General features: G+C 49.8%; 38 protein-coding genes and 5 pseudogenes. 11 read left to right on the top strand and 32 right to left on the bottom strand.

The features are described 5' to 3' along the window. Positions 1 to 18: 18 nt before the first annotated feature. A complete protein-coding gene (locus JCM17102_RS16015; RefSeq protein ID WP_005944242.1) occupies positions 19 to 672 on the top strand; it encodes a M23 family metallopeptidase in 654 nt (217 codons plus the stop codon). A gap of 148 nt (positions 673 to 820) precedes the next feature. Here the strand turns inward: JCM17102_RS16015 and cobO are convergent, their stop codons facing one another. From cobO to JCM17102_RS16035, 4 genes are read right to left on the bottom strand one after another with little or no spacing between them, the layout of a single operon-like run. Continuing rightward, a complete protein-coding gene (gene cobO, locus JCM17102_RS16020) occupies positions 821 to 1,339 on the bottom strand; it encodes a cob(I)yrinic acid a,c-diamide adenosyltransferase (protein ID WP_004301307.1) in 519 nt (172 codons plus the stop codon). A gap of 33 nt (positions 1,340 to 1,372) precedes the next feature. Next, positions 1,373 to 2,086, bottom strand: coding sequence for a Dph6-related ATP pyrophosphatase (locus JCM17102_RS16025; protein ID WP_032931883.1), 714 nt, complete (start codon positions 2,084 to 2,086; stop codon positions 1,373 to 1,375). Between the two features lie 17 nt (positions 2,087 to 2,103). Continuing rightward, positions 2,104 to 3,177, bottom strand: a complete 1,074-nt coding sequence (locus JCM17102_RS16030) for a nucleotidyl transferase AbiEii/AbiGii toxin family protein (protein ID WP_005944240.1) — start codon at positions 3,175 to 3,177, stop codon at positions 2,104 to 2,106. After that, positions 3,174 to 3,896: a DUF6577 family protein gene (locus JCM17102_RS16035; protein ID WP_004301310.1), complete on the bottom strand. Its 723-nt coding sequence runs from the start codon at positions 3,894 to 3,896 to the stop codon at positions 3,174 to 3,176. Before JCM17102_RS16035 ends, JCM17102_RS16030 begins: the two co-directional genes overlap by 4 nt. Before the next feature lie 480 nt (positions 3,897 to 4,376). Between JCM17102_RS16035 and JCM17102_RS16040 the strand changes: the two genes are divergently transcribed. The 5 genes and pseudogenes from JCM17102_RS16040 to JCM17102_RS16060 all read left to right on the top strand — a co-directional run bounded on the left by JCM17102_RS16040 (position 4,377) and on the right by JCM17102_RS16060 (position 12,228). After that, positions 4,377 to 4,601: a DUF7688 family protein gene (locus JCM17102_RS16040; protein WP_004301314.1), complete on the top strand. Its 225-nt coding sequence runs from the start codon at positions 4,377 to 4,379 to the stop codon at positions 4,599 to 4,601. A 57-nt stretch (positions 4,602 to 4,658) separates the two neighbouring features. Next, positions 4,659 to 5,291 (top strand): hypothetical protein, encoded by a 633-nt coding sequence (locus JCM17102_RS16045; protein ID WP_004301315.1) that lies wholly within the window; start codon positions 4,659 to 4,661, stop codon positions 5,289 to 5,291. Between the two features lie 588 nt (positions 5,292 to 5,879). Beyond that, positions 5,880 to 10,851 (top strand): annotated as a pseudogene (locus JCM17102_RS27995) (helicase-like domain-containing protein). Positions 10,852 to 11,210: 359 nt separating this feature from the next. Beyond that, complete coding sequence (locus JCM17102_RS16055) at positions 11,211 to 11,966, top strand: ParA family protein (RefSeq protein WP_005944236.1); 756 nt, start codon at positions 11,211 to 11,213, stop codon at positions 11,964 to 11,966. A gap of 7 nt (positions 11,967 to 11,973) precedes the next feature. Continuing rightward, positions 11,974 to 12,228, top strand: a complete 255-nt coding sequence (locus JCM17102_RS16060; protein ID WP_004301320.1) for an RH3 domain-containing protein — start codon at positions 11,974 to 11,976, stop codon at positions 12,226 to 12,228. 118 nt (positions 12,229 to 12,346) lie between these two features. On the opposite strand, the gene JCM17102_RS30965 is transcribed toward JCM17102_RS16060, so the two are convergent. Beyond that, positions 12,347 to 12,643, bottom strand: coding sequence for a hypothetical protein (locus JCM17102_RS30965; protein WP_004301321.1), 297 nt, complete (start codon positions 12,641 to 12,643; stop codon positions 12,347 to 12,349). A gap of 15 nt (positions 12,644 to 12,658) precedes the next feature. Between JCM17102_RS30965 and JCM17102_RS16070 the strand changes: the two genes are divergently transcribed. The 4 genes from JCM17102_RS16070 to JCM17102_RS16090 all read left to right on the top strand — a co-directional run bounded on the left by JCM17102_RS16070 (position 12,659) and on the right by JCM17102_RS16090 (position 15,794). Continuing rightward, positions 12,659 to 14,386 carry a ParB/RepB/Spo0J family partition protein gene (locus JCM17102_RS16070; RefSeq protein WP_005944233.1) on the top strand — a complete coding sequence of 576 codons (1,728 nt, stop codon included), beginning with the start codon at positions 12,659 to 12,661 and terminating at the stop codon, positions 14,384 to 14,386. Between the two features lie 444 nt (positions 14,387 to 14,830). Beyond that, positions 14,831 to 15,106, top strand: coding sequence for a hypothetical protein (locus JCM17102_RS16080; RefSeq protein ID WP_005944231.1), 276 nt, complete (start codon positions 14,831 to 14,833; stop codon positions 15,104 to 15,106). Positions 15,107 to 15,113: 7 nt separating this feature from the next. Then, positions 15,114 to 15,386, top strand: a complete 273-nt coding sequence (locus tag JCM17102_RS16085) for a hypothetical protein (protein WP_004301325.1) — start codon at positions 15,114 to 15,116, stop codon at positions 15,384 to 15,386. 33 nt (positions 15,387 to 15,419) lie between these two features. Then, positions 15,420 to 15,794 (top strand): hypothetical protein, encoded by a 375-nt coding sequence (locus JCM17102_RS16090; RefSeq protein WP_004301326.1) that lies wholly within the window; start codon positions 15,420 to 15,422, stop codon positions 15,792 to 15,794. Between the two features lie 89 nt (positions 15,795 to 15,883). Here the strand turns inward: JCM17102_RS16090 and JCM17102_RS16095 are convergent, their stop codons facing one another. Both JCM17102_RS16095 and JCM17102_RS16100 read right to left on the bottom strand, forming a co-directional pair. Next, positions 15,884 to 16,096, bottom strand: a complete 213-nt coding sequence (locus JCM17102_RS16095) for a Fic family protein (RefSeq protein ID WP_004301327.1) — start codon at positions 16,094 to 16,096, stop codon at positions 15,884 to 15,886. After that, complete coding sequence (locus JCM17102_RS16100) at positions 16,093 to 16,326, bottom strand: putative DNA binding domain-containing protein (protein ID WP_234983058.1); 234 nt, start codon at positions 16,324 to 16,326, stop codon at positions 16,093 to 16,095. Before JCM17102_RS16100 ends, JCM17102_RS16095 begins: the two co-directional genes overlap by 4 nt. A gap of 109 nt (positions 16,327 to 16,435) precedes the next feature. Between JCM17102_RS16100 and JCM17102_RS16105 the strand changes: the two genes are divergently transcribed. Further along, positions 16,436 to 17,650: a PDDEXK nuclease domain-containing protein gene (locus JCM17102_RS16105; RefSeq protein ID WP_004301329.1), complete on the top strand. Its 1,215-nt coding sequence runs from the start codon at positions 16,436 to 16,438 to the stop codon at positions 17,648 to 17,650. A gap of 107 nt (positions 17,651 to 17,757) precedes the next feature. Here JCM17102_RS16105 and JCM17102_RS16110 read toward each other — a convergent pair whose 3' ends face one another. The 25 genes and pseudogenes from JCM17102_RS16110 to JCM17102_RS16235 all read right to left on the bottom strand — a co-directional run. Beyond that, complete coding sequence (locus tag JCM17102_RS16110; RefSeq protein ID WP_004301330.1) at positions 17,758 to 19,944, bottom strand: type IV secretory system conjugative DNA transfer family protein; 2,187 nt, start codon at positions 19,942 to 19,944, stop codon at positions 17,758 to 17,760. Between the two features lie 3 nt (positions 19,945 to 19,947). Next, positions 19,948 to 20,682 carry a DNA-directed RNA polymerase subunit alpha C-terminal domain-containing protein gene (locus JCM17102_RS16115; protein ID WP_005944229.1) on the bottom strand — a complete coding sequence of 245 codons (735 nt, stop codon included), beginning with the start codon at positions 20,680 to 20,682 and terminating at the stop codon, positions 19,948 to 19,950. A 13-nt stretch (positions 20,683 to 20,695) separates the two neighbouring features. Next, positions 20,696 to 21,352, bottom strand: a complete 657-nt coding sequence (locus tag JCM17102_RS16120; RefSeq protein WP_004301332.1) for a hypothetical protein — start codon at positions 21,350 to 21,352, stop codon at positions 20,696 to 20,698. A 26-nt stretch (positions 21,353 to 21,378) separates the two neighbouring features. After that, on the bottom strand, positions 21,379 to 21,903 hold the full coding sequence (locus tag JCM17102_RS16125) for a hypothetical protein (protein WP_004301333.1): 525 nt from the start codon (positions 21,901 to 21,903) through the stop codon (positions 21,379 to 21,381). Further along, positions 21,900 to 22,751, bottom strand: a complete 852-nt coding sequence (gene traN / locus JCM17102_RS16130) for a conjugative transposon protein TraN (protein WP_005944228.1) — start codon at positions 22,749 to 22,751, stop codon at positions 21,900 to 21,902. Before traN ends, JCM17102_RS16125 begins: the two co-directional genes overlap by 4 nt. A gap of 28 nt (positions 22,752 to 22,779) precedes the next feature. Further along, a pseudogene (locus tag JCM17102_RS28000) lies at positions 22,780 to 23,582 on the bottom strand (DNA-methyltransferase). A gap of 11 nt (positions 23,583 to 23,593) precedes the next feature. Further along, positions 23,594 to 24,745, bottom strand: coding sequence for a conjugative transposon protein TraM (gene traM / locus JCM17102_RS16140; protein ID WP_018452180.1), 1,152 nt, complete (start codon positions 24,743 to 24,745; stop codon positions 23,594 to 23,596). Positions 24,746 to 24,752: 7 nt separating this feature from the next. Then, the gene (locus JCM17102_RS16145; RefSeq protein ID WP_005944225.1) at positions 24,753 to 25,235 is read right to left on the bottom strand and encodes a DNA N-6-adenine-methyltransferase; all 483 of its coding nucleotides are present in this window, start codon (positions 25,233 to 25,235) and stop codon (positions 24,753 to 24,755) included. Between the two features lie 10 nt (positions 25,236 to 25,245). Then, positions 25,246 to 25,626 carry a hypothetical protein gene (locus JCM17102_RS16150; protein ID WP_004301338.1) on the bottom strand — a complete coding sequence of 127 codons (381 nt, stop codon included), beginning with the start codon at positions 25,624 to 25,626 and terminating at the stop codon, positions 25,246 to 25,248. Positions 25,627 to 25,638: 12 nt separating this feature from the next. After that, a complete protein-coding gene (traK, locus tag JCM17102_RS16155; RefSeq protein WP_004301339.1) occupies positions 25,639 to 26,253 on the bottom strand; it encodes a conjugative transposon protein TraK in 615 nt (204 codons plus the stop codon). A 3-nt stretch (positions 26,254 to 26,256) separates the two neighbouring features. After that, entirely contained in the window at positions 26,257 to 26,652 is a 396-nt protein-coding gene (locus JCM17102_RS16160; protein WP_004301340.1) for a hypothetical protein, read from the bottom strand. 41 nt (positions 26,653 to 26,693) lie between these two features. After that, positions 26,694 to 27,827: a hypothetical protein gene (locus JCM17102_RS16165; RefSeq protein WP_004301341.1), complete on the bottom strand. Its 1,134-nt coding sequence runs from the start codon at positions 27,825 to 27,827 to the stop codon at positions 26,694 to 26,696. 12 nt (positions 27,828 to 27,839) lie between these two features. After that, entirely contained in the window at positions 27,840 to 28,607 is a 768-nt protein-coding gene (locus tag JCM17102_RS16170) for a DUF5045 domain-containing protein (protein WP_004301342.1), read from the bottom strand. 18 nt (positions 28,608 to 28,625) lie between these two features. Then, positions 28,626 to 29,351 carry a hypothetical protein gene (locus JCM17102_RS16175; protein WP_025075909.1) on the bottom strand — a complete coding sequence of 242 codons (726 nt, stop codon included), beginning with the start codon at positions 29,349 to 29,351 and terminating at the stop codon, positions 28,626 to 28,628. After that, a pseudogene (locus JCM17102_RS28005) lies at positions 29,348 to 31,893 on the bottom strand (hypothetical protein). Before JCM17102_RS28005 ends, JCM17102_RS16175 begins: the two are co-directional and overlap by 4 nt. A gap of 11 nt (positions 31,894 to 31,904) precedes the next feature. Then, positions 31,905 to 34,613 (bottom strand): TraG/VirB4 family ATPase, encoded by a 2,709-nt coding sequence (locus JCM17102_RS16185; protein WP_005944216.1) that lies wholly within the window; start codon positions 34,611 to 34,613, stop codon positions 31,905 to 31,907. A gap of 111 nt (positions 34,614 to 34,724) precedes the next feature. Beyond that, a complete protein-coding gene (locus tag JCM17102_RS29860) occupies positions 34,725 to 35,021 on the bottom strand; it encodes a hypothetical protein (RefSeq protein ID WP_005944213.1) in 297 nt (98 codons plus the stop codon). Positions 35,022 to 35,036: 15 nt separating this feature from the next. Continuing rightward, positions 35,037 to 35,414, bottom strand: coding sequence for a DUF4134 domain-containing protein (locus tag JCM17102_RS16195; RefSeq protein ID WP_004301347.1), 378 nt, complete (start codon positions 35,412 to 35,414; stop codon positions 35,037 to 35,039). Positions 35,415 to 35,468: 54 nt separating this feature from the next. Continuing rightward, positions 35,469 to 35,795 carry a DUF4134 domain-containing protein gene (locus tag JCM17102_RS29865; protein ID WP_004301348.1) on the bottom strand — a complete coding sequence of 109 codons (327 nt, stop codon included), beginning with the start codon at positions 35,793 to 35,795 and terminating at the stop codon, positions 35,469 to 35,471. 1 nt (position 35,796) lies between these two features. Beyond that, a pseudogene (locus JCM17102_RS28010) lies at positions 35,797 to 36,242 on the bottom strand (hypothetical protein). 244 nt (positions 36,243 to 36,486) lie between these two features. Beyond that, the gene (locus JCM17102_RS16210; protein WP_004301350.1) at positions 36,487 to 37,374 is read right to left on the bottom strand and encodes a DUF8464 domain-containing protein; all 888 of its coding nucleotides are present in this window, start codon (positions 37,372 to 37,374) and stop codon (positions 36,487 to 36,489) included. A gap of 103 nt (positions 37,375 to 37,477) precedes the next feature. Next, positions 37,478 to 38,578 (bottom strand): AAA family ATPase, encoded by a 1,101-nt coding sequence (locus tag JCM17102_RS16215; protein ID WP_004301351.1) that lies wholly within the window; start codon positions 38,576 to 38,578, stop codon positions 37,478 to 37,480. Further along, positions 38,556 to 38,930 carry a helix-turn-helix domain-containing protein gene (locus tag JCM17102_RS16220; RefSeq protein WP_005944205.1) on the bottom strand — a complete coding sequence of 125 codons (375 nt, stop codon included), beginning with the start codon at positions 38,928 to 38,930 and terminating at the stop codon, positions 38,556 to 38,558. Before JCM17102_RS16220 ends, JCM17102_RS16215 begins: the two co-directional genes overlap by 23 nt. Before the next feature lie 200 nt (positions 38,931 to 39,130). Further along, positions 39,131 to 39,834: pseudogene (locus JCM17102_RS28015) on the bottom strand (hypothetical protein). A gap of 199 nt (positions 39,835 to 40,033) precedes the next feature. Next, positions 40,034 to 40,477: site-specific integrase (locus tag JCM17102_RS16235; RefSeq protein ID WP_025075912.1), on the bottom strand; the 444-nt coding region annotated here is incomplete at its 5' end.

Below are 40,477 nucleotides of genomic sequence, written 5' to 3' on the forward strand. Positions count from 1 at the left end.
ACGTTATAACTTTGCCGAATGAGAAAAATTTTACTGATAGCAATATCGGGTGTTTCATTCTGCACGATGCCCGCTCAGGCGCAGTTCAACACGATTGCCAAGACACCAGAAAGATACAAGGTAGAAGCCTTGCAGGAGGGTATGAAAAAGCCGGAGCCGACACCCGAAAGCATGGCTCCTGTACAGGAGACTTCGACAAAACCTGCCGATGAAAGTAAGAAGTTGTGGATTGACCGTTATCTCAGTGTGTCTTATCCATTGCAGCGCATCAGAATTACATCACCATACGGCTACCGGAAAGACCCGTTTACCGGAAAGAGGAAGTTTCACGGCGGTATCGACCTGCACGCACGGGGCGAGCAGGTATTGGCCATGATGGAGGGGGTGGTCGTCAAAGTGGGACAGGACAAGACGTCCGGCAAGTATGTGACCCTGCGGCACGGAAATTACACCGTCAGCTATTGCCACCTTTCACGGGTGCTGACCGCCAAGGGTACGGTAGTCCGTCCCCGTGATGCCGTCGGTATTACCGGCTCGACCGGACGAAGTACAGGCGAGCACTTGCATATAACCTGCAAGCTAAATGGCAAGAGTGTCGATCCGTCGGTCGTTTTCGATTACATCCGGACTACACAGCAGGAGTGCATTTCAGCTTTGAGCAGACTGTTGTAAGAGTGTTTATGTCGCCAAACGCTAATCGAAAAGAGTGTCATTAGGTGATGTGGTTTTCGATTAAAACAGGGAACTTTTCATTTTGGAACTTATCGTAATTTTTTATTTGAATGATTGTGAAACCAAGACCGAGTAGGGAGATCGGACTCTAACGGTCTATCCCGTTGCGGGAGAGGACGCCTTCCGTGTAATAATGTTTGACTTCTCGCATCTCCGTGACCAAGTCGGCTATGTCGATCAATTCTGCCGGAGCGTACCGTCCCGTGATTACCAACTCTGTCCCGGAATGTCGTCGAGAAATCGCCGTCAATACCTCCTCAATAGAAAGCAACTCGTAATACAGGGCAATGGTTAGTTCATCGAGCACGACCAGATTATACTCTCCCGAAGCGAGAATTTGTTTGCAGCTTTCCAATCCCGCATAAGCTGCGTCAATATCTTCTTGTGCCGGCTTCTTTTCAATAAAGCACCCCCGACCGAATTGCTGGATGCGGACGTTGTTAAACAGATGTTCGATCTTGGTTTCATTATATTTCATGTTCTTTACGAATTGTCCGATGAAGACGCTTCCTCCGGCACACAAAACTCGAATGGCAAGCCCAAATGCGGCCGTTGTCTTTCCTTTCCCGTTGCCAGTATAGACATGTATATATCCTTTGTTTTCCATATTGTTGATTTATGATTGCAAATGTAATCCGTGTTATGGTTCGGCGGAAAGATGGGCAAAACAATAAGTATAGGTTTGAATCGTGCCATCCTCAAGCCGGATGTCATAACTTTGGCTAAAGGGAGTTCCCAGTCGGAAAAGTACGGGTGAGGAGAATATCGGTCCGTCGTAGCAGAACGTGTGGTATTCTCCGTTTTCTCCGTTGTGATCCATTTCCTTGGGGAGAGAGGCAATAAAGTCGGCATCTACCTCGCGACCGATGGCATCCATTCCCAAGCCATCGGCTTGCGTGGTCACGATGACCGTCTTCAGTCCGGAAGCGAGGTATTGCTGCATGACGATTTCCGAGGAGACTACTCCCCATAACGGCTCCACAACCTCTATTCCGAGTGGTGCGAGTTGTCGCTCCCTGTAGGCACGGACATCGTGCAAGTAAATATCCCCGAAAATAAAATGGGTTACTCCTTGCTCCTTGAAATGTAGGGCTGCGCAAGTCATGGCCTCTGCGTAATTTTCAAGGTTCCCCTGGGGTGTGAGATTCACGATATGCAGGGGAATACCTATACTGTCTGCTTGTGCCTGAAGCAAGGGGAGTGGGATACCGTGCATGCTGGAGCGTTGCGAGTCACGATTGATTGTGGTGAGCAGGGCAACGATGTCGTATAGCTCCGATTGACGAGCTCGCCAAAGGGCATGCGCGGAGTCTTTTCCCCCGCTCCAGTTGAATACGGCTTTTATCTTTTCCATTCGATGTTCGTAAAACTTCATGCTTCCAATAACTCACTCGTTTTTGCCCAATAGTAGTAGGCTTCCGGTAGGTTGCTTCTCAGCTTATTCAGTTTGTTGGGCAGCGAAGGTCGGATGACCATATCCTTTATATCGGCAGGGTTGTTGGAATAAGATTCTATTTCATTGATTCCCTTTTCAATTAACGTGGCTAAATAAGCCGCTCTTGCTGCATCAATAATGGCATGGTCTATCAGATAACGCTGCTTGTACATGAATGATTTGACACGGATGATTCCGTCTTGTATCAGGTCGAAGTCTCCTTCTCCGGCTTTTCCCCGTGTGGAGATACAAAGTGCCGTTTGGCGGATGTCATTGAAAACTTGCCCTATGTCCGTTCCGAAAGACCGGTATGAAAGTTCGACCACCGCAATCTTACGGAACGCTTCTTTGGTAATCTGCAGGTCTGAAACATTTTCAAACAGCCGCCCCACATCATAAAGCTGTTTGGCTATCTCCATCGAACAGGACCTTCCATTCTTGTAATAAGGTATTCCAGTTGTGTTGGGAGCGAAAGCCGTCAGTTTATCGCCCAAAATATCTTCTGCGGACGGGACTGTTACCATCAATGGTTTTCCTTCCAACCGTATGAACGGGCAGTTGATAGCTATTTGTTGGGTACGGAAATAATGAATGTCCTCGTAGAGTACATCCAGCAGGATATAGGATTGTGCATCGGTGTCATTTCGGTATGCAATCTGATAGAAAAACTTGGAATGGCTCTTGGGAATATCCGCATCATCCCGTTGCTTGCGTTCCACAAGTTCCAGATTGATGAAGCCGAAATCGGCAAATGATTTCAGATAGTCTTCAATGTTGGTTCCAGGGGGACAGATAAGATCAATGTCGATTGACAGACGATGAGCAGATTTCCCAAGTATGAGCATAAGTGCCGTTCCTCCCTTAAAAACCAGTGGACACCCGGCTTTAACCAGCATTTCAAGCAGGGACAGGGCACGGATTACTTTCTCTATCAGATTTTTATCATTATAGTGCAATTCGGATGAAACCTGTTCGATCCATTCTGCCGTAAAACACTCCTTCTTTATCATTTTATGTTCAGATTTTCTAATATGGACAATATTTCTTCTTTTGCCTTACGTCTGCCGGCATACCTGAATAGCCGATTTCGATTGACAGCGTACAGATTAAAGGCATTTTCAAAGATATGCTCGCTTTCACTGCCTTGTAGGTAGAAGAAATCCGCATCCCTCAATATATCCACCAACAGCTTTTCCAGTGTAGGCATCGGTACATCTGATACTTTCTGCAAAGGAGCTTCCGAGACCAAATTTTTCACAAAAAAGACACGGCTGTCCATATCTACATATCGGTAAATCATATCTTTGTCCGGTCGCAGATAGACGTCACGGTTCCCGTCTTTCAAAAAGTTGAAAACCGTTTCTGCCGAATCCCTGTCTGTTTCCACATAGACAACACGGTTGGAAGAAAGGTGATGCTGCAAGGTTGCGATAATATCCCCCTGATAGACGCAGAACTTCGCAAATGGGAAATTGACCAGCAACGAATCGTAAATTTCTCTTACTTCACCTATGAGTTTAGGAACAAAGGACTGTTTCATGACTTTAGCATACATTCCGCGTCCGGTTCTGACCAATGCATTTTCATTCACGAGCTTGAACAGATACCATGACAAGGAAGACTTGCTTATGCCAACCTTTTCGTGAAGATAGGCAAACAAGTCATCCATGCTGAAATCACGGTGTACTTCAGCGTATTCAAGTATGGATGTCGTTGTTTTGTTACTCATATTATATCCTGTTTTTGCCTGCAAATATAGCAAATTTTCGGCACTATTTCTGAATAGTGCCGAAAATTTGTATTTATTTAAAACAATCTATATGTAAATAACCTTTTGTCATCATCTACTAAATATCGGCACTAAATTAAAATTGTGCCGATATTTAGTGATTGTTCAATATTGTACAATGACAATTTACCAAATCGTATTTTCCTGTTTTATTGTTGTCACATCTCGTTTATCGGCAGGTCATTCTTTACTCTTTTCGTCGGCGAATGTAGGACGAAGCGCATAATCGCCAAGCCGCATTGCATTCGGATGACGAAAACAGACTGTTGCACGGTCGGTTTTCTATCCGGGTTTGGCTTATGATGCCACAGCTTCATCCTCTGGCTGCCTCAAAAAGCTGAAAACAAACCTGCACGGCAAACGAAAGCAGGGAAAAATAAAAATCAGCATGATAGTTCAACCAATTAAAAGTAAACAAGTATGGTAGAAGAAATTAGACAAGACGGCAGAGTGATATTGTCGAGCGAAGACGGTTTTTCCGTCCCTATGATTTTCAACAACCTTTGTGGAAAGAATTTCATTGGCAAAGAATACAAGGACTATATCAGGCATATAGCCTTTGAGGAAATGGGACTTAAGCCGGGTATCGTGTCCCATTATCGGAACGGTGTTCTATATAAGAACGGCACAATCCCGGAACTTTGAACAGGTAAACCAAAATAGGAACAGCAAAAATCAAAATTTATACAAATTTATACAGATATGGAAACAACAACAATTCATCCGGCAGAAGCCTATCTACGCAACGAACAAAATCCTACATCCTTATATGTAAGGATTGCAGGAAAACGCAGACGGCTGTTTATCAACCGCAACGAAAACGTCATCGGCATTATCGCACTCGGAAAACGCAAAAGCGGGTACATCTTCACAGATTGGGCAAGCATTGAGAAGATATACTATCCGTCATCCTCTCCCGAAGATGCAGCGGACATAGAAAAGAAACTGGTCTTGAAATACCAGAAACTTGCCCGGCTTGCCACGCATACGAATGATTGGCTTCGCAAAATCGCTAATGCCGATTTGGATAAATCCCTCTACGAGAACCGCATCACGACCGGCACACGCATCGACGGCAAGTGTATCGGACTTGCCACCATCGAGAAGTATTGCGGCAGTTGGGATATGGCTCGTTTCAGAACGGCACTGAAGCAAGGTGAAAAGTTTTCCACCGGACGCTTCGACTTTTGCGGCTATGACGGTACGCTGTGGTGCGAGCCACGCGAAAATGGCGATATGGCGGCAGGATTCAGCAAAGAGTACCGGAATTGTGGCAACGGCTACTATTATCTGCTTATCAACGATGAATACATGATAGGCTATGACATAGACTGAGTTATATGCAGGGCAACGACAAGACCGTATCGGGCAAAGTCTCGGTACGGTTTGTTGTTCCGATCGACCAACGACCTTTTATAAAACTCCTGTTCTCCCTCTTATAGCCTTACATCCTGCGGCCAGTTTGCTTCAAGCAACCTCACGCATTTTGTGTAACATGTTACATAAAGTGTGTGAAGCCCCTTTTTGCAAAAGGACGGACACGGACAGACTTGGCATTACAGGGGGCGGGATAAATCCTGCCCTCTGTAGTCCCAAGACAGTCCGTCGGAAAGTCCGTCCCGGCTGACCGCTTCACTCTTTTACCCATAATCTTTCCTTTTCTAACGGATTCCCATTAAACCCAAGTCCGCTGCCGTGCGACCTACGGGATAGAATTTTCCGCAAAGGTAACCGACCGTGCCAATCTTGCCAATGCCGACGTGCCGCCGCGAGTGACACGCAAAAATCTTCCTCTCCCTCTGTCGAGCGTATTTTTCCGGTTCAGCCTTGTCCGATTGTCCCTCGCCACCTTCCGAAAGCAGAAAAATCTTCCCGGCGGTCGCAAACAGACCGAACAGAGGGAAATAAAAAGAAAGGTTAAATATGAGTTACAACAAATTGAAATCATTGGTGGCAAACGTGGAAGCGATAAAGACAGCGTTACAAATCCACATTCAAGGCAGACAAGCCACACCAGAGGAAAAAGAAACCTTATCCCAATATTCGGGGTTTGGCGGTATCAAAGAAGTGCTGAACATCGGCACAGACAAGCCTGTAAGTGGCGACATGGAAGAACCGATAAGGCGGTTGCAGGAACTTATCGACACCTATCCCTATTTCACGGAAGCCATGAAAGCCTCTGTCCTGACAGCGTTCTACACCCCGAAATTCCTTATTGATGTAGTCGCAAAGCAGATACACGCCACATTCAAGGACAATGAGCTGCAAATGCGCTCATTCCTCGAACCGAGTGCAGGCATTGGCGGTTTCCTCCCGGTAGCCATGTCCGACACCTGCGGCTATGCCATTGAAAAAGACCCGGTTTCGGGTCTGATACTCTCCCTGCTGAATGACAACACGGTTACACGGACAGCCGGGTTTGAAACGATAGACGAACAGGGTTTTGAACATACGAAATTCGATGTCATAGCCTCCAACATCCCTTTCGGTAACTTCCGTGTGTTCGATGCGGAACTCTGGAAGAAAGGCGGCATATACGAGCAGGCTACCAAGACCATACACAATTACTTTTTTGTCAAGGCTTTGGAGCTTTTGAACGAGGGCGGCCTGCTGGCTTTCGTCACATCAAGAGGTGTGGCCGATACACCAAGCAACAAATTCGTGCGTGAATACCTTGTGAACCATGCCGATTTGATTAGTGCTATCCGTATGCCCGACACGCTTTTCATGTACACAAGCGGCATCGAGGTAGGCAGCGATTTACTGATCTTCCAAAAGCATACTCACAAGGCGGCACTCTCGCAGAGGGAACAGCTCTTTTTACAGGTCGGCAGGGAAAAGGCAGACACGACAGGCGCAATGACCGAATACGCCAACAAACTTTTCACATTACCGAAAACCACCCTCGCCACAGGCAGCCGCATTGCGATGAACCAGTACGGCAAGTATGTACGCAAATACCAGTGGCAGGGTGATGAAAACGCCATGTCGCAGTATCTCGCCGCATTGCTCAAACTCGACTTTGGCCGCTATTTCCGCAAAAGCCTTTTCACAAGTGAGGGACAGGACGGCATACACACGCAAATGTCCCTTTTCGGCAGTGTGGCCGTTAAGCAGCCACCAAAAGGCAGACGAGCCTATACGGACGAGCCGGAAGCGTGGATGAAAGAGGGTGCAATGGTACTGTTTGAGGGGCAGGTGGGCATTATCCGATACCGCAAATCCGAACTATACCAAGAGACGGCCACCGATTTTGTCCCGGTGGACGAGGGCAAGGTGAACACGGAGAGGGCTAACGACTATTTCTCTATCCGCAAGGCATATTTTGAACTTGCAATCAAAGAGCAGGAGGAACAGACGGAACAGCCGCATTTGCGTGAACGGCTGAACGCTTGCTATGATGCTTTTGTCGCCAAATGGGGCTTTTTCCACTCTAATGACAACAAGGAGTTTATCATGCTTGACAGCCTCGGCGTGGAAGTGTTCACGATTGAAATGCAGGTCAAGGGCGACATATTCAAATCCGACATCATGCGTGAGCCTGTAGCGTTCAAGAAGATAGACACGACCGTGCAACTGACACCGGGCGAAGCGTTGGCAAGCTGCCTTAACTTTTACGGCTGTGTGGATATGGACTATCTGATGCAGACCACAGGCAAGGACGAGGACGAGGTTATCGACGACCTCAAAGGCGAGATATTCTATAACCCTGCCACCGGAGAATGGGAACACAAAGGCAAGTTCATAGCCGGAAACGTCATCGCCAAAAGCAAGGAAACAGGCTCTTATCTTCCCGATCTCACAGGCAAGGAAAAGGACTGGACGGAAACCGCTGTAAAGGCATTGGAGGAAGCCATACCCGAAGCGATACCCTACGAGGAACTCGACATCAACATGGGCGAGCGTTGGATTGACACGAAGCTGTACGCCGATTTTGCCACAGAACTTTTCGGAACGGAAACCGATGTGATGTATTTTGACGTGAACGACACCTATTTAGTGCGGCTACAAGGATATTCCCCTGTAGTCTATAACACCTATTCCGTAAAGAATTACAACGGAGAGGATTTGTTCGTACACGCCCTGCAGGACACCGTTCCCGAAATAACCAAAGAGATAGAGCGGAACGGCGAAGCGGTACGAGTGCCGGACGAGGAAGCCATACAGGAAGCGGCCACCAAGATACAGGAGATAAGAAACCGTTTCAACCAGTGGCTCGACTGTCAGCCGATAGAGGTAAGGGACGAATTGGTAAGGGTGTACAACGAGCGGTTTAACTGCTATGTCCGTCCGCATTATGACGGCTCGGCACAGACCTTCCCGCAGCTCTCTTTCGAGAATTTTCCGTATGACAGCCTCTATCCCTCACAGAAAGATGCCATTTGGATGATTAAGCAGAACGGCGGCGGTATCTGCTGGCACGAGGTAGGCACGGGCAAGACGATGATAATGTGCGTTTCCGCTTACGAAATGAAACGCCTCGGATTGGTGCAGAAACCGCTCATTATCGCTTGAAAGCCAATGTTCACGAAATAGCCGACACGTTCCGCAAGGCTTACCCCTCGGCAAAGGTGCTTTATCCGGGCAAAGAGGATTTCACTCCTGCTAACCGCAAAGAGGTATTCTCGAAAATCAAGAACAACAACTGGGACTGCATCATTCTGACACACGACCAGTTCGCCAAGATACCGCAATCGGAACAGACCATGATAGATATATTCACCGAAGAACTGGCCGATGTGGAGCGCAATTTGGAAGTCTTGGAACAATCCACCATGCGCTACCGCAGCGGAAAGATGCAGGACGGTCTGGAGAAGCGCAAACAGAACCTCGCAGCCAAACTTAAGGAATTGAAAATGAAAATCAACGAGCGGAAAGACGATGCGGTGGACTTTCACTCGATGGGCATAGACCACATATTTGTCGATGAATGCCACATTTTCAAGAACTTAATATTTCAGACACGCCACACGAGGGTTGCCGGTATCGGCAATACCAAAGGCTCGCAAAGGGCGATGAACCTGCTGTTTGCCATCCGTGACATTCAGCACCGGACAGGACGTGACCTCGGCGCAACATTCCTTTCGGGCACGGTGGTTGTGAACGCCCTGACCGAACTGTATGTGATGTTTAAGTACCTTAGACCAAGAGAATTGCAACGTCAGCAGATTTCTTGCTTCGATGCGTGGGCGGCGATATTTACGCAGAAAACAGCCGATTATGAACTGAACGTGACAGGTGCAATCAAGCGTAAAGAGCGTTTCCGCACCTACATCAAAGTGCCGGAACTGGCAATGTTCCTGCGTGAGATTACCGACTACCGCACCGCCGACATGATAAACCTCGATGTACCGGATAAAAATGTGCGCTTTCTTTCTCATGCGCCCACTATCCAGCAGGAGGAAATGATAGGCCGTTTGGTTTCCTTTGCACACAGCGGACAGTGGGAGGATTTGGGACTTGATACGCCCGAACCCGACAATCTCGACAAGGCAAAAATGTTGGTAGCTACCAATGTGGCACGAAAAATGGCTCTCGATATGCGTTTGTTGGGCGACAAGTTCAGCGACGATGCCGAAAACAAGGCTTCAATCTGTGCAAGAACAATCTATGAATATTATATGCGCTCAAATGAAAACCGGGGTACGCAGTTCGTGTTCAGCGACCTCGGCACATACAAGCCGAATGAGTGGAACGTATATACCGACATCAAAGAAAAGTTGGTGAACCTCGGTATTCCGACCGATGAAGTGCAGTTTATCCAGTGTGCTACCACCGAAAGGGCAAGAAAACGCCTGTTCGAGGACATGAACAACGGCAAGGTGCGTGTGCTTTTCGGCAGCACCACCATGTTAGGAACAGGGGTGAACGCCCAGCAGAGGGCTGTAGCGGTGCATCATTTGGAGATTCCCTGGCGACCGGCTGACATGGAGCAGCGCAACGGCAGGGCGGTACGCAAGGGCAACACCGTGAAACTGTGGGGCGGCAACGTGGTGGATGTGGTGATTTACGGCACGGAAAAGACACTTGATGCCTACAAATTCAATTTGCTGAAAAACAAGCAGATGTTCATCAACCAAATCAATAACGGCACAATCGCCGTGCGCCGTATCGACGAGGGCGGCATGGACGAGGACAACGGCATGAACTTCGCCGAGTTCGTGGCAATCCTTTCCGGCAACACCGATTTGCTGAACAAGGCAAAACTCGACAACAAGATTATGCAGTTGGAAAAGGAACAGACCATTTTCAAGAAAGAACGCATCCGTGCCGAGCGGAAAATAACCGCCGGACAGGAAGATATGGCAAAGACACAGCGTACAAAGGCCGGTTTCATCAAGGATTGGGAATACTTCAACTCTTACGAGGGGACAAAAGTAACACAACTTCTCAACCTGCCACAAGCTACAGCCGAGGAAACAGGCCGGGAATTACACCGCATCGCCAAAACCTACCGTAGCGGAGCGTATGGTACGATTGGCACGTTTACAGGCTGAATTTGCTGGTACGCAGCGAGTACAGCATAAACGGTACATTTGACCGAAACACGTTCTTTGTCGAGGGGACAAGCGGGCTTAAATACCGTTGTGGACTGACAGGTGCGTTACCGCTTGGCTTCGTGGAATCTGCTCAATATCCGCAGGCTACACTAAACAAATTGCCCTCACTTATTGAGAAGCAACAAAAGACGGTGGAGCGGATTGAAAGCGAAATCCCCATATTGCAGGACATCGTTGGCCGCCAGTGGAGCAAAGCCGATGAATTGGTAAAACTCAAACTGGAGTGCAAGGAGCTGCAGCGGAAGATTGACGAAAGTCTCAAGGATGCGGAACGCTCTCTAACTCCATCCGAAACAACGGCTGCCGAATACGAACCTACTACTAAGGCCGCTTAAACCATAATCATATCTTAACCTTTTCCCTCTGTTCGGTTGCGATAACTCGACAGGGGGATTTTTCTTGTACTCCGATCTGATGGCGGCAATATCCATTTATATACACCTCCCAAATAGGCTTTACTTCACTGCTATACAGTCGATACTAAATGTAGTACATACTAATGTTAGTAAAGTAGGATATCAGGAAATCTCCCGTTGCAAAGGATAGTATGCACTACATTTAGTCAATCAGTATTTTAGTATAGTAGTAGATACTACGATACTAAAATGTAATAAAGTAGTAAAATAGTACACACTAATCATAGTAAATACTAAAAATAGTAGTATCTTTGTATCAGAAATAAAGATAGGAATTTATGGCAAAGATAATCGCTGTTTTGAACCACAAGGGCGGTGTCGGAAAGACGACCACCACCATCAATCTTGCTGCCGCATTGCAGCAGAAGAAAAAGCGTGTACTGCTCATCGACATGGACGGTCAGGCAAACCTCACGGAATCCTGCGGTCTCTCCATCGAAGAGGAACGGACGGTGTACGGAGCAATGAAAGGTGAATACCCGTTAACGGTATTCGAGTTAAATAATGGCCTTTCCGTTGTACCGTCCTGCCTTGATTTGTCAGCGGCAGAATCCGAGCTTATCAATGAGCCGGGGCGGGAATTAATACTGAAAGGGCTGATTGCAAAATTGCTTGAAACCCGTAAATTCGACTATATCCTGATTGACTGTCCGCCCTCGCTGGGTTTGCTGACACTCAACGCACTTACATCTGCGGATTTCTTGATTATCCCGGTACAGGCGCAATTCCTCGCCATGCGCGGAATGGCGAAGATTACAAATGTGGTCGAGATTGTCAAAACCCGTTTGAACCCGAATCTGAACATCGGCGGAATTGTCATCACACAGTTTGACAAGCGCAAGACGCTCAACAAGAGTGTTGCGGAACTCATCAACGAATCATTCTGCGACAAAGTGTTCAAGACCGTCATCCGGGACAATGTGGCATTGGCCGAAGCTCCGATAAAGGGTCTGAACATCTTTGAATACAACAAGAACAGCAACGGGGCAAAGGACTACATGGAGTTAGCAAAAGAAGTGTTGAAATTAAAGTAAAGACGATATGAGCAAAAGTGATTCATTGAAAAACGGCATGAGAAGCGGACTGGACGGCTTGCTGTCATCCACCGGGAAGTCCACGCAAAAGAAAGAGCCTGCACCGGTCAAAGCGGAAAAAGAACCTGCCGTGCATTGCAATTTTGTTATCGACAAGAGTATTCATACCCGGATGAAATACCTCGCTATCGAGAAGAATATGTCGCTCCGAAATATTGTGAACGAGGCGATGAAAGAGTATTTGGAAAAGCACGAGAAATAACCGGGGCGGCAATCCGCCCAATCAACTTTTATACCATACCGCTATCTTATGGCACATGTCCACAAGGTAGCGGTTTTCCCGTTTATACCCCTGGCTGTTCTCCTGCTCTATTCGCCTCTTATAGCTGCAATGCTGCATTTCCCCTTTCTATCCATTCCTCTTGCCGCTTGTCCGGTCTCGTTCCTGCCATCGCCGGTTGGTTTTCCAGACGCAAATTTGGACTGCCGCGCTTGATTTCATCGCTTTGAAGTGCATTTCTCGTAAAATTCTTCCTTTCCGTGAAAGAGTAATTTTCCGGAAAAAGCGTTGAAAATAGCTTGTTCGTCAGTCCCTTGAAGCATCTGTAAATCCCAAGCGGTTCAGGCAGAAAAAAGAACCGAAAAGAGGGAAAAATAACAAAACAAATATCAACCAATTAAATTTTATGATTATGGCAACAACAGCAGTTCAAGCAGTAGAGAAGAACATCACATCGGTAGCATTGGCAGACATTCAGTCGAGCAGTTACAACCCACGCAAGAACTTTGACGAGACAAGCCTTGCGGAACTTGCCGAGAGCATCCGTCAGCAGGGAGTGCTTCAGCCTATCGGTGTGCGCCCTATTGCGGACAACCGTTTCGAGATTGTCTTTGGAGAACGCAGATACCGTGCTTCCCTCATGGCTGAATTGGCGGAAATTCCGGCTACCGTCATGGAAATTTCAGACGAGACAGCCGAGGAAATGGCAATCACCGAGAACCTGCATCGCAAGGATGTTACCCCGATTGAGGAAGCCAATGCCTACCAAAAACTCATAGACAGCGGTCGCCACGATGTCCAATCCTTGACCGTGCAGTTCGGCAAGACGGAAGCGTATATCCGTACACGACTTAAATTCGTTTCCTTGATACCCGAAATCGCCGTGCTGTTGGAACAGGACGAAATCACAATCAGCGTGGCAAGTGAAATCTGCCGTTATGGGGAAGAGATACAGCGTGAGGTGTACGACCAACATCTGAAAGAGGGGGTGCAGTACAATAGTTGGCGAGGCATGAAAGCCTCCGAGGTGGCACAGAGCATCGAACGGCAATATACCGCAGACCTCAATCGCTATTCATTTGACAAAACCCTTTGTCTTTCATGTCCCCACAATACCAATAACATGATGTTATTCTGTGAGGGTAGTTGCGGAAATTGCGCCAACCGTGCTTGTCTTGTGGAAATGAACACATCGCACCTTACCGAAAAGGCTATGCGGCTCATGGAACAGCACCCTGCCGTTCCCCTCTGCCACGAAAGCTACAATTACAATGAAGCCGTCGTCGACCGACTTACCGCTATAGGCTACGAGGTGGAAAGTCTTAAAACCTATGCAACGAAATACCCCGAATGCCCCCAAGCTCCTCAAAAAGAGGATTACGATACCACCGAGGAATACGAGGAAGCAGTAAAGGATTACGAGCAGAAATTGAACGGCTACACCGAGAAATGCGAAGCAATCCGCACCCGAAGCGAAGCAGGAGAAATCTCCCTCTATCTCCGTATTGAGAGCAACGACATTACACTGTGCTATGTTGCAAATACCGCTACAACCGCAAACGGTACGGCAACCAAAATGCCGCTTTCACCTATCGAGAAGTTGGAAAAGCAGGACAAACGCAACAAGGAGATTGCCCTCGAAAAGACCGTTGAAGACACCAAAAAGCGGATTTTAGAGGTCGATATGTCAGAGCGCAAATTTGGGCAGGACGAGGAGAAAATGGTGTATTTCTTCCTGCTCTCCTCACTCCGCAAAGAGCATTTCAATGAGGTGGGAATTGAAGATAAAGGCTCTTATTACTACCTTACGAGCGAGGACAAAATGCGCATCATCGAGAACCTTACCGCCAAGCAGAAAGCCGTTATCCGCAGGGATTATCTGATTGCCAATTTCAAGGACGCATTCGGTAACAACGCCACAGCCTCCCTGTTGCTTGACTTCGCTCAAAAGCATATGCCCGAAGAACTTGCCAATATCCAAGACGGATATAATGAAGTGTACGAAAAGCGACACCAACGCATCGAGGAAAAGAAAGCCGCTTTGCAGGAACAAGCCACGCAGGAAGCGGAACAACCCGATGAACCGCAACCCGAAGCGGAAGCACAGACCGAACCGCAAGCGGAAGAAATAGCTGCCTGACAAATGTTGTTGTCATAACGGATAGGGGGAGGGAGAAATCCGCCCTCTATTCATTTTTGTATGCTCCGGACAAAGGACCCAAGTACCTCTTCTAACTTTCTGACGAACCCGTCACCACCCGCCCTTCTTCCATTCATAGCTTCCGTTTCCTCTCTTTTTTACCATTTTCAACTTCCCTTTTATAGCGTTTCCCCGGCTTCGTCCCCTGTCAGCCCCGGTTTGGTTTTATCAGATGCAAAGGTCGGCCGTCGCGCTTGATCCGGCGGCTTAAAGTGAATTTCCTGCAAATTCTTCCTTTCCTCAGAAAGAGTAATTGGCAGGAAAAGCCTTCCGTATGAAGCTGTACCGACAACCGTGTACCGCATCCATAAAATCCCAAAGCGGTTCCGACAGAAAGGAACCGAACGGAGGGAAGAAAAAAACAAATCATTAAAATTCAAGATTATGGACAACATCAAGGAAAGCAAGGAGTACCAGCTCGCCAAAGACTGGGAAAGGGCAGTGAACGATTACGGCTTCAACCCCAAACGGTTTGCAGCCGCTATCCCCGAAATGCACCCCACACTGCAGCAAAGCCTTTACAGGTTGGTAAAAGAGTGTATCGTGGTCATGGCGGACGAGACACGCAACTACGACGACCGCAACCGTGCATCGCACGAGGAAGCGAAGTGCATCATGGAATACCTCAAGGCTCACGGGAAACACATCCCATTAAGATAACAGATGTATGAAAACGAAAGAACTACAATTTGACGGCAATATCTACATCTGCCGTATCGTGAAATCCAACGAAGGTGAAGAATTACTTATCGGCTCTACCGCTCTGCTCGATGCACTTCATCCGGGCAGTTTCGAGGACGAAAACGAAGGTTTTGCAAGTAAGGAAGCCGAACAAATATATGACGAGGTTTTCTTTTTCACCGATGCGAAAACCCTCAAATTACCGGACGATGAACTCATCACGGAATTAAAAGAGGATAACCCCGAATGGTTCAACTAACATAAATCAATAATCATATTAAAAATCAAAGTTATGGATAAAGAGTATGTAATGCACATCGCACAGACCATCAAAGAACAATTGGTATCACTTACACCCATGCCCATTCTTATGTCGTGGGGAATCGGCGATTTTGTCGCTACGGTATTCCGGGATTTGCCGGCATTGCGGATTAAAGTAAACGGGCGGTTGCACGCCGGAAATGTCGTTATCGCACTCAACGGCTCCGATTATTATGAGGTATATCTGCTGAAAGAGAACGGTGCGGAGTGCGTCAATGAGGAAGTATGCTTCGACGAGTTGGGCGATGTCATTGACCGAGCCGTCGAAAGCGGTACGGACAAAGAGGAATACGACAAATTCTGCGACCGGCAACTTGCCGTACTTTTAAGCGGTACACGAGCCTGAATAAGCGAGCGACCGAATAACACCGCCCATTTTTCTACGTGGGCGGTGTTTTCGTGTGCGGTTGGATGCGTCCAAGCCGCAATATCCTATTATAAACTCACTTTTGAAGTCCTTGTTCCACTTTTACCGTTGTTACGGCTTGTGGGATTGTCCGGCTCCGTCATTTCCAATACCCCTGTACCAATCATCGGATTGATATAGACCTCCATAAGATTTTCCCTATCTTTCAATCCTAAATGTTGCAAAATATCAGATAGGTATTGCGGCTCAACACAGAACTCCAAGATTTGCTCTTTTCTCAAATCCTGCTTGCGAGGTTTTCTTGCGGGTTTTCTTGTCGGGTTTTCATCCCTAACTGCAAGGTCAGCACAACATAGTCCGGACGTGTTTCCTCGGCTACAGTAGGAAGCGGCCAACCCAAAGACTGCCAACCGCTCACAATCTTATCCACACCGCTACCAGCTTTCTCGGCACGCCCCAGACGCATGAACATCTGAGTGAGTAGATTGGCAGCAAAGCGAGTGCAAGACACCGGAACGCTAAAAATACCGAATAAGACCCACGCGGCACTATAATATGTTGGCATTCTGCCCTGTATATCCCGTATTTTTCGTACCTTTGCGGCACAAAAACGTATGTATATGGAACAACAGGTTATCCCATCGGATTATACACAATATGCAGAGGCAGTAGAGATAATCAAACATGCCATCGAACGCTGCCGGTATAGAAGTGCGGCTGCGGTCAACAAAGAAACTCTCTCGTTGTATTTTGGAGTGGGGAAATTCGTGTCTGAAAATTCCCGCATCGGCTGTTGGGGTACTAAAGCATTGCCTACCATATCAAAGCTCCTTCAACGGGAGTTGCCCGGTCTGCACGGCTTTTCTGAATCGGGGTTGAAACGGATGCGCTCATTCTATGAGGAATGGAGGACGTTTTTAATTCGTCCAACAGTGTTGGGCGAATTGGAAAACCATTCGTCGGAAAAGGGTACGGCTTTAATTCATCCAACAGCGTTGGGCGAATTGGATATTGACGAGCATCTACTGCTGCAACTTATCGGGCAACCGGTCAATACCGAATTTACCTGGGACGATTTTGTCAAGATCAGCTTTTCACATCATATTGAAATCCTGACTCGTTCAAAAGACATCGCGGAACGGTTGTTCTATATCCATTGTGCCGCTCAAAATGCGTGGTCGCTATCCTCTCTCAAAAATTACTTGAAAGAAGACATCTATTCAAATCGCGGATCTTTGCCGAGCAACTTCCTTCAAGTGCTGCCCGAAGCCATTTATGCCGTAAAAGCGATATTGGCGTTCAAGGATGAGTATATGCTCGAAATGGTTAATCTGGAGAATGTGGGAGAACGCGAACAGGACTGGAACGAAAAGGTCATCGAAAACCAAATCGTAACCAATATCAAGCAGTTCATTCTCCGTTTTGGAAACGACTTCACTTTTATCGACAGTCAGCATCGCCTGATAGTTGCCGGAGAAGAAATGTTTGCTGACCTTGTATTCTTCAACAGAGAACTGAATGCCAGCGTAATCGTGGAGTTGAAACGGGGCAAGTTCCGCCCGAATTATCTCGGACAGCTTAGCGGCTACCTGACGGTGTATGACATGACCGACAAGAAACCGCACGAGAACCCTTCAATCGGTATTGTCCTATGCCAGGATGCCAACCGCAAGTTTGTCGAAATCATGGTGCGCGACTATGATAAGCCTATGGGCGTGGCGACATACCGCACAGCCCAAGAAATGCCGGAGAATCTGCGCAAGACTCTACCGGACATCGACAAATTACAAAATCTGCTATCGGAAAACGATTCCAAATCGGAAACTGTCAGATAATTCATTTACGTCCGTAAAACCGGCTTTATGCCCACAAGATTTTGGGTAACTGAAATTGAATATAAAAATCCCTGCAATAATTTCGTGATTATTGCAGGGATTTTGATTTATTTCGCCCCACGCTTGTTCAGTACATCCGTTATCATGTCTTTTACATCCTGTCCGACTTGTATGAAATTTTTATACAAGATGCGTTCCCGTTCCTCCCTCGACTTAAAGGTGTAGAACTTCGGTAGCGGTACATAGGCCGCTTCCTCCGCTTTTATCTCCTTCATATCGAAATCCGTCTTGCAGAAGAACTTTGTAGTCTTGAACTCTTCCGATTCCTGAATGTTCATCGAGCCTCCTGTACCGGTTTTCGTCTTCACGAAATCCCTGGCCGTCTGTCCGCAAATCCATCCCGTCGCCATATCCGAAATTTTCGAGGCGGGTACAAGGCTGTCCATATTCTCATTGAGATTGATGCTCGTCTTATCCCGGTCGATGGTCACGCCCTTTTTGACCTGTACTACCTTGCCGAAAATGTCATTCGACAACCATTCCAGTGTCTCTTTTGCGCGAGCTGAACCGCTTACCACGTTGCCCACTGTCGTGATGATTTTTTGCATTCCCACTTTTCCGTAGTCAGCCTCCAACTGCGGCAACTCCTGAAAACCCAGCGTTACGCTTACCTTGTTGCTTCTCGCCGTACCTATCAGTCGGTCTATCTTGTGGAAATACAGTGTCGGCAGCTCATCCACGATGATGCTGACCGGAATATTCTTCCCCTGCCCGGTGTTCACACGGGTAACGAGACGGTTCAATATCAGAGCGTTCAACGCTCCGATGATACTTTCCATTTCCGGATCGTTGGCTATCAGCAGATAACTGGGTGACTTGGGGTCACTAACTTTCAGGTCGAAGTCGTCCCCATCCTTGTGGAATATCCAGTAGGATTCCTTGGTGGCCAAACGGCTGGTATAGACACGCAGCGTACCAATCATACCCTCTAATTGTTCCATTGCCTTGTTCTTGAAGGCCGTCTGGAACGGGCCGAGCAACGGCGCGACCTCGTTGTCCGTCTCCAGTACCTCAAAAATAGTCTGGTAGCTCTCATTGAGAAATGAAAGGATATGCGGCATATCCGAGTATTTTCCCAGCCAATAGGCAGGTTCCACGATGCTGCCACCCTCACGGTCACGAACGACACCCGTCGGCTTCCAGAACTTCGTCTGCGGATCTTGCCGTTTCTCCGCATATAGTTTCTTTCCGTTTGCATCGTAGGGTTCCCGCTCGTAGTTCACGAAAAAGTAGATACAGGCGGCAAGAAAGTTCACGGCAGAAGTCTGAAAGAACTGGTCACTGCCTCCGCCTCCCTCTTTCTTGCCTTTCTGCAGGGATTCCAACAGGGTTTCCGCCGTTTCGCTCGCCGCCGCAAGATTATTGATGTACTTTGCCTGAATGGGGTTCACCCGTTTGCTGTACTCCACATCCACGAAGTTGATGATGTTGAACTTGCACCCTTTGGGCAGTTTTCCGAGCTTCTGGTTTTTCTTGTAATGATAGTAAAGTTTAGTGGCAAGTGTCGGAAATTTGTAGTCATAGACCACCATCGCAAAGCCCTTGGCACTATGTTGGCGGATGAACGGTTCTATGATGCTGAACGTCTTACCGCTGCCCGGAGTTCCGACTACCCATGTTCCTCTGAAACAGTTGCTTATCGACACCCATCCCTTGCGAAATTTACCTTTGTAATAGTACCGCATCGGTATATTCACGCTATACTGGTTCTCAACCTTCTCTTCGCTCTGCTCGAAACTTTCATTCTCAAAGTTGAACCGGTCTTTACCCAGTCCCTCCTTGATGAACTTCGAGATGTTATCCAGTGCGATATGTACCAATATCACACCGACAAGCGTGGTCGCCATGTAGAAGATGATATTTAGTGGCAACGTGTAGAGCCTCGTTTCCATCGGATGATGGTACAACCACACGGAGAACACAATCAGGAACAGTCCGCTGATTAGCGGATATAACACCTGTCTCCGGGCATCGAACTCCAGATGCTTCTTGTTCCTCGTACCGATACAGGTGATGCAGATAAGCAGGAACGTCGCAATCTTGCTGTACACAAGATTACCGTCATTGTAAATCATCCACTGCTTGATGCGCCCGTGAATATCAATCAGTATGCCACCCCAGTGGTCGAGCATGGCAGGGTCGATGGCATACTCGAAGAACTCCATCAGCACGGAGATATAGATGACCGCACGGAATATCTTGTAGAACCCTTGTAATTCTTTGCTCTCTTCCATGAATCAATCCGTTGTTAATTCTTGTTTCCGACGATACCAACGGTCGTTGATTCGTATGACATCCATACCGAACCACACACCGTTTTCGTTCAGTTTCGTCTTTATTCTTTCAAGTGCTACCGGTCCTAAACCCCAGATTTCCATGAGATATTCCTCGTTGAGCTGAATCAGGTCGCCGACATACAATATCCCATGAGATTCGAGTTTGCTTCTGACTATAGGCGTCATTTTCATGCTGAATATCGGCTGTGAGAGATAATGCACCTCTTCTGCCTGAATGTTGTCCAAGGCTATCTCAAGCCCTTCTTTGACTCTCTGGACAGAATTGATGTATTCTTCCTGCTGTTGGATTTTAATTTCCTGTTGCTGTATCTCATCACGCAATTCAGAAGCCTTCCTTAAAAGTTCGGCATTGCTTCGCTTCAATTCGTCATTAACATCCGTCATCGACCGGTTGTTTAACTCAAGTTCCTTGCGTTTGCCGTTCAACTCCTTGACAACTTCCTCCAATTTGGCAATCTGGCATCTCAGAGCCGAACCTTTCCCATTGTCTGCCGCCATGTTATCCAAAAGGTAGCTGAAGCGTTGAATCAGATAATCAATGTCCTTTTTATCAGACGCAACAGAATCGGCGAGCTTTTTCAGTTTTTGCCGAGGTGATTCATCTTTGATGGGATAGTATATGAGGAAAGCCCCCAATACCATCAATACTATACAGAAAAGCATATCTATATTCATATCGTTGCACATTTTATTTGTTCATGGTAATTATAGGCCGCAGCTTATGCGCCTGTGTCTTAGGTGTCTCCTGCATCGCGCCGCTTCCTGTCGAGTAAAGCCACGCTTTCGCCGTCTCTTGTCCGGACACTTCCGTCGATGTCCAGTACCAGCAATCGTATTCATCCAACGGCAACGGATGACCGCCGCACCGTTCAATGACAGGATTGACGGTTTCCCGGACAGCATACAGCAACCGCATCTGTGCTACCGACGGGATATAGGCACTCTGTCCGTACCGCCACAGGTCAAAGACCGCTTCCGCCATAGGCGAAGCCGTCTCCCTTGTGTCGTACAGCGCAAAGGTGTTCATGTTCCCGTCCAATGCCCCGATGTCGGCCGACGTCCCTTGTGCGACACCGAGGCTGTCGGCGAATGCCGCCGGAGCAATGTCCCACAGGTAAACCGCATAGCCGTTCCCTTCCGTTCCTTCACGGCGTTCGGTATCAAAGACAACCGCTATTGCCCGCTTCCCCGATTGTTCATACTGCGCATAGGACAATGCCGTGCCGTCCTCGCAGAGAATATGCCCCGGACGTACCGCCGTATCGGGTACGTCGATATGGGCGTCACAGGCAGCGCACAATACCGCCGCCACTACCATTGCAATCCATTGAATCTTTCGTATCATGTCATTTTCGTTTTTTTGTTTTTCCTTTATTTTATCGGCAGTTTTACACCCAGCACGATACCTGTCCGCAGCAAATCCGCCCCTTTTATCATCATGTCACTCTTGACCTGCCAGTACAGCGTCCATCCCGACCGCAGCTCATAATTGTGCTCGTAACCCACATGGATTCCGGCAAGAAACTTGTTCGTGTCGCTCCCTGCCGAAGCTCCGATACGCAAGTTGCCGTAATGGTTGCGTCCACGCACCACACAAGGTTTGTACGCCACACCGAAACCATAAGTGCGGTAGTTGCGCCAGAAGGATTCCGGACAAATATGACCGCAAGATTTACATTCCGTCCATTTCAGATAGCCGTTGGCGAAGAACTCCCACGCATGACGGTAGTTCATTTCATGCTCGTAAGCAAGCGTTACGTCCATGCCGTTCTCATACAGCAATCCCACGCCGAGCGAGAGGCGGCCGCCGTTGCGTTGCGCATGGGCATTGGTGGCAAACCCTATGCAGACAAGCATCAGTAACAAAACTGTTTTCAACGTCTTTTTCATCGTCATTCCTCCTCCAATAAAGCGGTGTTAAATGAATCGGCCGACAGCACATCCTCGTAGTCGATGTTCAGGCTGATATTGCGCCCGCTGATTTGTTGTTCCGTCATTTCGATAGTCAGCAGCTTGTCGTTCGGAAAGGTCATCTTTTTCACGACAATCACGTTCCGGTAGCCGTGCTTGAACGTCTTGCCGTGTTCCAATACCAGGGCAGGAGTCAGCTCGATGGTCTGCGCGTTAGTTGCCTTCGAAAGTTTCTTGTCCGACAGTTTCACCCGTATCTCGTCGATGTCGAAACGGATGTTCGTTTTGTTCTCGATGGAAAAGTCGATGAAGAAGTAGTCGCCCACCGAGTAAATATTGTTCAGGCGCATCACCATTCGGTGCGCCTTGGTCGCCACGTTGCGGATTTTCGCGGGCGAGTTCCACACCCGTCTTGCAAAACGCACCATGTCGGCTGTGGACATCGAGACCGTAGGATTGTTGTAGGCATCCCGTTCCTGTAGCTGAATTTCCTTGTCTGCCACCGCCTCGCTTATCCGCGTGGTGTAGATGAGTGCATACTGCGTGCGATAGCGTTCCGTTACGATGGTGACGATGGCCAGCACTTCACCGTCCTCGTGTCCCGTCTCTTTGGGCTTTAACCGGATGATGTTCTCAATGGGTTGGTCGCCCGCCACCTTGTCTGTGGAAATATCCACGAAGCGGACCGGTTCCGAGGCTGTGATGACGGTCGTTACCTGTTCATTGACAGTCAGCCGTTCCATCTCTTCGTATGTACGCTGAGCCTGTGCGTTCCGTGTGGCAAAAAGTCCTGCCGCCAGAAGAAATGCAGTTATAATTATTTTCTTGTTCATATCGTTTCTGTTGATATTTTTTATTTTTTTATTTCTTTATTTCCCTTATTTCGCTTTCTTTAATCCCATGACCACGTTCCAGTTCCTCCCGAATCCGTCGTCCGGCAATTTCGCAATACGTCGGTTCAATCTCGAATCCGATGTAATGCCGTCCCGTGCGGATGGCGGCAATGGCGGTCGTACCCGAACCGATGCAGTTGTCCAGCACCACATCGCCCTCGTTGGTATAGGTGCGCATCAGGTACTCTATCAAGGCTACCGGCTTCTGTGTCGGATGATAGAATGCTCCTGTCTTGTGTTCCTTGGGTATGGAAATGACAGAGGTCGGGTACTTGTCTTCGGCAACACGCACCGGAGCCAGTTTCATTTCACCGTAACAGCGGTTCGTGAAACCGTCCGTCTTGCGCCGTCCATGATTTTTCCGTTCCGGTGGACACGGCATCATCTGAGGATGATATACCGGCTGACGGTCGTAGAACACGATGATGTCCTCATGCTGGCGTAGCGGCATCCGGTTGGCATTCAGGTGACCCGTTACCCGGTCTTTCCGCCACACGAGGTTATACCGCCACATCCGGGGTTGCGAGAGCATGAGCCGCGCCGAGAAGATGCCCTGCGCAAAGAGGATAACGGGGCTTCCCGCTTGGTGATCCTGCGGTACTGTTCCCACAACGCTTCGAGCGGTATCTGCCTGTCCCAGTGTACCGCCTTGTTGCTACGGTTCAACACGCCGTAAGGCAAATCCGCTATCACGGCATCGACACTGCCGTTCGCCATGAGCTTCATGCCCTCGATACAGTCCATATTATATATGTTGTCAATCTCTATCATGGCTTCCGTTTTTACTGTTTCTCACGTCCGTTCACCAGATAGACGAAAGTGCCGTATTTCAGCTTTACCTTATTTTTTTTGATAGCTTTGCCGATGGCATTGCTCGTTTTCTGGTAGGCATTCGTAGCGGCTTGCATTCCCCATTGCGAGAGACTGTTGCCGTAACTGCCGGTATTCATGTTCAGATTCCCCGACACCGCACCGCTTGCCACATCCTTGCTCGTTTCCCGGAACTGGCTGTTCGGTACATAAAGCCCCTCCATGCCGTCCGTGTCGTAAAGGGACAGGCTGACCTTCACCAGTTCGTCCTCGATGAGAATGCTGGTGATGTTCCCCTTCACACGCCCCGACGAGAAGCCGCTCATGGTGGCATACAGATACGACCCTCGTTTGACCACGCACTCGTTGATCTCCACGTCGTCGAGCAGACGCAACCGCACACGCGAGCCGTCCACCGCTTTGATGTCCTCGTCGATAATGGCCTTTATCAGTTTCGGTTCACGGGCATTGACCGCAAGCGTATTGAAGTAATCCGAAGCCGTCTTTACCTTGCGTACCACTTCGCTGGGCGGTTCGTTCTCTGACGGGGCTTTTACCGAACGGCTCTCTTCCTCTATTTTTCCCTTAACCTCTATGGTTGCCGTCGGGGGTTGCGCCGATGCGGTACTGTCCGTATCGGTCGCCGGTAATACCTCATTGCGTCCTCTCAACCTTGCTTCGGCAAGGGCTTTCTCCAGTTCCGCGAGAGCTTCTTGCTCGCGCGTCTTGGCATCGGCAATTTGCGCTGCCGCAGCCTTTTCCTGCTGTTGCTCATCGAGCAGGGCGATGTCGTCCACCGTGTATTGCGATTCATATTCTTCCTTGTTGTCATCGGGTTCATCTCGTTCTATGTTATCCACTGCGGAGTAATCCTGTATCTTACCCCATGATTTGGCCATGTTCTCGTACTTGCTGCCTATGCCGTCACCGCCTTTAAGCCGGGCATCCGGCAAATCGGGGTTCAAAAACTCCGTTGTCTGCAGCGTCTTGTCCGGAATCTCCGCCGTTTCGGTCTGAAACAGGTCGAAGATGAAGTACGATGCAACCAGAAGCGGGATATACAGGACAGCCGGAAGCATATACTTCGGCTCCCTGAAATTGATTTTATCAAATATCTTCATCATACATCTTTTAATTGAGTTGTACATACTTGCCTTCAATGCTGCAGTTTTTCAGCACTTCTGCGTTTTCCACTCCGAATGCGATCAGGATGCTGCCGCAACCGGGAGAATCGCCGCGTGTTCCGTCCGGGCGGTAAAACCGGATGCGGTGGCGCAGGAATTTCATGCCCGTCGCTTTCTCGAAAATGACGTCCTGAAACATTTTGGAATCGCAACGGTTGAACAACAGCGCGATGCCGTTGCCGTGTTCCGCCAACTTTCGGACAAACTGTTCGATAAGGGGACGCGAGTACGGAGGATTGAGCCATACACGCCCTTCCCATTTCAGGGACAATCCGTCCATGTCCCGGTCATACATGACCTCGGCGGTCGGCCACAACGGACGGACAGGGGCGCAAGGGTCAAGGTCGAACCTGCCTAACGCTTTCAGCACCTCCTTCGGGGTGTACCATTCGTCCGACGAGCGGACTGATTTTTCAAATCGTGTATTCATAAGCACTCCTTTATTGCGGTTCATATTTCTTGTTCTCGTTCCGATTTTCCCTTATTTCACCCCCTTGCAGCCTCTTGTGTCTTTCCCGCAGCACCGAATCCTGCATTTCCGTCGCCGTGCGTGTCGGCCGGCTGTTGCGGTATGCCATCGTAATGCGATAGATGTTCCAAGTGAACCCTCCGATAGCGAAACCGAAGACGATGACCAGAAAAAGTATCCGGTGCGCGTTGGCGAATCCCTGTACCTTGGCGGCAGCCTTGTCGATACGTGTCGCTTGGGCGAACTTTCGTCCGGCGGACACCTCCCGCTCGTAACGGTCTTTGTATTTCGGATCGTTCTTGTCCGGCATCTTTTCACCGAAGAGCATCCGCCTGAATCCCTTGATATTCATAAACTCCGTTGTTTAGTAGTTGATCTTCGTTTTCTGTTCGATGTCCTTGTTCAGCAGGGTACGCCAGTTCACGATAAGCAGCCCATGCGGATTGTTCTCTGTTCGGGGTACACGCTTGAGCTGTCCTGCCGTCACCAGTTCACGCATCAGGATATTGCTCCGTCGCTCGATGCGCTGCCGTCCGTAGTAGGTGAACTCCATCTTCTCCTTGTTGAAAGCCACGCTGTCGCAATAGATGGAGAACACCGAACTCGTACCCAAAATGTTGGAGTAGAAACCCTTTTCCTTGAGCGTGTTGTATTGTGCCAACCCCGTCTCATCGACTAAATACATCGCTTTTTCCATCGTATAGCGGATATATTTGTCATCCGGCGGTAACGTGAAAAAATAATGATGAAACATCTCCACATGGCTTTTGGCTTCCACATCAAGCGTTTCGTCCATTGTCGTGCGATTCACGAGGATAGGCACGTTGCCGTCCAGCACATACACCTTCTTCTGCGCATCCGAGACCATCGTCCGGGCTGTCCAGATGCTTGACAAGCTGATGATGACACATCCCACGAGAAAAGCGGTACAGATGATGCCCACCAGTCTGATTTTGTTTTCCAAATTCTTGATGACCATCGGTTATTCCCTTTTACCGTTCAACATCTGTACATATTCCGTGTGCAGCATGGGTATGACCGCATCCCGAAGTTCCGTCAAAAGATTCTCGAACTCCGCCGAGAATATCTCCACGTAATAGCCCTGCATCTCCACATGGACAAGCACCCACCAGATTCCTCTTTTGCGCTTACCAGCGTTCCGCTGCAGCAGGGCAAGACGCAGCTTGTACGTTAGGTACGTCACTAAGGGGGCGATGTACCGGTCGTCGTACTCGAAGGCTTCGTCCAGTTCTTCATACTGCGGGTCGATGCGGTGGTTCTCCGCCACCTCGCAAACCTCTTTTCTCGCTCGTTCCTGTGCAAAGGACATAAATTTCTCATCCTTGCACCAGCTTTTGATTTTCTCTTGCAATTTCATGTTGTTATGATTTTTATTGGGTTTATATTATCTTTTGCGGATTATCTCATGATGCCGCCCAACCCTCCGGTTGCCGTCATCTTCGCCTGCTGTGCCACGCCCTCGCCGAAGTTTCGGGTAGAGAATGCCGTGTCGCCCTCCGGTATCATCCATGCCGCCAAGTCCGGAACAAGGTTCAGGCACTTGAGAGCTACAATCGAAGCCGCCATCAGGTAGCCCGCCGAGAAGAACGAGTTCTGCAGGTAGGCGGCCATCGTCTGCTCGCTGGCGGTTATCGCCGTCAGGTTCTCGATTTGGATGCACAATACAATGTCAAAGAGCAGCAGCACGTAGAAGCCCACGAAGTAGAGCATCGCCCCGTAGAAATGCACCGTCAGATAGCGTGTCAGCCACTTCGCCCAAGCACCTTCCCATTTTGGCAGGATGCTGAACGCCCACTGTATCGGCCCGAAAATCGTCAGCATTCCCAACAGGATTTGTTGGCAGTAAATCGTAGCCCACCAACCGATTCGGAACACCACGAGGGCAATCAGCATGATAATTTTGTCTATCCCCACGATGACACCTGCCGTCAAAGACGTGAACCACAACTTCGCCGCATCCTTTTCCATGTTCGTCACTTCGTCCACACCGGTCTGCTCCATTGTCGCCTCTATCAGATTGGGATCGGATGTGCCTGTGTGGGCGACATCCGCCTGTGCCTGCAGGTTCGTGTACATCGTGTCACGCACATGGATGAGCTGCTGAACTTCCTCGAACCTGTCCGATATCTGTGAAGCTTCGGCTTCATACAGGTCATGGGTGTACGAACCTATGCAGTTAGGGATGTAGGACAGGAAATCGAGAAAACACCAGTTGTTCCGGCTCCCCGCCATACCCGTGTCCGCAGGCGGATACCACCAGCAGATGATAATCGACACGGCAAGCGGCCTAAACAGCTTCATCACGTCCAACGGCTCGTGCTTTACCATCATCTTGTAGGCGATACCTGCCGCCATGACGATGGAGAACAGTGCCGCGAGTGCCATGCACATCTGCAATATCCACCAAAAAGGTCCCTGCGCACCGGTAAAAGTCGCGTCAGTCAGAAACTCGTTGGTCTGAAAGATGACATCATCTATTTCCTCCTCCAACAGGTTGATGCCGAAATCCGAAAGTATATCTCCGTTTGCCATAGCCCTGTCTTTTTATTTCCCTCTGTTTACACTCTCGTTGTCATCTTCGCCGTTTCCGTTGCTGCCCGATTGCGAACCACGCACCGCAAGGCGTGATTCCTGCCACCGGCTCATGGCATTGCGGACAATACCGCCTTTATGCAGGGTACGGTTGTCCGTTGCGTTCAGCAGTGCATTCGTCACCGTTGCGTTCTGACGCTTGGCAAGGTAGCCCACTAAAATCTCGTTCTGCCGTGCCACATCCTCGTAAATGCGCAGATACTCCTTCTTTCGCTGGGCATTGGGCATATAGGCGTCTTTCGTGGCTTTGATGGCACACTGATAGACGTGGTAGTATTCCGTCCACCGTTCCTTGTCGGCCGGAGTGCCACCGGACAGGAGAATACGGTCGATGTTGCGCCGGAACCGCTCCATCTGTCCGCTGACCTTATCGCCCTCGGCAAGCCATGCGATGTCCACCTGCCGGTCGGCAACGTTCAACGCCTCGACCTTCGCCCGCTTGACCAAGGCCGAATCAATGGCTTCCGCTTCGTCCACCTGGTTGTAGAGATTGATACCGGCAAGCGTGCGGAACGAGAGCTTGTTTTTGGCCGCTGCCGACTTCTTGTATTTGTTGTGCAGCACGGAATAATAGAGGTCGGGCGAGAGTGCGCCCGTACCGGTCTCCATGACCGTTACCTGATTCTGCTTCGGCGAATCATGGTTGTACGTTACATACTGTGCGTGTACGGCTGTCGTTACGGTGACCGCCACCGCCATGAGTAATAGTTTTCTGTTCATATTCTTCTCTTTTTGTCGTTAATAATCCAGTCTTCCGGCTCCGCGCCAACGCCCGAAGGCGTCATCGAGAATCTCCCGCATGGTGCGGGAGCGATATACCTTTGCCTTCCAATAGCCGATACGCACCTGTATATACCGCCATGTCTCGAAATACGCACGGTTCAGATGCCGCTCGATGTTGTCCAATGAGCGGTTGATGGCCTCCAACACCATCAGCAGGTCGGAGGTCGAGCAGGCTGCCGCTCCGGTGGCATACAGCACGAGGTCGCTCACGGACTTGTAGAGCTGTTCCCCCTCACGGGCAATCGCCCTCAGCCCCCTCGCATTGATGGAGATAATCAGGGTATCTGCGGATTCGATGCGTCCCCGTTTCAATATCTTCGCATTGAAATCCTCCAACAATGATTTATAGTCGCCGATACGGTCGCTGACCGATGTGTAGGTATTCTTGACGTTCAGCACCGTGTGCAACGACTGGTACATGACGTCGATGACATCGAACGCACGGGTGTACCGGTCAAGGTCGATATTCAGCTCTTTATAGCCCCCGACTTCCTTACAGCTGTATTCGTGCAACAGTTTGTTGCTGTACTCCAAGGTACTGCGGGCCAACAACAGGCTGCGCTGCTTCTTGTGGTCGTTGATGTAGGCTTCGACGGAGACTATATCGAAAGTCCACTGCGCCTTGGCGATACCGGGCAGCAGGAAGAGCAGCAATGCGGCTATCCGTAAAATGCGTTTCATGGCCGCACCTCCTTTCCGCCGTTTCTGCCGCCATCGTTCCGAAACGTCCGTGCGCTCTCCACCCAGCGGTCATGGCATTCCTCCACGAGCGTCAGCCTGCGGCCTTCGTCCGTGTCCAGTCCGGGCAACACATCCTTCATCACGTCAAGGATGCTCCGCTTGTAGTGCATCATCTTTTCCAGCGATACCAAGTCGGCGTATATCCTTGTGATTCTGCTGTCCACCTCCCTCGCGATTTCGAGGCGGTCGCTCGACCACAGCAGATGGTACACGTCGCCGGACGGAGTTTCCTCCAGCGGTGTGCTGCGGGCGTATTCCGTCGTGATTTTGCAGGACGGGTGTTCACGGGCGATTTCGGCGATGCGGTCGTTCACTAATTTGGTTTTCTCCGCATCCGAAAGCCCCGGATCGAGTGTCAGCACATCGGCGACGTGCGTGTCCGTATAGACCGAGGTCAGTTCCCATTGGATTTGGATGATGGCACGGTGAATCTTGATGCCGAGAAAATATTTCGGCTTGCGGGCAATCGAGACCGTAGCTTGAATGTGATGATGCCGTTGATGTTCGGCATTGTCGCCTTGCGCACATACGAATAGCCGTTCCACGATCCGCCGTCCTGCCATGTCAGGCCGTAGGCAGCCTTGCAGTCTTGCATGATAGCTGGAATGCGGTAATAGTCATCCGTCGCTACGCTGTTGTCGTCTGCGGCTTCCGACTTCGCCTGAGCATAGTCGGACTGTTTCTTCTTCCACTCCGCGAGTTCGCCTTTCAGACGGTCTATCCGTGTCTTGTTTGCATTATACTGCTGTCGGTAAGCCGCCGCATCCTCAATGCTCGCCGTACTGATTTTCTTCAGCAGGACAGCGTTCTCGTTTTCCAATGTCCCGATTTGCGCTTCAAGATTGGCCGCTTGGCTGTTTGCCTCGTTCAACAGCGCATCCAGTTCCGAAAGGTCGAGGTTGTTTTCCGTCACCGAGGTCTGCATGGCGCACTCCTTGGTGTGGGCATTCAACGAGCTGCCGCATTTACGGCACTTGTATTGTGTCGAGCCCTGTCCGAGCGTAACCCCGTCGGAACAGGTCACGCTGATGGTCACGCTCTCGCATCCCTTCAATTTGGCGGCGTCCGTTGCTTGGTAATAGTTCCGCGTACCGGAAGATATATAATAGGTGTAGCCGTCCTCGTTTTCGTTGAACTCCGCAAGTCGGACATTCAGTTGCGCCCGAAACGTATTCAAGTCCATCGAGTAGGAATCGAAGACTTCCTCATAGACAACTTCTTCCTTATTCCAGCTTTTGCTCACATGGATTTCGTATGCGTATGCCTTTTTGGTCTGCTTGTTTTTCTTGCTGATGATATAGGCACTCATCCAATAGTTGATGCTGTAGCTGAACCCGTCGTTCTGGTTGTTCAACTGCTGCACGCGGTTTCTTGACCAACCGGCATATCCTTCCGAGTTGGCAAGTACCTGTTCCCGTTGCGAGGCGTTGGGATAGAAATTCGGGTCGCTCGTGTTGAACCGCACCCATGCGCCCCCGTTCAGGATGCTGTTGTCGTCCGTCGGAGGATAGTAGTCGCACAGCGATACGCTCCCTTGGTCACGCCGGGCAATGTACCACCGCTGCGTGTAATAGTTCCCCATCGCTTCGTCCAGGTAGTCGGTCATCCATGCCGTGAGGTTGTAGTTGCTGAAGTTGAACAGACCGGCCACGTTGTCCGGACCACCCACCATGTCAATCAGCAAGCCGCCGATGTCATGTTCCGCCTGCTCGAATAGACTCCCGTAGTGTTCATACAGGTTGCCGATTTCTTCAACCTTTCCGCCCATCAGGTCATGGAACGAGCTGCTTTGCAACAGGGCGTCACCGAGATTGGCAATGCCTGCCGTTGCAAGGCCGACACCCGTGTTATAAAGGTTGTCGAGGTCGCTTTTCAGGTTCTCGTGCGTGAAGTTGCCCGGTATGTGGGCGAAGTTGTCCATCATCCGCTGCCAGTCGATGTTTCCCGTTTCGGAGAGCTTTAGCAAGGGGGCAATCTCCGGATTGATTTCGAGAAAGGCGATGTCCGAAAAGGTCAGCGTGCTGTTGGTCACCACGCTCTCGAACTGCATACACAGACTTTTGGTATCGTCGCAGACTTTCATCAGGTAACTGCCCCAATAGATAGCCGTTTGCGGCGAATGGAGCATCTGCTTCGCCACCACCCATATCTTGGGCATGATTTTCTCCGCCACCATCCGGTAGATGCGCCGGTAGTAGTAGTTCTCCGTGCGGCTGTTCCAGATGCCGAGGTCGCTCAGGGCTTTATGCTCCAAGAACTTGGCCGCGAATATCCCGGCGGTAGCGACCTCCGCTGCCGTGTAGTGCTTGAGGATGTCATCGACCTGCTCCCGGTAGTACCCTTCGGCGACCGCTTCCGTACCGAAGGCGGCCACCATCGCCGCAACGGTACGGGTGTCGTAGTTCACGCTGTAATACTGGGCGTGAACCGTCTGGCAGAGTGCGACCGAGGCGATGGTCAGGATAAGGAGTAGTCGTTTCATGGCTGCAATGCTTATTTGGATTCATACACGGGACGGAGGTTGAGCACACGCCCCGTCTCGTTTACTTTTTGTGCAAAAGGCAGGGACTTCCCGATACCGCTGGCATCCCAGTCCCGGCAATATGCCTCGATAGCTTCCTGGTGGCTGCACCGAAGTTCCTTCTTGTAAAGCTTCAGTGCCTCCTTTTCCGCCCGTTCGGTCGTGTAGGTCATGTAGCACTCGTGCGGCTCTTCCACGCCATACACGCCGCTGGTCGTCCCCCGGCGGATGAACACTTCGCGGAAGAAGCTGCGCCCATCCTTGTTCTCCAAGCGGTTGATGGTAAATATCTTCTTGCAATCCACCTCGGTCAGACCAAGAATCTTTCGGATTTCGTCAAAGCGTTCCTTGAACTTGCTTTGATCCAGCAGCATCACCACGTCCGAGTTGTTGATGATGGCCTCCTTCACGATTTCGCTGCCGATGATGTCCTGTATCTCCTGCGTCACCACGCCAACAGAAGCCCAAAATTTACGGGCGGTCTTGTACATGAACTTGATGTATTCCGCCATGAGCGGGCTGGCAATGGCCTTCCACGCTTCCTCGATGACAAGGACTTTACGGTTCTTCTTGATGCGCATTTTCTGCAGGAACACGTCCATGATAATCAGTGTGACAATGGGAAACAGTTTCTTATTTTCCTTGATTGCATCCACTTCAAAGACAATGAATGTCTCGTCAAACAGTGCCGAATCCACTGTCTCGTTGAGAATTTTCTCATACGCACCGCCCTTGTAGAACGGCTGCAGCATGGTCGAATAGGTCGAGTAGCTGATTGTCGTGATGTCGTTTTCGGTGCAGATCTGCTCCAGACGGTCGAATGAGTAGTCAAAGAATGAGTTGAAACTCAGCTCCGTCACTTTGAGGGCCGCCCGCCGTGCCTCAAGCACCTCTATCTGTTTGCGCACCATCTCATCCACCTCTCTGGGTGGTTTGTTTGGGTTCTTTCGGCTGGCCGCCGCAAACAGGTTTTTCAGCAGTACCTCCCGTTGCTCGTCGGTGTATCTTGTAAATCCGTTGAAATAGGCATCATAGTAGTCTATGATTATCTGCTCGACAATGCGGAACTCAATTTCGGGGATTTGGCTGTCCGACCCTTTCCAAATCATCAGGATAAGGTTCTTGAGGAAGTCTATCTTCTCGATGTTGTATTCCTCCCGGTTGATGCGAAACGGATTCATCGTGATAGGCCGTTCTTCGGTATAGCTGATATACTTGCCGCCCAGATACTCGCACAGTCCCTCGTATGAGTTTCCCGTATCGACCATGACCACATCCGTTCCCTGCTCATGGAGCTGGCGCACGACCGAGTTGATATGAAAGCTCTTGCCACTCCCAGAAGGCCCCAGACAAAAGAAATTCGAGTTGTCCGTCAGCTTGTTCTTTCCCTCTTTTCCCGTGATGTCAATAGCCACCGGCACACCCTGACGGTCGGTGTAGTAAATCTTCAGCGGTGTTTCCTCGCTGTGCAGCACGCGCTCCTTGTACATCAGGCACATCGCCGCATCGGAAAGGGTCAGGAAACGGTCGTATTCCTCATTGAGCGTGTAGCAGTTGCCCGGAAACGAACCGACGAACAGTTCCAGTTGGTTGTACGCCCGCTTGCTGATATGGATGCCCATGCGCCCGAATGCGTTTTCCAAGTGGTTCGTACACTTTTGCAGGTCTGCACCGGCAGATACGGCTACCACCATGTTGAAGTGCGTATATACCAGTTGCTTGCTTTCACGGGCAATGACCTCCTGCACACGCTTGATGTCCTCGACCGCCATCTGGTTGTTCGGGTTCGGAATACTCGCGTGGCGGTTCTTCTTTTTGTCGAGCATCGCCAGTTCCCGTTTTTGGTTGGGTAGGAAGATGACTTGGTTATAGACCACCGTCTCGGCGTCCGGTATGTTGTCCACCACCGAAGCCAGATCGACCGGCATTTCCGTGTTGTTCACCTCGATGTTCGTGTACGGACGTATCATCGAGGGCAGTGCGGCACAGTCCACGTCCACAAGGCTGTACACCTTGCAGCGTTTGTCGCCCATCGACACCGTTTCATCGTCCGCCTTGAAGTTCGTCATCGACACGGTGCGGTCTTTGAAGTTCATGGCGAAGTAGCGGTCGACATACTCGCTCGCCTCGGCTTTGTTCAGGAACCTGGCCTGTACGCCGCTGTCATGCAGTTGGTCATGCACCTTGCGGATTTTCACGAGGAAATCGCGCCACTTCTTGTTGTCGAACGAGAACAGGCGGCTCTTTTTCGCCTCCTGCGTGATGGTCAGGTAGCAAAGGCTGTCCGTGTAGGGACGCCCTTTGAAGTAGCGGAAATACGACGCCGACAGGAACTCCTGCCCGTCAGCCGGTTCGCTTGCAAACTGTTTCCTGACGAAGATATCCTGCTTGTGGATGGCGTACCCTTCGCCTAAGGTCTGCGCAAGGGCGGTGAACAGGTGCGTGAAGTCGTAGTAGCTATCTATGTCCGCCGAATATTTCTGTACCGGATTCTCTATCTTAAGTACGGCGGAATATTCGCCGGTCTTGGTGTACAGCACACCCACACCGTCCGTTTCCTCCGCTGAGAAATAGATGTCCTGAAAGATTCGCTTGCGCTTGCCGCCCGTACCGAACGCATAGACCGACAAGGCCATACCCGCGCACAAAGCGACAAAACATAAAATGATGTATAGGGTCATTTCGATATACGTGTAATTAAATAGGGGCAGGTTCGCCTTGCTTCAAGACAAACCCGCCCGCGTTCAACAATCAATAAAGCCATGCACATTGCCGTGATGGTTTTTCTTTCGTCAGATCTTGCGCGAGTGGGCATACACATACACACCCGGAGCGACCTTCTTGCTATGCAGTCCTTTCCGCTGTTTGAGAAGGATGAGCACGATACCGACCGATACGACGGTAGCCAGCACGACAAGCCCGGCAATGAAACCGAGCAGGCAGTAGGCGGCGACAAAGCCGACAATGGCTCCGCACGTCGTCACCGCCGCCCAATATATGTACCGGCCTTGGATGCCCAAAAACTCAAGAGGCCGTTGCAGTCCCTTGAACAGCGGATAGTCCGGATAGCGTTCGTCCTTGCTTTTCATACTTATCCTTGATGTTTAAGCGGCAATACCGAAGAACAGAGGCAACGCCTTGGCCGCCGCAATGAGGAAGATACATGCTCCCACGACCATCATAATCTTCTTCTTGACGTCCTGCTCCTCGTTGTTCATGGCGATATATACCGAGATTGCACCCACGATGGCCACAACGCCGGCAATGGCGTAGCACAATTTCACCATAATAGGCACATACTTGGCAATCTCATCGGCGACAGTGGATAATGCGCTCGTACCGGCGGAATAGTCGCCTGCGGAGTTCTGCGCTTTCGCCACCATGCCGGACAGCAGCATGAAGGAGAACATCATTACTTTGGTAGGGATTCCGTTGACGAATCCGAATGCCTTGCGGCACAGCTGTTTGGTTTTCTGAAACATACGTTTACTTTTTTAGTGAATATTTTATTTGTCTGCGACCTGATACAAGTAAGGTTATATGCGGTAGCCGAAGAAAGCCGGGAAAACATAGAATGCCCCGATCAGGAACAGGCACGCGCCGACAAGCGTCATTATCGACTTGGTGATGCCGTCCTCGCCCGTGTTCATCTTGATGTATATCTGACAAACGGACACGATGACGTAAACCCCGGCTATGGTGCAACAGATATACTGGACATAGAGCATCATCGTCACCACGAAGTCGTGCATCGTGGCCAACGCGTCCGCTCCCCAGCTATAGTTCACGCTGCCGCTTTTGGCAAAAGCCGTGTAGGGGAACGGGAGGCACAGCGCACATAGAATCTTTTTAGCTTTCGACATCTCACAACCGGTCTTGAATTGGGTTCCACTTTATTTCCGGTCGGTTGTCTAACCGTCCCTTGGAATCATAGCCTTGTACATCTCCTCCGACGTGCGTGCGTCCGACAGGTAAGGCGTGGTCTCTTCCATCTGTTCCTCCGCCTCGGCCTTCAGCCGTTCCAGTTTCTCCTGCGCCGTTCCCGGTTTGTCCTTGATGTCCTCCTCAGGGGATGTTTCGGAAGAGGTAGCCGTACTTTCCGTCTCGTAGTTCTCGCTACCGATACTGAAGCCGCTCTCGCTTTCCGTGACAGCCACACTCTCTTCCTCTTCCGGTGCGCCGAGGTCGAAAACTTCCTCGTCCGGTTTGTCCGTCCCCTTTTTCCCGTAGAGGTCATGCGCTATGATGACGGCGTAGTAAATGATGTAGGCAACCGTCAGGACAATGGCAAAAATGAAATATGAGTTCATGTATTTAGTATGAATATTAAAAATTCGTATTAGTATGATTTTGCAAAGAAACGCACGAAATATAAAACCATAAAATAATTGAGCATTAAACATCTGTTTCGTTAATGAGATTTGTGTAAGTTTCAAAAATCGAACTATTAAATCGTACTATATTGCAGTCTCTATGGTGGGAAATGGAGAAATCGGGGCATAAAAAAAGCTCTCGTGGTGGAGAGCTTTAGGTGGCAAAAGAGAACATTGAATATCAGCGTTTCTTTCCGCGCAGGTAGTCGTTCAGGTCTTTGTATTCCGCATAGTGGCAAGATTCATCGCTGACACGTCCGCCATACATCCCGGCAATGGTCTCTGTGGTTCTCTGCCCGGCAAGGTCATTGTCGAGATAACAGTGAATGTCCGAATACTCCTGTAAACGTGCCAGCGTCTTTTTCAAATTGTTTACCGAGTTCATCACGAGGTAGTCGCATGGTATGGCAAGACAGACCGTCCGGTCGCCTGCCAGTTTCAGTGTCATATAAGAAAGAAAATCCATGAATCCCTCGAAGACACAGACGTTTTCCTGTGTCTCTTCTGTCAGATGTCTTATCAATGAGATGTCCTTGTTATTCAGGCATCCCTTGTAATAGGCGTTTCGCACCTCGTAACCGCCTGATATATTGCCGAATGCGAGAGCGAAGTAATGACGGCCTCGCAGTTCGTAATGCACCTCCTTGCAATACATACGGCTGATGTCCGCGTCGATAAGCCGGGATTGGAGGTAAGAGAACAGGGCGTGATGACGGAGTGGAATCACGATCACGTCTTTCATTTCAGCCTCCACCGGTCGGGGTGGAGCGGTCAGCATACGGGTTCTCGGTAGTGATGCGCCATTCACAAGCCTCTCTATATACGCCAGGGCCTCGCTCACGCAGTCCGTCCGGCAAATGTATTTTGCCAGTTCCACCAGGTCGCCACCGGTCGCCTCGCCGAAATCGTACCATTCATTGATGCGGTCATTCACTTTGAACGACGGGGTACGCTCGTTCCGTAACGGTGAGAGATACCAGTATTGTCCCGATTTTATGTGCTGCGTATGGTGACCGAGACGTGCCAGAAAATCCACGATACGCACTTGTTTTGCTTCTGCTATGGTCATGTCTTTTTTCTTTCACTTGGTTTCACGAAAATGGTTTAGTTTAGTTTTTTCCTATATATATAAATACTAAAGTAAACTAAATCATACAGGCCCGCGCCCGGCATCATTCTTCATCAAAAAGCATGGCCTCGGTAGGCGTCATGTCATAATAGAACAGCTTGTCCCGTTTGATGATGAGCTTGAGGTTGTCTATCAGGTATTGCATCAGTTTTATCATGACGCTCCGACCACGTTTGAACCCGATTGCCTCATAGGAGACCATCAGGCTTTGCAACAGGTTGTCGAATCCCCGGATAGGCTTTTCCCCGAAAGCGGCGGAGAGGGCTTCCCGGTGCTGTTCGATGCTCAGCTCCGTGAACCCCGTCCGAGCCTTGGGCTTCGGGGGCTCTCCGAACGAGTGTCCTTCCGCAATGACGGGCAGCCCAGTCTCGTTGATGGTGAACGCAAACGGCTTGAACTCCTTTTCCCGGATATGGAGCGCATGGACTTCGCTGATACCGGGATTCTCGTTGCTCTTGCTGATGACAAGCACGGTTTCCGCCTTGTTGCTCATTTCCGTACCAATGTGTCCCCGCACATTATTATCCCCTTTGTTCAAATGGAGTACACAATGGATATGCAGGTCGTACCTTGAAGACCATTCCATCATCCGGTTGATGACTTCCACCGATTCACCGGTGCTGTTGATGTCAAGCATCAGGTCGCGGATGCCGTCAATGATGACCAGCCCATAGCCTTTGTTCTGACGCAGCGCATAGTCGATGACCTCGACACGCACCGACGGCGAATATTCACGCAGGCAGAAGAAGTCGAGATTCTCCGGGTCGGTTGTCGTGGGCAGCCCGGCCAGCCGCAATATGCGCTCCAATACCGAGCGGCAATGGAAACGGCTCTGTTCCGTATCGACGTACAGAATCCGCTGTTTGCCTTCGGGCAGATGCGCACGGTAGTTCAACACTTGTTTCCCGGCCAATGAAGCGGCGACAAGCGCAGAGACATTAAACGTCTTCTTCGACTTTGCCTTTCCTGTCGATGCACTGAAATTGCCGAGCGTGGCAATCGTCGAGTTGTCTATCCAGATGATTTGCGGCGGGGTCTCATAAATGTCCGTTGCCTTGATTTGCGAGGCCAGAAGGATGTCCGACAGGCGGTGTTCATCCATTCCCATATCGGCTGAGCGGTCAGTCTTTCTTTCGTTTTCCATTGCGTCTCTTATTAAGGAACGGTTCTGTGGCGGCGGCTTCCGTCGCCATGCGCACGGCCTCGTTCACTGTAGGTTCATAATTCTGCAACAGCCATTCGTCCAATTCCTCCTTGGCGAAATAGACCATTTTACCGCGCGGTTTGTAGTGCGGTATCTCCTTGCTCGATGTGAGCTTGTACAGCATACTTTCAGAAACCCCGATATACATACAGGCTTCCTGAAACGTGAACACTCTCTTGGTCGTGAAGATGGTATTTTCCAGCAACGTGATACGCTCCAAGAGACTTTCGACCGGTTCCAATTTCTTTAGTACCGATTCGATGGCGGCGAGCCGTCCGCTCATCCGCTCCATGAATGTCATTCTATTCGGCATAATAACATGGTTTGATTTTTGACAATGGAGATGCAACCTCCGTTATGCAGCGCGCTAACGGAGGTCAAAGGTATGTCCGGTAAACGAAGATGCCGTGATTTGGGGAATGATACTATGCGCGTATCATTGCAACTCTCATGCTTTTACCTTTCACATACTTCGCTTCTTGTCACTTCCTGTCATTCTTTCAGCCGGTCAATGGTCTTTCGGATGCCGTATGCGACCGATGTCATGTTGTTCTTGATGGATGACAGCGCGGAAGACAGGGTCGATACCGAAACGGAACGTGTCCCGTCCTTGGACTGCAGGAATGCACCCTTGCCGAGAACATTCTGCCACCGGGACTGGATAAGCGAGTTTTCAAGAAGCGCGTCGAACAGGATTACCACACGGCGGATATTGTTCACTCGGATGGAAAAGCCTTTCTTACAGGCGAAAAGAGCTCCATGTCTTCAATGCGTACAGAAACACAGAACAGATGATAAGTATTGGCACAAGCCACAATACTTTCCATCTGTTCCGGGGTAAAATCACAGCCAAAAGAAAGGGAGAGATCTGCCGGTCGGTCAATGTGGGGCGGACCGAGCGGAGGCAACGATTCCGAGGTATCATACATCCGTTTCAGCTTCATGCACTCGTCAAACGTGAAATTCGGCGTAGCAAAGCAAATCTGGACGAAACGGGCGTACTCGGTCAGCAGCCCCTTGACGATGTGGATGTTCATTTCGTGGCAGTTCCGGCAGGCCGCATGGTCGCAGTCTATGTACCGGTGTCCGTTTACGAAATCGTCCACATAACGGTGGTACTGTTTACCACCCGACACAACATCGTGGAGATAAACTGTTTTTGCTTCGGTTAGCAGGGCGAAAAGTTCATTCGCCACATCCTTCTCCGCAGCGAAGTGCTGCAGGTGTTGGCTCCCTCCAAAAAGAGAGAAGGCCGTCTTCAGGTCTTTTCATGTCGATTTACCTTTTTGAGTTTATAATATGTGATGAAAGCATTAACTTCGGTTGCGTTCACAACCGGAGCAATGCCATAAATTGATGTTTGTAAATTAGACATGAACCACATAGTGCCGTCAATTAGTGAAACAAACCGTTTACAAGATTCACTGCCTCGTCCTTCTTCTTGTTGATAATCTTGGCATACACCTGTGTCATTTTTACGTCGGCATGACCGAGCAACTTCGAGACGGTATATAAATCCGCGCCGAGCGTCAGCATCATGGTGGCGAATGTATGCCGGCTGGTGTGATAGGAGAACCGCTTGGAGATTCCGGCTGCTTTCGCCCAAGGTTTGAGCTGCATCCTGATTGTATTGGCGGACGGCAGGTCGAACACATTATCTTCCGATGATTTTCCCCCACGTTCCGGCATCCACTTCAACGCTTCAGGAGAGAGGGGCAGGTAAATAGGCTCTTTGGTCTTTTTCATGGACACGGCCAAACGGTACTGTCCCCGGTCAACGAACACGTCTTTCCATTTCAACTTGATTATATCGCTGATGCGCAATCCGCAGAAGCAGGT

Origin of the sequence: Bacteroides faecichinchillae JCM 17102, assembly GCF_000614145.1 — a bacterium.
GTDB lineage: Bacteria > Bacteroidota > Bacteroidia > Bacteroidales > Bacteroidaceae > Bacteroides > Bacteroides faecichinchillae.

Excerpts from the sequence above, each read along its gene's own strand:
- JCM17102_RS16015 (WP_005944242.1), top strand. The coding sequence starts at position 19 with ATGAGAAAAATTTTACTGATAGCAATATCGGGTGTTTCATTCTGCACG.
- cobO (WP_004301307.1), bottom strand. The coding sequence starts at position 1,339 with ATGGAAAACAAAGGATATATACATGTCTATACTGGCAACGGGAAAGGA.
- JCM17102_RS16025 (WP_032931883.1), bottom strand. The coding sequence starts at position 2,086 with ATGGAAAAGATAAAAGCCGTATTCAACTGGAGCGGGGGAAAAGACTCC.
- JCM17102_RS16030 (WP_005944240.1), bottom strand. The coding sequence starts at position 3,177 with ATGATAAAGAAGGAGTGTTTTACGGCAGAATGGATCGAACAGGTTTCA.
- JCM17102_RS16035 (WP_004301310.1), bottom strand. The coding sequence starts at position 3,896 with ATGAGTAACAAAACAACGACATCCATACTTGAATACGCTGAAGTACAC.
- JCM17102_RS16040 (WP_004301314.1), top strand. The coding sequence starts at position 4,377 with ATGGTAGAAGAAATTAGACAAGACGGCAGAGTGATATTGTCGAGCGAA.
- JCM17102_RS16045 (WP_004301315.1), top strand. The coding sequence starts at position 4,659 with ATGGAAACAACAACAATTCATCCGGCAGAAGCCTATCTACGCAACGAA.
- JCM17102_RS16055 (WP_005944236.1), top strand. The coding sequence starts at position 11,211 with ATGGCAAAGATAATCGCTGTTTTGAACCACAAGGGCGGTGTCGGAAAG.
- JCM17102_RS16060 (WP_004301320.1), top strand. The coding sequence starts at position 11,974 with ATGAGCAAAAGTGATTCATTGAAAAACGGCATGAGAAGCGGACTGGAC.
- JCM17102_RS16070 (WP_005944233.1), top strand. The coding sequence starts at position 12,659 with ATGGCAACAACAGCAGTTCAAGCAGTAGAGAAGAACATCACATCGGTA.
- JCM17102_RS16080 (WP_005944231.1), top strand. The coding sequence starts at position 14,831 with ATGGACAACATCAAGGAAAGCAAGGAGTACCAGCTCGCCAAAGACTGG.
- JCM17102_RS16085 (WP_004301325.1), top strand. The coding sequence starts at position 15,114 with ATGAAAACGAAAGAACTACAATTTGACGGCAATATCTACATCTGCCGT.
- JCM17102_RS16090 (WP_004301326.1), top strand. The coding sequence starts at position 15,420 with ATGGATAAAGAGTATGTAATGCACATCGCACAGACCATCAAAGAACAA.
- JCM17102_RS16105 (WP_004301329.1), top strand. The coding sequence starts at position 16,436 with ATGGAACAACAGGTTATCCCATCGGATTATACACAATATGCAGAGGCA.
- JCM17102_RS16110 (WP_004301330.1), bottom strand. The coding sequence starts at position 19,944 with ATGGAAGAGAGCAAAGAATTACAAGGGTTCTACAAGATATTCCGTGCG.
- JCM17102_RS16115 (WP_005944229.1), bottom strand. The coding sequence starts at position 20,682 with ATGAATATAGATATGCTTTTCTGTATAGTATTGATGGTATTGGGGGCT.
- JCM17102_RS16120 (WP_004301332.1), bottom strand. The coding sequence starts at position 21,352 with ATGATACGAAAGATTCAATGGATTGCAATGGTAGTGGCGGCGGTATTG.
- JCM17102_RS16125 (WP_004301333.1), bottom strand. The coding sequence starts at position 21,903 with ATGACGATGAAAAAGACGTTGAAAACAGTTTTGTTACTGATGCTTGTC.
- traN (WP_005944228.1), bottom strand. The coding sequence starts at position 22,751 with ATGAACAAGAAAATAATTATAACTGCATTTCTTCTGGCGGCAGGACTT.
- traM (WP_018452180.1), bottom strand. The coding sequence starts at position 24,745 with ATGATGAAGATATTTGATAAAATCAATTTCAGGGAGCCGAAGTATATG.
- JCM17102_RS16145 (WP_005944225.1), bottom strand. The coding sequence starts at position 25,235 with ATGAATACACGATTTGAAAAATCAGTCCGCTCGTCGGACGAATGGTAC.
- JCM17102_RS16150 (WP_004301338.1), bottom strand. The coding sequence starts at position 25,626 with ATGAATATCAAGGGATTCAGGCGGATGCTCTTCGGTGAAAAGATGCCG.
- traK (WP_004301339.1), bottom strand. The coding sequence starts at position 26,253 with ATGGTCATCAAGAATTTGGAAAACAAAATCAGACTGGTGGGCATCATC.
- JCM17102_RS16160 (WP_004301340.1), bottom strand. The coding sequence starts at position 26,652 with ATGAAATTGCAAGAGAAAATCAAAAGCTGGTGCAAGGATGAGAAATTT.
- JCM17102_RS16165 (WP_004301341.1), bottom strand. The coding sequence starts at position 27,827 with ATGGCAAACGGAGATATACTTTCGGATTTCGGCATCAACCTGTTGGAG.
- JCM17102_RS16170 (WP_004301342.1), bottom strand. The coding sequence starts at position 28,607 with ATGAACAGAAAACTATTACTCATGGCGGTGGCGGTCACCGTAACGACA.
- JCM17102_RS16175 (WP_025075909.1), bottom strand. The coding sequence starts at position 29,351 with ATGAAACGCATTTTACGGATAGCCGCATTGCTGCTCTTCCTGCTGCCC.
- JCM17102_RS16185 (WP_005944216.1), bottom strand. The coding sequence starts at position 34,613 with ATGACCCTATACATCATTTTATGTTTTGTCGCTTTGTGCGCGGGTATG.
- JCM17102_RS29860 (WP_005944213.1), bottom strand. The coding sequence starts at position 35,021 with ATGAAAAGCAAGGACGAACGCTATCCGGACTATCCGCTGTTCAAGGGA.
- JCM17102_RS16195 (WP_004301347.1), bottom strand. The coding sequence starts at position 35,414 with ATGTTTCAGAAAACCAAACAGCTGTGCCGCAAGGCATTCGGATTCGTC.
- JCM17102_RS29865 (WP_004301348.1), bottom strand. The coding sequence starts at position 35,795 with ATGTCGAAAGCTAAAAAGATTCTATGTGCGCTGTGCCTCCCGTTCCCC.
- JCM17102_RS16210 (WP_004301350.1), bottom strand. The coding sequence starts at position 37,374 with ATGACCATAGCAGAAGCAAAACAAGTGCGTATCGTGGATTTTCTGGCA.
- JCM17102_RS16215 (WP_004301351.1), bottom strand. The coding sequence starts at position 38,578 with ATGGAAAACGAAAGAAAGACTGACCGCTCAGCCGATATGGGAATGGAT.
- JCM17102_RS16220 (WP_005944205.1), bottom strand. The coding sequence starts at position 38,930 with ATGGAGCGGATGAGCGGACGGCTCGCCGCCATCGAATCGGTACTAAAG.